This is a genomic window from Streptomyces sp. NPDC056527 (assembly GCF_042794475.1).
GTDB lineage: Bacteria > Actinomycetota > Actinomycetes > Streptomycetales > Streptomycetaceae > Streptomyces.
Window position 1 is genome coordinate 1 of the sequence record NZ_JBHTTQ010000014.1, and the last position, 55,374, is coordinate 55,374.

A 55,374-nucleotide genomic window follows, 5' to 3' on the forward strand; every position below is an offset into this window, starting at 1 on the left:
ACCCCCTTCTTCCCCCCCCACTGTATCCCACGGCGGGGCTGTGGGGGTTTGGTGTGTGGGGGGGGGGGGGGCCCCAGCCGCCGCGCGCCCCCCCCCCCCGGCGCACTCAGGTGTCCGCGCCAGGGTTCAGGTGGAAGCGGTGGTGAATCCTGGGCGGGGGAAGGTGTCAGGGAACAGAGGGCAGATCACCTGACGAGTGAGGATGTCCTCCAGGAACTGCGTCATGGTGCCGGGGTGTTCCCAGTTGCCGGCGCGGCCGATGACGACGACGCGGTCGCCTGCCGGGTACCAGTGCAGACGCTCGCTGTTCATCGTCGTCCCCCACGGATAGAGACCTCCGGGCTCGGGCTGCAGGGGGTAGGGAATGTCCTCGGGATCTGCCTCCTTCAGCATCCGGTCGAAGACGAGCAGGTCGTCTGCGGCGGTGAAGAGGTTGGGTGGCGTGGCGGCGGGGTGGAAGACGGTCAGGAAGCCGTCGATCGTGATCTGCGGATAGTCGGCTGCCCATGCGCGGTAGTCCGCGGGCACGGGGAAGCCGAGGCGTTGCTCGGTCTGGTCCCAGTCGACCGGTGGTGCCGTGCTGGGGGCGGGGCCGAGGAGGTCGGCGAGGCTACTTCTTGCAGACATGGCTGGCCGTGGGGGTGTTGGGGATGGTCTTGGAGAAGATGCTGCCCTTGCTGCCCTTGGCGGTCATGGTGATGCTGGCGGGGATCACCTGGCCGGGGATGTAGTTCGCCGTGACGGTGTAGTCCACCGGGTCCTCTGCCTTCACCAGCTCGCGCACCCGGTTCTCGCAGGTCCGCATGACGACCTGGTTCATCTGCCGGAAGAGGGTCACGACGTTGGAGAGCGTGCCTCCCGACCCGCCGAACTGGTCGCCGATCAGGTGCCCCCGGTCGTGGACTGCGGAGTTGTAGCCCCGCGGAGCTATCGACGCCGCCGAGCCCGTCGGCGGCGGGTCACACAGGACAACGTGTCCCGAGGTTCCACGCCCCGCGTTCAGCGGCCCGTAGACGGGGGCCTGCGGGGTGCAGCTGTCGGTCCGGCTGGGTGACGCGCTGGGTGTGCCGGTGTCGACATGTTCGCGCTGGTACTCCTCGTGCCGGCGCAGCAGTTCCTCGATCAGGTAGTCGACCGTCGCCTCGGCGAGGGCCTGGCCGACGACCTGGGCCAGGGCGGTGTAGACGTGGGTGCCGCGCTGGCTGCGGGCGCGCTGGTACCAGCTGGCCCATGCGGGCGAGGTGTTGGTGCACGACAGCGAACCGGCGCCGTTGACCGGGAGGGTGCCGCTGGTGGTGCAGCCGCCGACCGGGGCGCCGCTGCCGGTCATGGACACCGTCATCACGGCATTGACGTTCTTCGGGGGCTTGACGTTGGCGCTGACGAAGGTGCTGCTGAGCGTCATGGTGACCGTGCAGGCCCCTGGTCCGCAGCCGGTGAAGGCGGCCTTGCCTTGCGTGCTGAACTGGTAGGACAGGTCGACGGAGTTCTTCTTCAGCTGCCTGGTGTCGCGCACGAGGTCGTCGAAGAGGTCGTCGATGGCGCGGGAATCCATCTGGTCCAGATCGATCTGCCCGGGCGCTGTGGGCGCCGGGGCAGCGGGTCGTTGGCGCGGCTGGGAGCGGCTGGCCCGTTCCGACTGCGTTGGTGTCGGGGAGGGCAGATCCGTGGGCGGCTTCGGGACCGAGCCGGGCAGTGACGGCATGCCGGGTATGGCTCCCCCGCCGGTCCCCTTGGGCGTAATCCGGAGCACCTGGTGCGGGGCAGTGCTGGTGACGTAGACGTCGCTGGTCGGCGTGGACGCCTTCCACGCGGGTTTCCCCGCGATCGTCACTGTCGTGTCCCGGGCGGGGAAGCGGCTGCCGGGCTGGGCCAGCTGCTGTGCGAGTGACTCCCCGAGTTGTTTCGGTGTCAGCGTGCGGCCCATGCCTGAGGCCATGCTGCCGGTGACCCACTTGTCCTTGAGCATGTCGGCCTGGCCCGGGCGGGATGCGGCGCTGCCGCCGGGAAGGCCGTTCTGCCAGCGCACGTAGGTCTTGCCGCCGACGGTGAGCACGCTCGTCGGTGTCCCTGCGAGGGTGATCGTGCCGGTGGCTGCGCCGTCGCGGGTCGAGCGCATCTGCGTCGTCATCCCGGCCATGCTCATGCTGTAGCCGACGGCAGGTGCCTTACTCAGCGCGGACGCCGCTTCCAGGAAGGCGTCCTTTGCCCGGTCGCCGTTGGATTCGTCGCTGCCGCCCGGCGTACAGGCCGACAACAACAGGCTCAGTACGACACTGCATGCGATCCCGGCAGTCCCTAACGCTGTGCTCTTCGTTCGACGCACGAGTCCTGTCCCCCGTCCCTCTGGGCCGTTGACGGCCCGTGAGCTGCCCGATGTCAGCCACGCCTCGGCAGACAACCGGGAGCATTGGATAGCAGGACTATCCTTTGACCGCACGGCGCTGTCAACCAACCCCGATCACAGTGCGCCATGCGGATCACAGAGTCCAAGCACACGCCGTAGACATGGGACAACCACTCGTTGCCGGAGACGCCACGCGCTACGGGGCACGCGACGAATGGGGAGAACCGTGATCAACGAGCTCCTCAACGCGTCGACGGAATGGCTGGTGTCAGTCGCCGTTCTCTGGCGGGGTGGCCAGGCCCACCATCAGACACCGCCCATTCATGAGTCTCCAGGCACGGCGGTCCCTGACGCGAGCGGATCACGTCAATGTGCTGGCTGAGCGCTTTGTGAACCAGCCCGTCACCATGCAGCCCGCGATGGCTGCGCCGGGCCACGCACTCAGGGGCGGATCCCGTATTCCCAGCTGACTCACCCAACGGCGCGTTAGCTAGCCCGTAATCAAATAATTTGGAATGGTTTGCCTTGAGGTGCTAGCCCTTGATGTAGAGGCCACGAAGCCGAGGACGGCACCGCATGTAGCCGCACCACGTTGGCAACCTCACTCGAAGAGAAGAGAAGAAGAGGTATGCAGATCTTCCCCACGCTCAAAGAAGGCACGGTCAATCCGGTGGTCTTCAGGTTGCATATCCAGACGCTTCAGCGAGCCCTGGTAAGGGCAGGATTTGATCCCGGCCCCATCGGGGACAACAACGGCGACCTTGTCGCCGGTTCAAAAGTAGCCACGGCAGCCAGAGCCTTCCAGGCCGCGAACGGCCTTCCGGCCAACGGCACCGTAGGTCCCGAGACCTGGGAAGCCCTGCCAGGAGAGGACATGCAGGGGCTACCCACGCTTCAGCAGGGCTCGCAGGGCGGGGCCGTGGCGCTGCTTCAGCGAGTGATTCGGGATTCGGGATTCGACCCTGGGCCCATCAGTGGCGCGTTTGGACCTGGGACAGACGCAGCGGTCAAGAAGTTCCAGAACCTCATGAGCATTGAGGTCGATGGCATCGTCGGCGGTCAAACATGGACCACTCTGAATCCTTGACAGTCGAAGGCCAGCCCGTTGGCTGCGTCGCAGGGCCGAAGATGATCGTCAGGCAGTACGCCAGACCCAGGCCAGGGCGGCCCCAGGGGTGACGCAGGACAAGAAGGCGGCCGGACCGGCCGACTCCCATCCCAGGGCGTTCGGCAGCAGCAGGAGCAGTCCCAGGACGAGGAACCCGAAGGCCGGAAGGTGGACGACGGGTCTGAACCGCCGTACCCGGGGCGCCATGTCCCAGTCGAGAGCGCCCTTCAGGATCGCCGTCGGCGGAACCATCAGGACGAGTCCGAGGAGAAGGTAGAAGTTGAGGTTGCCCAGGCCCGGCCGTTGGCGACGGCCGTCGGTCAACACCGGCGATTGCGGGCGAGGGTCTCCCGGCGCGTAGAACAGCTGGATCGTCGTTCCCGCCTTCGGAGCATGCCGGGTAACCAGCGCGCGCTTGGTCACCTCGCGGGGCCCGTCCACGTACGGGATCCGCAGGACGAGGTCGGTTTCGTAGTACACCGGCCCGTCGGAATGGTCCTGCCCCTGGACCGGATCCCCGAAGAGCCGGACCACGGTCGCCGGATGCTCACCCCAGCCGGCCGCGTCCAGCCGAGCAGTCTCCCGTCCGTACTCCGGAGAGACCATGAGCCCCACGGCGAAGCAGGCCAGGGTGGCCAGCGGCACCAGCAAGGCGATGAACCACACCAGCGCGCGGCCGCTGTACTCGCCGTCGTCGGCCGAGGCATCGCGGAAGGGCCTGATACTCGCGAGGCCACGCCGCGGCCAGTACGACTTCCGCCGAGGGGCCCGGCGCGAAGAGATGATCCAGGCGGCGGCGAAGAGCAAGGACAGACCAGCTACCGCCGTCTCGAAGTACAACGGCGGGTACGATCCGACGCCCCACAGCACGCACCCGATTGCCCAGGCGGCGCTGAGCACCATGCCCCAGCCGGAGAGCGTGGTCCACACGCTCCGCCCATACTCGTACTTGCCTCGCCCTGCCGACCGCTTCATTCCCGCCCCCTGTTCGCGTGGTTCGCGCGTGGCAGGTTAGATCAACTCAACCGGGACAGGGTGCTGTTCAACGAGGCAGAACCGAACCTTAGAAGCGAAGACTGATCCACTGCCGCGATTCGGGATGCCACTCTGCGTCGATGATCTGACCGTCCTTGATGCTGACAGCTCGCCAACCGCTGCCGATCCACCGGACAGTCGTGGGTACCTCGCCGAGTTCGTGCACGTCGGTGAAGTCGACAGTGGGAAGCGTTGCCAAGGCGTCGACTGGTGTGTGGGTGGACAGTTGGATCCGCGTTCCCCCTTCAGTGGTTACGGTGAGAGAGGGAGGGACCGATTCATCGGTCTCGTTCGCTCTCACGGCGTCGCCGGCTTCATCCCGCGCCCGCAGCAACCGTGATGACCGGCCAAGAATCGCGGAACGCGGTACGTGTCGCAGGATGCGCACGGCCGCCCCTTCGATCCACCGTCCTAGCCCCGCGCCCAGGGACGCCGCCACCGCGGTGACGAAGGGCGCGAGCGTAACCGCGACAAGAACGTCTGGCGGCGGAAGCGGGCCACCGGGTATATCGCCGGGGTCGCCGCTGCCGAACACAGCGTCGAACTCCTGCTCGTTCAAGTACGTCGTGACTTCGTCTCTGCCGAGCATTCAGCCCCCGTTTCAACAGCTCGCCCGGCCGCCGGGCGTCCGCTACTCCCCCAACGGATCCGGCAGGGGCTGCGTTCCACTGATGGCGTTCGGCACCGACCCGCCTTCGAAGGGATAGCCAGCCATGCGGTCGTCGGGGTGGTGCTTTAGGGCAGACCGGCCGCGCCGTCACCAGGACAGTGTGGTGCTGGCCGCAATGAGCCCGGCCGCGTGCCGGGAAGTGGAGGCCCGCCCGGGCTCACTTCGCCTCGAGCCGCCCCACGGCGGCGGGGCCGGAGGCCAGCGCGGTGGTCGCGGTGTGCCACGCGCCGTCGCCGGGGTGGAACTGCGTGCGGAGATAGGCGGCGGCGAGGTGGGCGAGGGCGGCGACGCGCTCGGGGTTCTCGTCGGTGGTCTCGGCAGCGTCGTATCCGGAGACGCCGCCGAGGAGGTGCTCGGCACCGAACAGGGTGAGCAGCGTCTTGGGTGCGGGAGCGAGGGCGTAGGAGTCGGCGTGCCAGTCGGGGCCCATGTCGGTGAAGTACTGGGAGTCGTCTTTGTCGCCGACGACGACCAGCGCCGGCGTGGTCATGGTGGAGAAGTCGATGGTGTCGAGGAACGACACCACCGAGGCCATCGGTCCGTTGAGGATGTCGCCGCCCCGCCCCGGTGCGGCAAGCAGGACGCCGGCCTTGATACGGGGCTCGGCCAGGTTGACCTCCTCGCCGGTGTCGGCGTCTATGGTGCGGGCGCCCAACAGGAGAGCGGCCGTGTGGCCGCCCATGGAGTGCCCGGCCACGGCGATGCTGTCGCGGTCGACACGGCCAGCGAGCTTCGGTACGGCGTTCTCGATCTCGTCGAGCCGGTCGAGGATGTGGCTCATGTCCTCGGCGCGCGAGCGCCAGAAGAGCGGGGCGCCAGGGGCGTCGGCGACAAGGTGGGTAAGGGTCCGGGAGCTGAGGTGAGTGGGTTGGACGACGACGAACCCGGCCGCGGCCCAGAGGTCGGCCAGCGGAGCGTAGCCGTGGAGAGAGGAAAGGTGGTTCGAGCCGCCGTGACCGTGCGAGATCAGGATGACGGGCAGGTCGGTTCCAGTCTCGGGCGCGGAGACGCGGAGGTGGAGGTCCACTGGGCGTCCGGGCACGGGCAGGACGACCGGGCCGTACGACAGGACGGGGCTCGGCGAGCCGAGGTCGGCAGGGAGAGTGGGCGTGGGTGCGCTCATGGCAGGTGGTCCCTTCTGTGGCCGGGGCCGTCGCGGCTCCGGACCGTGGGGGTGGCAAGGGTGTTCCGCTCCGATAACCTGAAGCGGAACACTGCTCCGCTTAATATCCGGAACAGTGCTCCGCTTTGTCAATGTTGCTGGAGGAACGACTAATGCCCACGCAGAACGCCGAGGCGAAAGAGCCGGGCCGCGGGAAGCGGGCCGACGCCCGGCGCAACCAGGAGACGCTGCTCGCCGCCGCGGCCGAGGTGTTCGTTGCCTCGGGCGTTGACGCGCCGATCCGCCAGATCGCGGCTGCGGCAGGGGTCGGCATGGGGACGATCTACCGCCACTTCCCGACCAGAGCGGAACTCGTCACCGCCGTCTACCGCCACCAGATCGAGGCGTGTGCGGAGGCCGGACCCCGCCTGCTCAACGAGGCCAGATCCCCCTTCGAGGCGCTCTGTCAGTGGATCGACCTCTTCGCCGACTTCCTGGTCACCAAGCACGGGCTCGCCGACGCCCTGCAGTCGGACAGCGAACGGTTCGCCACCTTGCACACCTACTTCCTCGACCGCCTCGAGCCCGTGTGTAGGCAGCTGCTCGACGCGGCGGCCACGGCCGGAGACATCCAGCCCGACATCCGGGCGTACGAGTTGATGCGCGGCGTCGGTAACTTGTGCATCGGACGCGACACCGACCCGCGCTACGACCCGCGCCGGTTGATCGCACTGCTGCTCCAGGGCCTGCGGCCGACGGCACCGGCCTGAGACCGCGGGCTGCCCCCTGCGTGGCTGCCTGCGCAGCGAGCGTCGATGACTCGCTGGAGGGGGTCCTTGTACTCGTCGCGGAGGGCCGGCAGGTCGAAGTCCTGCGACATCGTGTCCCTCGAAGACCTTGTCATGCTGAGTTCCTGCGGCCGGATCGCGATGTCCTCCACCGGGGTCATGCCGACAGTCGGGCGGACCACTTCGGGCCACAGGCAGGGTGGGGCACGAGGGTGTCCTCGTGGAATCGGAGCAATGCCAATGACTCCTGCGACCGAATGGCGTTCTTCGGACCGCACCCGTGGTGACGGTCGACCGCGTCAGGGCGCCTGGCAGTGATGGCTGGTCAGATGTCCTGAGAAGTGGGAGCGGGAGTCAAAGGTGATCCATTCAGCACCGTTTGTCCCTCGAAGGACCACCACAACTCGCCGCCCGAGGTCAGGTAGGGCGCCCATGGCCCGACGGTGCCGCCGTGGTCGAGGACGTCTGCCACGTGCTTGAGATAGGCGGACAGTGACGGCCATCCGCCCTCGAAGGTCGCCGTGTCATCATGCTGGGAACTTCCAACGCGCCCCTGGTCTGGGCCTTCGCGCATGTCGATGACCTGGGCGTCGCTGTCGCTGTGCGCCCACGGGATCCACTGCGCATGCCACCAGGGCTCGCCACCTTCCTCATGCGGCTCGCATAGGTCGGGGTCGTCCCCAGCGATGTCCACCGACATGCGCCAGAAAGAGACGATCTCGGCGACAGGCGCTGGAGGCCGTTCAGGGAAGATGTTGGCCCACTTGATCTGACCGTCATGACAGGCCAACGAGTCCAGTAGATCCGGTGGAAACCTCAGGCCCATATCCGTCTGCGCCTTCTCGACCGCATCCGGATCGGCGGGTGGAGCGAGCACGTGGAATGAGGCGGGGGCATGCGTGCGAAGCCACGCGTCGATCCGGGCCCACGACTCAGAAACTGTTGAAGTGACGTATGGCATGGGCCGAGTTTGGCCTACCGCACTGACAACGCGCCGAGCGGGAGGGCTTGGCGGGATGCGATCGCCGGGCTCGAATGCTGGTTCCCTGACATCCGGCGCACCCCCGGCGCATCAGTCAACGGCGCACCCGAACCAACGAAGCAGGCAGCCCCGCCGCGCCATGCCTAGGGCCTGTCTCCCTGATTCGAGCCGATACGCGGCCAACTGGCTGCCCCTGCGTTGTCAGTGCCACATGGGACCGCCGGGCTAGGGCGTGTATCGGAATTGTTCTGGTGACCGGGGACGGTGATCCTTCGGCAACTTGCCCGGCTTGCGGGTGCTTCGGTCAGCGATGTCGAGACGACCGCACCCCGGTCAGGAGCGGGCCCAACCACCGATCGATCGAGGTGTAGAACATTCCGACTCAGGTCACTAGCCGACGGAAACAACCCGGTCGGGCCGACCGCCTGGGGCGATGGTCACCTCGTGGACCGCGCCTCCCTCGGTGGTCATGCGAATCCGGTCAGCAGCCGTCCACACGGTCTCGTCGAGTTCGTTGTCTTCGTCGTCGCCGTTGAAGCAGCCGACACTCCAGCGGCGTTCTAGCGGCCGGCTCCCCTGGTGGACGTAGACGCACCAAACGGGGTCGAGGAAGCCGTGCCGCGCCACCACGACCAGCCGGCGGTCGCCGCGGCCGGGAGCCAACTCCGTCTTCACCTCCTCGTCCGAAGCACCGAAGACCGCGGAGACCCAGCCGCCAATAAGCAACGTTGGAACGCCGACGACCAGCAGCATGGTGACCAGGGGCACGCGCAGCGAGGATTCCGCTAGCCCCAGCAGAGCCGCCCCGGTAACCGCGGCCAGGGCAATCCACCCCAGCAGAAGGACGTACTCGCGGAGCCCGAGCAGCAGGACCAGCGCGCCCTGTCCTCCCGACTCGAGCCCGGCCAAGGCGGCGGCGCCGAGGACGACCGCCACCGCCAGTAGCAGGAAGGCCGACGGTCTGCGATATCGAGTGAAGTTCATGATCTCCCGAACGATGTGGATCACGCAGCCTAAGAGGGAAGGCGGGGCAGAGGCTAGGGCCGATGGGCGGGGTCACAGTCACTCGTTGATGGCAGCGACGAGGACGGTCGCCTCGTAGCCCAGGTCGTAGACCCGGCCCCACGGCCCGTACTCGACGGGGACGTCCCGCCACGGAACACCGGTCCGGACCCGGAACCGTATGCCGTCGATCAGCTGCCGCCGAGACCAGACGGGCGGCCGCCCTGCGCTGGCCCTCTTCGGCAACAACGACTTCAGTAGCGCCCACTGCTCGTCCGTGAGATCTCCCCGACCCATGAACCGTGATCATTCACAGTCCAAGATCCTTCGATACACGGCCTAGCTGTATTGACCCGCAGCGTTGTTCACGCGGCTGATGGGCGGGTGTCCGTCGAGTGCGGTGTGGCAGCGGTGGTGGTTGTAGGTGTGGAGGAAGTCTGCCAGGGCTTCGGTCCGCTCCGTGTTGGACGTGTAGGGCTTCAGGTAGGCCCATTCGTCGAGCAGGGTGCGGTTGAAGCGTTCGACTTTGCCGTTCGTCTGCGGCCGGTAGGGCCGGATCTTCTTGTGGCTGATGCCGGCCGCGGTGAGGTTCTGGGTGAACAGCTTCGACTTGTAGCAGGCGCCGTTGTCGGTCAGGACGCGTTCGCCAGAACACCGAAAGAACCCTGGAACACGAACGGACCCGCCTGCTCAACGAACGCTTCAGCACCGCGGCCGAACTCCTCGGCCACGACGAAGCGGCCTGCCGCCTCGCCGGCGTCCACGCCATGGCCGGACTCGCCGACGATTGGACCGAGCGCCGACAAACCTGCATCGACGTCCTCTGCGCCTACCTACGCATGCTCTATCCGCTAGGCCCCGAAGAGAACACATCAGTCGGCTCGTCGATGGATCACGCAGGCGGACAAGCCAACCGCGAAGTCCGCCTCACAGTCATCCGGACAATCCGTGACCACCTCAGACCCGACAACCCACCCGAGACGTCCTGGTGCGGATATGACCTCGACTTCACCGGCGCCGTCTTCGATGGCGGCGACTTCTCCTTCGCCAGGTTCTCCGGCGGCAAGGTGAGCTTCAAAGGAGCCGAGTTCTCCGGCGGCAAGGTGACCTTCCGCGGCGCCACGTTCTCCGGCGGCAAGGTGACCTTCCACGGCGCCACGTTCTCCGGCGGCAAGGTGACCTTCCACGGCGCCACGTTCTCCGGCAGCGAGGTCAGCTTCAACGGCATCTTCTCCGGCGGCAAGGTGAGCTTCTATGAGGCCACGTTCTCCGGCGGCGAGCTGAGGTTCATCGGTGCCGCGTTCTCCGGCGGCGAGGTCAGCTTCCGGGGCACCACGTTTTCCGGCAGCGAGGTCAACTTCAACGGCGCCGTATTCTCCGGCGGCACGGTGCCATTCCACGGTGCACAGTTCGGTGGCGGCCTCGTCGACATGCGAGCCCCAGCAGCCTGGTCGAAGCCACCATCTTTCGACGACAGCCTCCTGACAACCCCACCTGCAGTACTGCTCCTGCCAGATCCGCCATCCAAGCGAAAGTCTTGACACCGGGACGGCTGCCCGCCCCTCAGGGGTGATGACTGCGTTTTCGCAGGTGAGGTGTAAACATTTACCGAGGCAGGCCCAGACGGGCTGGCACTCAGCACCACATGTCCGTTTGCCGTAGCTATACGAGCACGCCCCGCCAAGGAGGTGCTCTCCATGCGAAGGAGACGGAGCCTCACTCCGGCAAGGTGCTCGTCCAGTTCGACAGCGCCAGTGATGGCGGATACCCACATCGCCATGTCCGACCACGGCAACCTGCACGGGGCGTACGACTTCTTCCACTCGGCCAAGAAGGCCGGCGTGACGCCGATCATCGGCATCGAGGCGTACGTCGCGCCGGAGTCCCGGCGGAACAAGCGGAAGATCCAGTGGGGCCAGCCGCACCAGAAGCGGGACGACGTCTCCGGTTCCGGTGGCTACACGCACAAGACGATCTGGGCAGCGAACAACACCGGACTCCACAACCTCTTCAACGGCCTTGGGGCACAGCGGTACAGCGGTACAGCGGTACAGCGGTACAGCGGTTAACGCTAAGCCGGTGATCATGGGCTTCTAGCACAGCTGATCTTTGGTTCGGCCCCACTTTTCCGGTCTGAGGTGGCTCCACCGAGCGAGTGCGTTCGCCGTCGGAACGGCTTGCGGTGGCTCCGGGTTCCGGTCTGTTCTGGCCCCGCTCGTGGGTTCTATCGGTCGAGGAAGCGTGGGTCGGCTGTCTGGATGTAGTGGCTGAGGAGTTCGCGGTCGTGGAAGGCGGCATGCAGGAGGACAGCCAGGTCCGTGAGGGCCTTGAGGTCGGGGCTTGTGACCACGAAGGTTCCGGCCTCCGATCCGAAGAATTGGAGCTTGTCGCTGTTCTCGGGCATGTGGGAGTGGGCCAGTGACTGGGCCAGGCCCTCCCAGCCGTAGCCGTGGCATTCGGCGTTGTGTCGCTCGAAGACATCGGCGACCTGCTCCATGTCGCCGTCGAAAAGGTAGAGGCAGTGGGAGCCATCGGCTTCGCTGTCTTCGTCCAGGTGGAACGGGTTCAGGGCTGATGCGTCGGTCATGCGGTGATGGTAGAGACGGCCGTGATCCGATGCTGGTGCGGGTGGCCCTTCAGGCTGAGCGGGTGTGCGTCCTCTCCAGCTTGGCCTTGGTCTGAGCGAGGCGGTAGGACTCGGTGCCGGTCTCGATGATCGCGACGTTGTAGGTGAGCCTGTCGACGATGGCTCGGGACCGAAAGGAGCCCAATCTGCGCTGCCACAGCGGGGGGCCTCAAGAGCGTTTACGAAAAGGGCGTGACAAAATGCTGGTGGCCGGACGGCATGGAGATCCCCGTCCGACCAGTCGGGGCCCGGTTTCGGCAAGGTCGCCGGATACCAGATGACGGAAGAACTCGTGCCGGTCTTCTTCCAGGCAATTCGTGACTCCCGCAGCGGAGAAGAGGCTTGAGGGATAGTCACGATCCACCGAAGTCCGGCCGGTCATATCAGCGCCCGCACAGGATTCGGGCCACCGTGGACTGCGCTGATCAGCGCAGTCCACTCGATCGGCTACTGACGATCGGCGATCAGCATTCCCAGTTCCTTAATTGCCGATTCCAAGGGAACTTTCGTCAATTTCTTCGTCACCTTGTTCTCGAAGGTGCGCGCCGGTACAAAGATTTCAAAATCGCACCACTCGGCCAACCGCGTGCCGAGCTCCACCATGGAGACGTTTCGAATCGAGATCTGTACCATCGCCTCGCGGCTCAGCCCGCGAGGAGCCACCCCCTTGGTACTGCGAGGCGACCCAGAGCACTCGCAATAGCAACGTCCGTCATCGTGCGTGTAAATGCAGATGCAGTGAGGGTAGAGCCCGCATTGAAACATGCAGTCACACGACCCAACCTCTTCTCTTTCACTCATGGGATATCACTTCCATAGCTGCAACACAGTTTAATCAGCTGAAAGGGTGAGGCCTGGGGCGATGCGACGAACGCCTTGGCGTCCTCCTGTCGGACTGGCACCAGGTACAGCCGTATCTCCTCTGCTCTCATCGTCGCGACGCGTCCAGGAGGCCATGCAGCTGTGTCCAGATGGCGACGCCGAGGACGTCCTCGGCGAACTCGGCGAGGGTGTCAGCCCACAGGGCGTACGGCGTGCCCGCAGGTACGACAGGACCAGCAGGTCACACAGGATGTCGTCGTCGAGGATCGCGAGAGTGACGTCGTCCCGGCGCAGTGAAGCAGCGTGTAGCTCTGGGTGACGGTCGTCGCGCACGGTCATTCTCAAAAAATGTTCATCTGTGAGAGCTTCTGGCCCCAGAAGTCTCACGGTTCCGTGCGGCTCGGCACCGACTGCTCAACGACCGCAGCGGTGCGAGGGTGAGGCAGCGTCGAGCCGCGGTGAGCTCGAGGCGGGTGTCCATGGCGAGGTTCACCGCTCCGTAGGGGCGTACGTGGGACCAGAAGACTGCCGAGGAACACGGAACGGACCGGGGCGCCCCATACGTTGAGCAGGGCGGGGCCACGCCGTGCGCACCCGACGAACACCGAAAGGATGGGGGACGCGTGCCGCAACAGAGCCGCTCCGCGCGCCTGGCCGCGTCCGCGCTGACCCTCGTCGTCACCGTCCTCGCGCTGTTCGTCCCCGTGGCCGGGGCGCAGGGCATGCCCATGCCCGCCGACAGGCCGCTCGCCCAGCTCACGGTGGCGGGGCACGCCGGACAAGGGGCAGGACCGGACGACGTCCCGGCGCTGCATGTCGCGGTCACGCACCGACCTGACGCCCACATACCGGGCCCGCAGCCTGCGGGCCCCGCGCGTACGGCCGTCGACACGGCCCCGCACCGCGGCCTGGGCGGGCCCGACACGGGCCCCGCCACCGCACTCGCGCCGCCGCGCATGCCGGCCGAGTCCGCCGCCCCGCGCGGCCCGCCCCACCGATGAGCACGCAGACCGTCATCGACGCCTGACCCTCCTGACCCGGCGCACACCGCGCGGGGCCGGTCACGCGTCCCTCCGTCCTGCCCTCATCGTGGAGTACGCATGTCTCGCGCACCCTTGTCCCGCCCACCCTTGTGGAGGGCGATCATCGCGCTGGCGGCCGTCGCGCTGTCCCTCTACATCGCCCTCACCCAATCCGCCCGCCTCGGCCTCGATCTGCGCGGCGGCACCCAGATCATCCTGGAGACCCGGGACTCACCCACCGTCAAGGCCGACGCCGCATCCACCGACCGCGCTCTGGAGGTCCTCAGGCAGCGCGTCGACGCCCTCGGCGTCTCCGAACCCGGCATCGCCCGCTCCGGCGAGAAACGGATCATCGTCGAACTGCCCGGAGTGCAGGACCCACGCAAGGCCGCCGAGGTCATCGGCCGCACCGCACAGCTCACGGTCCACCCGGTGACGGGGGCGACAGCCGACAAGGGCTCCGCGAAGCCCGAGGCCGACGGATCGCGCACCCTGCCCGACCCGGACCAGCCGGGCAACCACCTGAAGCTGGGCCCCACCGCCCTCACCGGCGAGGGGGTCAAGGACGCCGAGGCGGTCCTGGACCAGCAGTCGCTCAACGGCTGGATGGTCTCCCTCGACTTCCGCAAGGGCGCGGGCGACACCTGGGCGAAGATCACCTCGGACGCGGCCTGCGCGCCTCAGGGCGCTCCGGAACGCCGCGTCGTCATCACCCTCGACAACAAGATCATCTCTGCGCCCGGCGTCAACGCGGACGTGGTGTGCGGGACCGGTATCACCGGCGGCTCCACGCAGATCAGCGGCGACTTCGGCCGGGCCGAGGCGCGCGACCTGGCGGCGCTCGTGAAGGGCGGCTCGCTGCCGGTGCCCCTCGACGTCGTGGAGCAGCGCACGGTCGGCCCGACGCTCGGCGCCGACGCAATCGAGGCGAGCACCAAGGCCGCGCTCATCGGCATCGCCCTGACCGCACTGTTCATCACCGTCGTCTACCGGGTCCTTGGCGCGCTCGCCGCCTTGGCCCTCGCGCTGTACGGCCTCATCTCGTACGCCGCTCTGGTGGCGCTCGGCGCGACGCTCACGCTGCCGGGGCTCGCCGGGTTCGTCCTGGCGATCGGCATGGCGGTGGACGCGAACGTCCTGGTCTTCGAACGGGCCAGGGAGGAGTACCTGTGCGTCCGTTCCGAGGACTTGGCGAAGGCGGTGAAGACCGGCTTCGCGAAGGCATGGAGCGCGGTGATCGACTCGAACGTGACGACGCTGCTCGCCGCGGGATTGCTGTTCTTCTTCGCCACGGGCCCGGTCAAGGGCTTCGGGGTCACCCTGTGCATCGGCGTCCTGGCATCGATGCTCACGGCGCTCGTGATCACCCGCGCACTCGCGGACTTCGCCGTCGCCCGCAGCTTCGTACGCAAGCGCCCCGGTCTGACGGGCATCGTCTCGACGGGCCGAGTCCGCACATGGCTGTCCCGCCGCAATCCGAACCTCGTCCGCCACCGTCGCCGCTGGCTCGGCGCGAGCGCACTCCTGGTGGCGGTGGCCGTCGCAGGAATCTTCATCCGCGGCCTCGACTTCGGCGTGGAGTTCACCGGCGGCCGCCTCGTCGAGTACAGCACCAGCAGGTCCGTCGACGCGGACACGGCCCGGAACGCCGTGTCCGACGCGGGGTTCCCACGCGCGGTGGTGCAGGAGTCCGGCGACGGCGACATCACCGTACGCACGGAGAAGCTCACCGACGACGAACAGCAGCGCGTCAAGGCGGCCCTGGAGAAGCCCGGCGGAACTGTCACGGTGGAGCGTGACGAACAGATCGGCCCGAGCCTCGGCAGCGAACTGCGCCAGAAGGCGCTCCTGGCCCTGGGCATCGCGGTGGCCGCCCAACTGATCTACCTCAGCGTGCGGTTCCGCTGGACCCTGGCGGCAGCGGCAGTCTCTGCGATGGTCCACGACGTCCTCCTCGTGGTGGGCCTGTTCGCCTGGCTGGGCAGGCCGGTGGACAGCGTCTTCCTGGCGGCGCTGCTCACGGTGATCGGCTACTCCGTGAACGACACGGTGGTCGTCTTCGACCGCGTCCGCGAAGCGCGCCGCCGAGACCCGCGAGGCAACCTGGAGAAATCGGCCAACCACGCGGTGGTCCAGACACTCCCGCGCACGGTGAACACGGGCATGGGAGCCCTGTTCATCCTGACCGCACTGGCGGTACTGGGCGGCAACTCGCTGGCGGACTTCTCCGTGGCGCTGATCGCGGGCGTCCTGGTCGGCATCGCCTCGACCATCTTCACCGCGGTCCCGATCGCGATCGCCCTGGAACACCGCAACCCGCCACCACGACCGGCACGGGGCCGCCGCGCCGCGAAGGAAGTCCCCGAAGGGTACAGCCCGTTGGAGGCAAGAAGGATGAAGGAGAAGGGGACGGGGGCAGTCGTCTGAGCCCGCGAGGGTCCTGAGGCCGAGGGCAGCCTCCGGCACACGCCGACCGGGCCTCCACGGAGCTCCGACAACCGCGGCCACGCTTCGTGGAGGCCAGGTCGGGAGAGGGCCTGCTGAGCCTGCACTCACCCTGTCTGAGCGCGCCGTTCCTGCACCCACATGTTCTGACGCTGCCGCCCGGATGGCGCCGGGCGGCCCAGAAGCTGGGCTGCGTCCTCATTTTCGCGGGCGACGACCTGGGGCTGTCGCCGAACGCCGCGGACCGTTCGGACAACCTGATCATGCACAAGATGGTCCCCGAGCGGGTCATCCGTCCCGGCAGGGCCGGTCAATCAGCCGGGAGGGCAGCAATCCCTTGCCTCGCGGGCTGTCATTCCTTCCCGCGAAGCGGGTAATCGTCAGGGAGGCCGCCTTCGGCAGGGGTGCGGTCGATGTCGGCATGGATGACCGCCCGGAACCCCTGACCGGGAATGGGCCTTGTTGAGATGGAGCTCGCAAGCCACAGTCCCACGATCCGCTCCGCCGCCGTCTTCGCTGCTTCCCGGTCGTCGGCAGTGATCTCGATCTTGACCAGGCCGCGCGGATGAGTGTCGTTCTCAGTCACGCGGTGTCCAACGGAGACCGAACTCAGGCGTACCGCCGATATCCAGCCATTGCCTGACCTTGTTCACGAGAAGGGGCTCTGGCACACCTCCGTGGTGACCTGACCTCAAGGTCGGTGGCTAGTGCGACGATCCCCAGACGGCCACGCGAGGAGAGAGACGGGCACCTGGGACATCGGCCCCTTCGACAACGACATCGCCGCCGACCTCGCTGGCGACCTGGACGAGACAGCATTGGAAGAACGCGAATCCATGATTCGAGGCGTGCTCAAACGTGCCGCCGAACCTGCGGACTGCCTGGATGCCACCGACGGTGAGCGGGAAATGGCCGCAGTGGCCCTGGTTGTCGGACAGCACCCTGATGACGAGCCTGCGTGTTCGAACTACGGCCCATCAGAGCCGCTACCAACGTTGCCTACAGATCTTCGAATGCTCGCCGTCGACGCTCTGGACCAGGGTGTTTCTGAACTGTCTGAACTCGCCGAGCTGTGGACCGACGCCGCGAACGGCTCAAAGTGGCGTCAGGACATCACCCGCCTGCGCAACGTCCTCGATCCCCCGATCCCACTGCAAGAGGAGGCCCTCTTCGAGATCTAACCGGGTCACCCACAACCACGGACCACGGAAGTTGCGCCAGAACCCGAGAAGGGAACGGAGGTGGTCACTGCTTCGAGAGGCGCTGCGGTCGGTGGCACGAGATTGGGCAGCACGTCCATCGATCTAAGCGCGAGATCAGATGTCAGGGCCGGTGGCGAGGGTGACCAGCAGGGTGGATGCTGCGCGAGCGGGTACTCGTTCGCGTATGAATCGCTGAACCTGCGATGGTCGTGGCGTGACTGTGGTTCTGGGAGACAAGCACAGTTCGCCGTCGAGGTCGGCGAGTGGGACTGCGGGCAGTGTCGAGTGGACCTGCGGGCTGCTGGGGAGCGGCTGATCTGCAACGACAACATGGCTTGTGTGTCCCGCAGTTCCTCCGCGAGGTACTGGACATGGCCGCCAGGCTGCGCTGCGGCGAGGGCTTCCCTCTGGCGTTCGCCGGCTTGTCGTCCGTCCCCCATGGATCGCCTTGTGTTGAGTGTTTGACACAAGATCCCGGCCAGGGGCATCTTGTACTCACTACTTGATACAAGATGATCTGGGGGGATCTCTATATGCTCGACACCGCCCCGCTCCGGTACCGGTTTCTCAACCACTCCGACCAGTACGCCCGCTGGTCCGGCCTGGCCATCGGTCTCGTGGCCGCACAGCAGTTGGTCGGGATGGAGAGCGGCGACATCACGATGCCCCTCGTGTTCGCCATCACCGCTTTCGGCCTGTGTGCGGTGGGCGGTGTCCTGCTCGGCGACGCCCTGACCCTGCGTCCCCAGGAGGCGGTACGCACCGCGAGTCTCGCCCCACGCCTGATCCGAGACCAAGTGCCGCCCCGCATGGCACCCCTGCTTCTTCTGCAGGCGGCGTCTCTCGTCGCTCTGCTGGCGATCGGTGCGGTCACAGCCTCCTCTAACCCCGACTGGGCGGGGCGTGCGATCACCGTCACCTGCGAAGGGATGCGCGCATCCCTAGGTCCCTGGCCCGGCCTGTACTACAGCGGCCCGATGTTCGCTGCCCTCGCGGTCGGAACCCCCGTCTGTATCTGGGCCTTGCGCCGTATCTCCCACGGCCCGGGTGACGACCAGCAGCGCCGCGACCGTGCGTGGGCGATCACCGGAGCCTGGGGGCTGCTGGTGTCGAGCCAGGTGCTGCTCGTCGTGGTGATGATTTTCGTCGCGCTCACGGAGACGGCCTGCGCCGGCCCGTTGGGCGCCGCCACCATCGTGGTGACATGCCCGCTGGGCCTGCTGAGCCTGTTCACCTTCGGATGGTCTCTGGTCACCGTGGTGGCACCCCGGGCGGTTGACGAAGAGGTAGCCGACGATGGGACTTTCGACGATGAATGACCCCGCTGTCCGCGTCGACATCACCAGCCAGGTACCGCCGTATGAGCAGATCCGCGCCCAGCTGGCCGCACTGATCCGCACCAGCCGACTGGCCGAGGGCGAGCGCCTGCCGACCGTGCGCCAGCTCGCAGCCGACCTCGGCCTGGCGCCGGGCACCGTGGCCCGCGCCTACCGCGAACTGGAGGCGGCCGAGCTGATCCGCACCCGCCGTGGCGCGGGCACCCGGGTTGCGGCGCTCCCGTCCGAGCCGCACACGCACGATGTCGGCCAACTCATTACTCTGGCCCGGGATTTCACCTCCGCTGCCCGAGCGCTCGGCGCCGGCAAGGAGGACATTCTGACCGCAGTCCGCGACGCCTTGGACCCAGGCGCCGTCTCCCCTTCGGCCACCGCCGACAGCGGAGCGGGTGGCCCCAAGACGGCCGGCGTCGGCGCAAGTCACAGAAGTGAGGAAGCTGGCTTGAGTGGCAGGCGTAAGTAATCAGACGAAGTAGGCACAGTTTTCAGTGGGTGATGAACCCCTGTCTCGCACAGCGCGGTTCTTAGTTTGCGGGCGTTTTGCCGAGGATTCGGATGTCGTCGCTGAGCCGTTGCATTGCCGACCAGCGGGTGTGGGTCCCCCTGGTTTGCTAGCCCCCGCCCGGACGTTGCTGATCAAGACCACTATGCACTGCCCAATAGGGACTAAAGGGACTGCCTCACGCAACCGGCGTCGCTGATCCACGCTGTGATCGCGCAGTCTTGCTGCCGACGTGACCTGGCTGAATTGTGCGAGGGTCGACTGCCTCTCCGGGCGCACCTGCCCGGTACAAGCCATCGGGCTCGGCGTCACGGTCGTGCGGCAGAAGGTAGAAGACGCGGCGCTTCTGAAGTCCGCTGTCGGGGTCGGCTTCGGCTGTGTCGCTGAGCTCAGCGAAGCCGATCATGCGTCCGTCGCGGTGGTAGCGGGGCTTTCCGCGGCGACGGGGGGTCTTGTCCAGGGCCTGGCGTACGTAGTCGAGCCCTTCGGGGTCTTCCAGCCACACCACGTTGTCCTCGTGGGTGAGATCGCATGCCGTCAGTAGCGAACTCATGGCTGGGTTCCCTTCTCGGTCACGTCGGCCATCAGCGGGCCCGGGTTCCTCCACGCCGTATCCGGCGCCGATGGTGGTATGCGGCCGGCCCCTGAGGGGTTCGGCGCTTTGCTGGCTCGGCTCATCTTCCTTGTCCATCGTATGTGTGTCGGTCGCCGTGTGGGAGCACGCGTCCTGGCGTCATCTCGAGGCCTACCCGTCTGCTTCGCGTCGGGTCGGCTCCTCGTCGGCCGCGAGGGCGAGGCCGGGATAGAACTTCTGCCCGTTCGAGCGCAGCATGTCGCTGGGTGAAGCAACGCCGGCCTCGGCTCTGATGCGGGTGGCGAAGGCGCGGGTGGTAGCAGGGCGGAGGCCCTCGCCGTCCTGGCACCAAGCGCTGTAGGCGCGGTAGAGGGCGCCTTGCTCAACTTTGAGGTCGCGTGGTTCGTCGAGATTGCTGTTGGTGATGCAGCACTCGGCGAGGAAGCGTCCGATGTGGTCCTCGGTGGTGGCATAGGCCTGGGTGGCCGTTCGGACCACGCTGGGGCCGGTGAGTGGCGGCTTGGCAGCGAGGTAGGCCCTGGCTCCTTGGATCATCCAGTGGAGGATGCCGGGGCCTTCGTCGTGGACGAGGATCTCTGCGAGGTTGTCGATCTTCCGGTGGTCCGGTACGACTCTCTCGAAGGGGATGAGGCGGATGCGGCGCCAGAAGGCGTGGCCGCCGGTTCCGACCTCGGGCCGGTGGTTTCCGAGGAGCCAGAGTTTGTGGGTGGGTTCGAAGCTGAAAAAGTCTTGGCGCATGCGCCGGGCTTTGAGGCGGTCACCGCCGGTGAGGAGCTTGACGCGGGCTTCGTCGAACTTGTCGTGGGGCTTGAGTTCGCTGCAGACGAAGAGTCGGCGTCCGTGGAGTTCTGTCAGTTCTGTGGAGTGTTCGTTGAACTTTCCGCGTTCCATGAGGAAGCCGGGCGGTGCGACGTCGGCGTAGTCACCGAGGATCTTGATCACGACGTCGAGAAGGGCGGACTTTCCGTTGGCGCCGACGCCGTAGAGGAAGGGGAGGACTTGGCCGCCGACGTCTCCTGTGATCGAGTAGCCGAGGAGGAGATGCAGAAAGTTGATCATCTCCTTGCCTTTGTCGTCCTCGCCGAAGGTCTGGATGAGGAAGCCCTGGAAGCGCGGTGTGGGCATCGCCTCGGGTGCGAGGTACGTGGCACGCGAGTGAAGGTCCCGGGTGGGGTCGGGCTTACGAAGCTCACCGGTACGCAGGTCCACAACACCGGCAGGGGTGCACAGGGCGTACTTGTCGCCGTCGAGAGTGTCGGGGTCGAGGGCGAGTTCGGGTGAGGCCTTCGCTTGGGTGAGCATCGCCTTCACGCCGGAGGTAGACATGGCGCGCTTGCGGTGCTGGGCGAGCTCCCTGTCGTTGAAGACACCGCGGGGGTCGTGTGTGGGGAGTTCTTCAGCCATGTCGCCCGCGGCCCAGATCGCGGCCTTCTCGCCACCTGTGCGCTTCCATCGATATTCATCCCAGACGTACCAGCCAAGTCCTTCGACATGGCGGAACCTGTCATGGTGAAGGTGGGCGAACAGCTTTGCGTTTCCTCGGTCGCTGAGGCTGTTGAGGAGTCCTGACTGCACGAAGTCCGCGGGGTCTGCGATGGCGGGGCCCGAGTTCTGCTGCGCCGGAAGGCGCCGTGCGGTCTCGGGGGGTTCGGTTGCGAACGCGGCGAGCTGTTCGGCCGCCGCCTGGGCGTTGAACCCGGTGCTTCCGGCGCTGCTCATGTGCGTTCCTTGGGGTGAATGGGTCGGGCGCTGCCAGCACGCATGCCAGCCTCGACGATGAGGGCGTTTCTGCGGGCTTGATGCGGCCTTGCATGGGTGGCGGCCTGGAGGAGGAGGTTGCGGCATTCGGCCTCGGCGAGGTGGCCGGCCTGCGAGAGTCCCCCGGCGGTGAAGGCTGCGCGGTTGAGTTTCTCGGTGAAGGCCATGCCCGAGGGGCTCGCTTCGCAAGCGCGGACTTCCTCCAGGAGCGAGGCGAGGACGCGTTGGCCGTCTCCTGCGGGGTGGGAGGGCCTCGGCCGGGGAGAAGGCACCGCGGGGGCTGGGGGCAATGCGGTGTCAAGGCTGTGGCCAGTGCGCGTCAGCTCGGCGATGAGCCAGAGAGGAAGCGGTGCGGGCTGGCGGGCTCCGGGGAGGGCCGTATAGGTGCCGGCTGTCGTTCGCGTGCCGGGGGCGACGATGTAGCCGTTGGTAGCTCGGACGTCGACCTGCCAGGCGAGGGCTGTCTTGTTGCTGGATCCGCTGGAGGACCTGAAGTGTGGTCCGTTTCGGGGGGCGCGGTACCAGATGTGCAGGCCTCCTGAGGGGGTACGCACTCGGAGGGTTGTGGTGTCCTCGCAGGGGTTGGGCCGGCTGCGGTGTGCCGCCAGAAGGGCAAGGGTGTCGAATCCGCTACGCAGTCCGGTCAGGTCGACCGCGGGGTGGATGAGGATGCCAGGCAGAAGACGCTCACGGCTGGGGCGGGTTGTGGTGTGGGCGTCCACATCTATGACGACCAGCCTTGCAGGGCCACAGGAGACACCTACACCGAAGCCGGGCTGGGATTGCCACCAGTGCCTGATGGTGTCCGGTTCTGTCGTCGCGGCGTGGAAGCCGTGGCACCAGCCACGCTGCGCGTGGCAGGGGCAGTCTTGTGGCGGGTGCTCAACCCGGGTACAGGCAGGGCAGTTGGCCGCCGGAGACTTGGCCCCGGGTGCCAGAGGATGCACCGGATAGCCGTGCTTCGCCAGCCACGAGGCGATGTCCAGTTGCGTCCGTCCGGTCGACGCCTGTGACGGCTGGTCCTCGGGATGGACGGGCACTGGTTCTTCCTTGACGGTGTTGTCGGGTTGTTCGTGAGGCCTTCTGGCCTTCAGTGCGATGGCCGCCTAGCCATGAAGGGACTGAAGGGACTGAAGATTCACTATGCCGGAGGTTAGCGCAGAGATGTGCGCGACTCACCCACGACATCGCCGTTCTTTCAGAGTTGAGTCCCTTCGGTCCCTCCATCGAATCATTTTGTGCCGGATTGCCCAGGATCCCGCGAACGACGAGCCCTGGAGGGATGGGCGTGTCACGCCGACCCATCACATCCCAGGGGGCTCAGTCCCTGGCGAACTGAGCCCCCTCCCCCGGACCCCTCCCCCGCTGAACTCAGGGGCTGAGGCACACCTACAGACTTTCGGTCCCTCTGGCTTCGGTCACTACACAAACCCGCTGGTCGGGGGCTCGGGCAGTCGGTCTGAGGGACTGAAGGGACTCAGATCTGCAGTTATGAGCTAGATATCGCTGTAGGTGTACTTCACACCCGCGCATACATGCACGCACACGAAGAGTGGAAGTAGCAAGAATGAGTCCCTTCAGTCCCTTTCTTGACTACAGAAGCCCTCTGACCTGCGGCTTTACCCAGGGACTCAACCATCAGGGACTGAACAAGCTGCTAGCCCCGGTCCTCTGTTCAAGTAAGCCGAGGTGCAGGTATGTCGAAACCCTCAGCTCAGGATCTGGCCCCTGCCAGCGCCCCCGGCGCCAGGCCGCGATGCCGGCCTGGCGCTACCGGTACCCGGCGTTCCCCCGGCTCCTGCTCGTCGACTTGGGGCCATCCGTCCCTGAGGTTGAGTCCCTGCCTACGCTCAAGGCCCTCAAGCAACCGATGTCGTTCCTGCCACTGAGCCGCTTCCGTTCTCGCCTCGAGTGGACACGGAGGTCAAACCCTGCTGCACCAGCGACCCACTTACGCAAGCAGCTTGTGTACGTCGCTGCGGTGTACCCGAGCTTGAGTCACTTCAGTCACTGCACTCGTAAGTGCAAGGGCTCTGACCTGAGGTTTTCGTCCAGCGACCGAAGCTTCTGGCGGTCGCTGGGGTTCAGTCGCTGGAGGAAAATGTAGGTCAGAGGCACTTCGCAGCGAGTAACAGCGACTGAAGCGACTGAACTTCCCTATCCAGCAAGCACACGCGCACACAGGAGGAGCTGATACGCGCGACCGTAGTTGCTGCCTCGCACACGACAGCCCCCTGACCTGGGATTTTCTGCAGCGCCTGAAGTGTTGCTCGGTCGCTGAGGTTCAGTCGCTGCCTCACCGAGAGGCAGCTGGCTCTCCTCAGCGACCGAAGCGACTGAGTCACGGACATCGGTCGACAAACGCACACCACTCAGCTGCGGTGGCGAGGTTCGAGCAGCAGGTCGTCGATCGTTCCCTGGCCGCCGGTCTGGTTGGTCCAGCCTTCGAGTATGTGCTGGATGATCTGCCTGGCAGTCACGCGGTATTCCTCCGGGCAGGCCTCGCTCTGGGAGAGGGCTCCGATGGGGCGGGTGTGGCAGTACAGGGCGAGCATTTCGCCGATGAGCGGTGAGAACGGCCGGGTAATGGCCTGGGCTTCGTCACAGGGCCGGTACTCGGGGGGTGCCAGGGGCCCGGTCGAGGCGGCTTCGGTCTTCCTGCGGCGGATCTTGGTGAGGCGCACGGCAGTCCTTCCAGGGGCGTTCAGGCGGCGAGGCTGACGGGGCGGAGCCAGGCGTCGGCGTTTTCGGCGGGGCCGAGGATCGGGGTGAAGATCGCTTCGAAGGGGCCGCTGGTGCGAAGCTGGCCGAGGGTGGTGACGCCGGCCCGCAGCGGGGTGGAGTCGAGTGCGGGGTCGCTGGCAGCGAGACTGCGCAGGTCGGCGATCCGGCGGGCGAGGCGGTCCTCTGAGGCTCCGGTCAGTACGAGTAGGAGCCGGGGGAACGCCGGGTAGCGGTAGCGCCAGGCCGGCATCGTGGCCGGGCGTCGGGGGCCGCGGTTGCCTTTGGCGGTCTGGGGCTGGGGCGCGTACTCGTGGTAGGCGGCGTACGCGTGCAGCTTCTGGGCGAGGCGGGCGATCGTCATCTGGGTCCGGTCGACCTCCACGAAAAACGTGAGCAGGGTGCGCTGCTTGGCCGCGGTGTGGACGTAGCTGAGGACAGCGTCGGGTACGAGGCACAGCTCCTCCCCCGGCCGGGATTCGTCGCGGTAGTAGTGGGCGATCTCTGGCGACCAGTCCAGGGGGCCGCATTCGTGGCCGAGGCGGCGCGCGTGCTCGACGAACGCTGCTCCGGCTTCGACGACCGCGAGGGTGTGCTCCTGCAGCGGGCCGAGTGCGGCCTCCGGGCTCATCCGGTACGCGCGGGACTGGAGCAGGCCGACGGCTTCGACGGCCTGGGCTCCCTTCTCGGTCAGCCACCACAGCAGTTCGGTCTGTCCGGTGCTGCGCCGGCCTACGGCCTCGGCGAAGCCGGCCTGGCGGAGGGTGTGGAGCTGGCGGCGCAGGTACTCGGTGCGGGTGTGGTGCGGGGTGACGAGCCGGTGGAGCTGGCGGGTGGAGACCAGGCGGTGCTGGTAGAGGACCTGGGCGGCCTGCTGGGCGACCTGGCCCAGCCCGGTGGGGGTGGACTGCGGGTAGGGCATGGGTGATTCCCTTCTAGTTGATGACGCTGGTGGGGTCACCCGCGCTCGGGCCGCCCGGGCGCCAGCCCGTGTGGTGGGCGAGGACGACGGCGTCGAGCTCTTCCAGGTCGGCCAGGATGTCGCCGAGTGGGCGGCGGTTGAGGTTGCTGTCGATCGCCAAGTCGAGCCCGGGGACGCCGGCCGGGTTGTCGTAGTGCGTGAAAACCTCGTCCACGGGCAGGCCACGGACCCGGAAGGGCGTGGTCCGGGCGCCGTTGAGGTTCACGGACATCACGTAGTGATACCTCGGGAGCTCGGTGATCGTCTCCGGACTGACGTGCCCGTTCCACCTCTTGGCGACGAAAGCGGCCTCGTCGTAGTCCGCGGCGCAGGTGCTCAACCAGGACTGGTTTTGCAGTAGGGCCTGGCGGGTGATGGCAGAGAGACGGAGAACCATCTGGGTCATGCCGATGAACCTGACCTCGTACTTGCGCAGCTGCTCGGCGATGGCGGCGAGGAACCCCTTGCTGCTGCTGTCGAGCGCGGTGAGCTCGTCGCCCCAGGCCCAGAAGGTCTTCCGCCGCTCGCGCGGGGTGTCCTGGCGGGAGAGGCCGGCGCGGTGCAGGTCGTGGATGAGGAGGCAGCTGACCAGGGCGTCGCTCTCGCTGCCGGACGGGCAGACGAAGACGACCTTGCCGGTGTCCATGGCGTGCCGGACGTCGTACGCGGAGCGTGGGCTGCCGAAGAACCCCTGGAGGGACTGGGAGGTGTCGAGGCGGTCGATGGCGTAGGTGACGGTCGGAACCGCGTCCGGGCCGAGCTTGGGGAACGTGGTCTCCCAGTACGCGCGGACGCGGTCTGGGAGCTTGGGCAGGAGTCCCTCGCGCCAGTTCTCATCGGTGAGCCAGGTGCGCAGTTGGAAGAGCGTGCACTGCGCCTCGGGGTGGCCGGCCTGGACGGCCTGGAGGTTGAGCAGGGCCAGGGCTTGGGAGGCGCGCGCCAGGATGGTCCGGGCGCGGGGTGCGTTGTCGCCCCAGTCCTGTGCGGCGGCGATGCCCTCGGTGACAGAGCGGATGATGTCCTGGACGTCGGAGAGGGTGCGGCCCTCCATCGACAGGGGGTTCCAGGAGACTACGGGCTGGTCCGGGTGGGCCTTGCCGAGGTTGATCTCCCAGAGTCTGTTCAGGATTTCCGGGTGGGCGAGGTAGGGCTTGGCGCGGGCCCAGCCTTCACCGTGCGGGTCGAGGAACCAGCAGCCGTAGCCGGAGTGGGCCATCGCGATGCACTGAACCAGTGCCTCTTCGGTTTTGCCGTGGCCCGCCTTGCCGAGCTGAAGGCCGAAGAGGAGGTCCTGCACACTGGCGGCGGCAATCCGTTCGCGGCCGTCGGGGTAGACGACGGCGCCGAGCGGGATCAGGTCGCGCTGCCCGGTGTAGACGGGGAGGTCGGCCGGGGCCGGCGGGACCAGGCCGCCGGTGCGGACCACGCTAGAGGCGGTGCACTTCACCGTCGGCGGCTTGAGCCAGCCAGCCAACTCGGGCACCGTCAGCCACTGCCGGCGATACGGGGCGAACTCCCCGCTCGCGAACCGGTGCTCGAACCGGCCGATCGACCAGCTGCGGGGCCGGTGGACCTTGAGGTAGTTCTCCCCCGAGGTCATCGACAGCGCGGCGATCAGCTGGTGCATCCGGGCCAGGGCCAGCTGCGGGTGAGCGGCCTCGGTGCGCAAAAGAATCTGCACGGCGAACACCGCCCCGGCGGCGGGTTCGAGCTTGCCGACCCCGTCGCGCAGGTCGGCCTGTCGCGGGATCCGATCGGAGCGGTTGTAGGCACCGGCGCCGCCGGACCAGGCGGCCGTGGCCGATCCCCAGAAGCCACCTCCGCCGAGGCCGCCGGTGAGGCGCTCTCCGTACGCGGACGGGCCCCGGCGGGCAGCCCGGGCCATCAGCCGGCGCCGGCGGCGGGCCAGGCGCCGCTCGGAGACGGGGACCAGATCGAAGACCGCCTCCGCCTTCTCCCCGTCCTCGGTGCGCACGGAGGCCATGGCCGCGGCCAGTTGCTGAAGCGGGTCGGGGCTCAGGCCGAGGGAGGCGAGGGCCTTGTAGTCGGGAAGGCCCAGGGCGAGCTCGGCGCGCTGGACGTACCGGCGCGCGCTCGCCTGGGCGGTGGTCGCGGGCGCCGGCTTGGCGAGGGAGATGACGGCGGTCACGGCGTTCCTCCCGGGCCGTTGAAGCGGACGGGGCGGATGTCGGCCTGGCCGTGCTGGGTGCGGACTTCGACCTCGGCGAAGCCGGGCATGTTCAGGATCGCGGCCGCGGCGGCCGGACCTTCGATGTAGCAGCGCATCTTTCCCTCCACGGCGGTGTACCGCAGGCGCACTGCGGATCCGCGGGCCGGGACACCGTCGGCGGCGTAATGCACGCGCCCCAGCTGGCGGGCCCAGCGCCCGACTTCACCTTCACCGGGGTCGAAGGTGGCGGTCGGGATCACCTCGACCTGGACCCGGTCGGCGAGCGCTTCCCGGACGCGCACCGCGCGCCGGATCGTCCACCACACCCAGACCGCCGCCCCGAGCATGCAGAGGGCGACGAGGTACGGGGCGGCCGCGCTCAGAATGGCCTGGAGCTGTGCGAGGAGCTCGTCGACCGGCAGGTCCGGCAAGCTCATGTGGACCGGACCGAGGTCGGCCGGTACGGGGCGGTGTGGTGCACGGTTCCTCCAGGGGGTGGGAAGAAGCCTTCACCTGGACCAAGTAGGAATCGGCGGCCAGTTCAGACACCGCACCCGAATGCTTTACCGTCCCTTTGCGATGGAGGTGGTTCCGAGCAGTGCGGTGTCTGCGCCCAGAACCCCAGCGGTAGGTCCTGACCGTTCACCCCCCGCCTGCGCGGCCATCGTCGACCGCCTGACCTTCAACGGCACCATCATCCAGACCGGCACCGAGTCCTACTGTCTCGCCAGCACATGAGCCGGAGCCGAGGAATGGGCTGAGGCTGGCTGACCTCATGGACCACCAGCCGGCCCCGGTGCAAGTCTTCAGCTATGACGACGAGACGACGGAGCCAGGCCGAACGAGACGAGATCCCTGTTGAGATCGGTTATGCGCTGCTGAGCGCGTGCTTCCTCGGCGCCGTCGTGTTCGCGACGATCGCCGGGCCGGCCGCTGTGTGGCACCTTCCTCCTTCGGTCGAGAAGTTCCTACTGGTCGGTGGGGCTTGGGTCGCTGGAGTTCTTGCGGTGATCCGTGTTGTTCATGTGCTCTGGCGACACGGACGGAACAGCTAACACTCCTCCGACCCATGCGACGGACGGCCGTCACCCGCTTCAGGAGTGACGGCCGTCCGCAACACCTGGACTTGGACGGGGAGCGTTTGGTTTGGCTCTCGTCGAGGTTGAGGTGAACGCCCCAGCCTCGACCAGGCAAGGCTGTCCGGCAGATGTCCATCTGGTTTGCGCCGGTTCTACACCCCAGAGCGGATCACGCACCGTTGTGAAGCCAAGGCCCTTCAGGGCCCTGGGGCAGCCACATTGCGGGCGGGTGCCGCGCAGCGGATTGGCTCACCCCAACCGGAGCGCGGTACTACCGGCGGTGGAGTGGAAGCTGGTGATTCGATAGATGAGCTGCTGGTAGCGGATCGTGAACCCCATCACCCATCGCTCGCCAAGGTTGTCGATGACGATGAGTCTGGGGTCAGTGCATGTAGTGGGTCGGTGCAATGCCATGGGTACCGGGAAGGGGCATTCGCCAGCAACGCGGGATTCGGCATAGAAGGCGTGGTCTGTCACCATCCGTCCCGCCAGGGTGCCGCTTGAGTGGTACTCGGCGGGCACCAGCCGGAGGAGACCGTCTAGCTCGATGATCACAGTGCGGTGCTGCGGCGCCCGACACTGGCGGCTCGGCTCTCCGATCATCTGGCGGCCGCCTCATCCTGTGTGAGAGGAGTGCCGTAGCGCATCCAGCAACGCATGGCGACCGCGGTGTGCGTCCGGCCAGTTCCATGGGCCCGGTGGCCCTCAAAGTTCCAGTTGGTGACTTCCAGGAAGCTGCCCTCGCCGGTGGCGAGGTTCAGGGACAGGTTGAGGAAGACGGGGCGCTTGGCCGCGGCAAAGCCTTTCCAGGCATGGTTCCAGCGGAAGAGCCGGCCGAAGCGAGGGTCCTCCCACATCAGCACTCGGCCGCCGCGGTGCGCTGCCGTGCAGTCCAGGATCCAGAGGTCGGCGTGTGCTTCCCGGCCGGTGACTTCCTGCGGGGCCAGCGGCCGACGCTGGACTTCGGCCCGCTTGCCGCAGCACAGCACGCAGTCCGCTCGTCGGTCCTGAATGGGAATCTCGGTGGCAACGCCCCAGCTCTTGATCTCTTTGTGCCAGGCGGACTCAGTCACAGCTCACCGGCGTAGCGCAGGAGCTCGGCGTCCTCTTCGTCCAGTCCCAGGGATTCGGGGGCGACCTCTCTGAGGTAGTCGGTGAGCGTGAAGACGCCGGGGAGGTTGCCGATGCCGTCCACGAGCCGCTCGTACCGCTTGACCAGCGTGAGGCAGCGTTTGCCGGTGGCGCGATGGTGCTTGGCTTCCTGGGCACTGCGCTTCGCGGCAAGCTCGGCCTGGTCAGCCTCCATGAAGTGGCGGTCGGCGAGGGGAGGGATGACTTCCATGATGCGGTCGACGTCTTCGATCACCAGTTGCCGGGCCGTCTTCTCCGTTAGCTCTCCGTTCTCGTCGATGAGCACCTTGGCCACGACCTTCTCGTGGTCGGTTCCTCCGCTGCGCATGCCGGGGACCAGCACGACGTCGGGCCCGGAGCCGACGGTGCCGCAGCCGGAGCCCGTGTCGGTGTATCCGGGCTCGGCTGGCCTGGGCGGGCCAGTCAAGGAAGCGATCGCGAGTTCCCTGCGGACCTTCTTGAGGGACGTGGCGCACATGTTCCTGACCATGCGATTGACCACGGGGACGTACGTGCGGTCGTGTACCTCGAACTTCGACGAGACGACGCCACACATCATGGCGAGTTGCTCGGGTTCGCTGGTGCGCTTGCGGATGCAGCGCATGGCTTCCTGGTCCAGTACGTCGCGAACGGAGTTGGAGTAGCGGCCGGCGGCGCTGGGGCTGGGCACAGTTGCCTACTTTCCGGTGAGGAGTCGGATGGTGCGAGGGCGCTTCTGCAGGACGCGATCGGCCCAGGAGAGGACGGAGTCGCGGATGGACTCGACGGACTGCCACACGTCGGGGTCGTCGGCGTCCAGAAAGTCGTCGGGACGCAGCAGGAGGATTTCCCGGCACTTGTGGGCCAGGTCGAAGTAGCGGATGGTCCAGTCGGCCCGCGGGTCGCACTCCTCGCCGCCGAGGAGCTCCTGAAGCATCTCTTCGGCTGGATCGGGTGCGGGGCGCATCTGCTCGCGCAGGTATCGGGCGACCCCCTGGTCCCGCAGCACCTCGCGCACGGCGGGTTCGCGCAGGACGCCCAGAACGGCGGCGGGGCTCTTGGTCAGTTCCGCGAGGACGGCCTGGCGGACCTCCTTGCGGTCGAGCTGTGCGACGATCTCTCGCGGCGAATCCGAGGTGCATGTGGTTCCGCCTGTCAGCCCCAGGGCCCTGCGGTACTCCGAGGCGTCCAGCACGGCCGGCCAGCCCGCCCGCTCCGCACTGGCCAGCCGGCCGAGCAGCAGGCCGATACGGCGTGCCTGCTCCTCCAAGTCGGATACGCAGGCCGTGGTCACGCACTTCCACGGCACCTGCACGGACGTTGTGACCAGGCGATCCCGAAGCTCCGTGCTGGCCAGACGCGTGATGCGCATGTACCGCTCAAGGGTGGGGGTTGCGTAGCCCAGTTGACGCGCCAGCGGATCCAGGGCGCTGCTGGTTCCCATGCCGGATTGGTCGACGATCTCTGCGCAGACGTCGCCGAGGCCGAAACGGGCCGAAAGCTGCGCCCGGATCGCCTGGAGGTCTTGTTCCGCGTACGTCCTTGCACGTCTGAGCTGCTCACGGGTGTAGCCGGGATCGGGGTTTCCGTCCGGCTGAATCCACACATTTCCCATGGCCGGGGACGCTAAGGGCTCAAGCCGTCTGAACGATGCGCGAACCACTCAAACAGACGGCCGCCGGGCTGCCTGGGGACCAAGATCGCAAAGATGTGGGTCAGGGCCGCTACTGCGCTGAAGGCGGTTTGACCCCGAGTGATCGGCGCCCCGAATCTGCCTTCACAGGTCATCCGATCGTCACAGGAGAGGCAGTGGAATCGACCGACGAAAAGCACGAACGGCTCGCTGGCTACCCGTCGTTCGTCGACGGGATCCCGGAGTCCGACTGGCCCCGCCTACACCTCAGCGAGGGTGATCTCCAAAGGGTTTGGAAGAAGCGGGAGCCGCACACGCAACTCGGCTACGCCGTGCAGATCATCGTTCCCCGCTTGCTGGGCCGGCACCAAACCGACATGAGCCGGATTCCGAAGGACCTCGTAGAGCACGTCGGCGGACAACTCGGCATGGCAGAGCCGCTAGCGGCAATCCAGCGCTATGGGGAACACGGTGACACGGTTCGAGTGCACGCCCGGGAGATCGAGCGCGAAGACGGCTGGACCTCGTTCGCCGATGGCAGGAGCCAGCTCGAGGAGCAGATGGAGCACTGGCTGGAAAACGCACCGGTCGGCCCTAAGGCGCTGAGAGCCAAGATGATGGGTTGGCTCATTGAGAAACGCATCATGCTCCCCGCGTTGTCCACCTTGGATGTTCTCGTCAGCCAGCACCGCAACTCGGCCGCAGAGCATGTCATCGCCAAGCTCTACCGCAAGGTCACACCCGCACAGATCCGCATCCTTGACCAGCTGATGGAAGCGTCCGAAGGCAGGCCCAGCCAACTGAGCGCCTTACGCGTCCGTATCGACGGCGACAACCTGTCGAGGCTGGAACGGGCACTGAAACGAGCCGATGACATCGCCGGTCTGGGGTTCGCCGACGTCGATGTCTCCGACATCCCCGAGCGCTGGCTCACGGCCCTAGCCGACCGCGCGATGACCACGCGAGTGCACCGCGTCAGGGAGCATTCCACCAAGCATGCAGCGGCCCTGGCGGCGATCAAGCGCCTGGAGAAGAGTGCCCTGAACGATGCGATCGATATCCTGGACCGGCTGATCACCGGCACGTTCATCAACAAGCCCAAGAGATGGGCGGAGAAGGAGCTCCTGCGGGCCTTCCCGGAGTTCGCGGCCCGCGGCGCCCTGGTCGCCGAGGCATTTCTCGCTGTGCTGGAGTCGGTAGCCGAGCGAGTCGACACCGGAACCGGGGAGATCAGCGACCGCCACACCGACACCGCATCCACCCGAGCTCTGCTGGAGACATACGCCGACCGTCGCGTCCTCGCCGAGGCGGCCACGCTCCTCCTCACGTACCTGCCGGCGCGCGACTCCGACGTCGACGAAGCCCGCCGCACCAAGGCACTGGAGAAGTACCCGGTGCTACGCAAACTCGTGCCCCTCCTCGTCAGCAGCAGGCTCTTCAAAGCCAACAAGCCAGGCCTGCGAGCGCTCACCGCGCTCCACAACCTGCCCCGCCTCATGGAAGCCGACCACGCGAGGGACGGCGACATCGACACCGAACTCCTGAAAGGCTCCTGGCGACGCCTGGTGCTGGGCACACCAGGACCAGAGCCTGCCGGCGTCAATCTGTCGGCGTACGCGATGTGCGTGGTGGAGACCTTCCACCAGCGCCTCTGCGCGCGGGACATCTACGTCGAGGGCAGCTCACGCTGGGCGAACCCGCAGGCCGCTTTGCTGCCCCGTGAGACCTGGGCCCGCGAACGCCTCTCGCTGCTCGCCGGCCTCGGCCTGCCCGAAGACGCCGACACGTACCTCGCGAGGGCGCGCGAGGAACTGCACGCCCTCTTCGGCAGGGTCGATTCACTTGTCGCCGACGGCTCCGAAGTCGTCTCGCCCGACGGACGGCTGGTGCTGACCAAGGCGGCCGCGCCCCGCACGTCAGAGCTGAGCCGCAAGGTGGCAGAGATGCTTCCCGCGGTAGAACTGCCCGAAGTCGTCTTGTACATCCTGAATCACATCGGCGGAACCAGCGTGTTCACCACGGCAACCGGTGAGCCGTTCGCATACACAGACCTCGTCTCCTCCGTTGCCGCCGTGATGGTTGGACACGGATGCAACATCGGTCTCGCCGCCGTCGCCAGCGACCAGGGCAGGGAGGGCTTGACGAACGACCGGCTGGTCCGCGTCAGCCAGGGCTTCCGGCCCGAGACGATCGAGGCCTGCAACAAGCTTATGGTGGACGCGGCGAACAGGATTCCGCCTCCCGCCGTTCACTGGCGCCCACGCCGCAGGTGATCGACCGGCCAAGGTCCCTCGGGGCCCGCGTCCTCCGGTATGCCTCAGCCCGGTGGGAGCGTGGGAGACCACCAGGAACAAGTGCACGATGCCGAAGAAGCAGTCGACCGCCGCGAAGAAGGCCCGTCAGCGACAGACGGCCACCGGCGAGAAGTACACCGCCGCCCTGCGGGCCCACGCACCCGGACCGGTCCGGCACCGGCCGTTCAGCGCCAAGGGTGCGGGATGGGCGCCCATCGTCGAACGAGCCGAGCGGAAGCTCATCGAGGTCTGGCCCGACTGCCCGGTGCCCTACTGGGAAGAGAAGTACGGTGACCTCTGCTGGAAGTACGTTCCGGCCGGTGCTCCTGCGGACGTGTGGCGGGTCATCAGTGCGGCTATCGAGGAAGCCTCAGGCACGTGCCAGACCTGCTCTTCGTCCGGCCGGAAGCGCGTGGTGTGGCACTGGGATAGCTACTACGGCTGGGTAATGCCGTGGGTGAAAACCTGCTGTGACGTCTGCTCCCACGTGCCTGAGCACCTGCGAAATGACCCTAGCTACCTCGACCTGGTCGAGCAGTACGAGGAGCCCGAACCCGAGCCCGAACCGGACGGCTGCTGTGAGGCGCTCGAGGAAGTGGCCTCGGAAGTCCGGGCGCAGTTCGACCAGGGCGGGGTGCCGGCGCTGCTGGCGAAGCTGGAAGAGCTGCGCGAGTCGATGTGGCGGCGCAGCCCGCATTACGACGTCCTCAGCGGTCACGCGGTCGTGCTGGCCGTAGAGGAGGCGTGCGTGCCGTTGCTGCACCGAATGTGGCAGGCGGGCGTCGTGTCGGAGCCGGTGTTGCCCGTGGCAGAGCGGCGGCAGGTTCTCCGGGCCATCGATGGCCTGCACGGAGTGCTCAGCGAGATGGTCGCGGAAGAGCGCCGCTGACGGGAACGTCGTCGCACCGATGTGGGGATGATGGGCCCGTTAGCTCTTGGCTGCACGGCCCCATCGGGGCGAGCTGCTCGTGGCTGCGTAGGTGACAGTGGAGAACGTTTGTCGTCGGGGACGGAGAGCAGTTGCTTGGTCGAGAGCGGCGGGATGTTGTCGAGTTTCGGGAGCACCGGCGCGACACAGGGATGGTGACAGGTGCCGACCATATGCCGGCCGTTACACACCTGGCGGACTGGTTGTCGTACCTGAGTTCTAGAGTCCGTCATATGTCCCGCCACACACCTAGCCGTCCGGTGGACGTGGAGAGCCTCTTTCCTGAGTTGCTCCCCTTCCGCCGCGAGTCCGTCCGGCTACACCCGCGTCCCGGTTCTCCGACCTGCAAGGACAGTTCCGTCGGAGGTCCCTTGCTCTGGCCTGCCGGGGAGCCATGGCCGGTGTGCCGGGAGGAGCACCACGACATGGGCTCCGGGAGTGGTCCGGAACCCGCTGTACCCCTGGTTCCCATCGTGCAGGTCCATCGTGTCGACGCGCCCGGCGTGCCCTTTCCCAAGGGGACGGACCTGCTCCAGGTCTTGTGGTGCCCTTACGCACATGGCGACTTCGGCAACCCCTTGCCCCAGGTCCACTGGCGGGACGCCGGCGCCATCGGCGACGTATTGCCAACCCCGGAACCGGCGGCCGGGCTTCCCGAGGACTGGTACCCGGCTGCCTGTGTGGTTCACCCCGAGCAGGTGACCGAGTACCCGAGCTGGGACCTTCCTGATGACGTCTACGACGCGCTGAGGGACCGCTTCGACACACTGCTGGCAGAAACAGGCATGCGGTACTCGTACCACCTCGCGGAGGCCCCAGGAATCAAGCTGGGTGGCTACCCGAGCTGGACACAGGAACCGTACTGGCCCGACTGCGAAGGGTGTGGCAGTCGGATGGAGCATCTCCTGACTGTCGCCAGCTGGGAATTCGACGGAGAGTCCTGGCGCACGTGGCTTCCCGAAGAGGACCGAGCCGACGAGAACGATTCGGGCGGCCTGCGTTGGAAGGGCGATGCCCACAACCCCGCCGGACTGTGCCTTGGCGACGCCGGAGGCGTCTACATCTTCGAGTGCCGTATGTGTCCTGAGCGCCCCATCGAACGCTGGTTCGACTGCTCGTGACCGCTGGGTTCACCGTGCCGGTTGCATAGCGCAAGCACACTGTGAAGGGAAGCAACCGGCCGTTCTCAGAACTCGGCAACACGGATCTACACCGAATGAAGATGCTCTCGGTATTGGCCTACGAACGTTCTCGGTTCTCGACGACATAGCCACTGCTCGCCTCGGATGCCGCACTCGTGATCTGCGACATTCGCCCGCAGTCTCAGGACGTGTCGGACGCTGGAGTCTGAGGTCTGAAGTCACTCTACTGAGCGGTTCTCAGTGATATGCCCGCAGACGACAAGTTGACGGCAGATCACTGCGAATCCGACAGATCTAAAGCGGCCCTACGGCGGTCAGCCGACGATGCGCCGGACCACGAGGATCGTGCCCATGTTCGCCTGCTTGGTCACCTCGACGACCCGGCCTGGCTTCGGAGCGTGGACCACATAGCCGTAGCCGATCGCCATGGACACGTGCTCGGGCGCGGCCGCAGTGCCACGGGAGAACAGGAGGTCTCCCGGCTGAGCCTGACCGGTGGGGATGCCTCGCCCGTCGTGAATCTGTGTGTAGGTGGTCCGGGTGATCTCCCTTCCGGCGACACCGTAGGCACGTTGGGTCAGCGATGAGCAGTCGCATCGCTCGGACGCGTTGGGCCCGTGGGGGTTGGTGCAGCTGCCGCCCCACTGGTAGGGCGTCCCGAGCTGGCCGAGGGCCCAGCGGATCGCGGTCTTCACCTCCATCGGTGCTGTGGCCGGGATTTGGTATCCCTCGGGCAGCGTCCCAGGCGGGATCTCCCCGAAGTTCACATTGCCCCCTTGTCCGGCGCACTCCCCCGGGCCGAGGTGTCCGCCGAGGCCGGACGCTCCCGTCAGCGGCCCGGTGGGCGCCGCACCAAGTGTAGGGGCGATCGCCTGCTGGAGGGCGGTGGCGAGCGGTTCGTGCTTGGCGTACGCGTCAGGGAATCCGCTGCGCTGGACCTTCTGCGCGGCCACCGTGAGCGGCATGTGCTGCCAGTCCCACAATTTCACGAGCCTGTCGTAGAACTTCCCGGAGGAGTAGACGGGGTCCAAGATCTGCTCGCGGGTGCCCCACCCCTGAGAGGGCCGCTGCTGGAACAGGCCGAGCGAGTCACGGTCGCCATGGTCGAGGTTGATCAGGGTGCTTTCTTGAAGCGCGGTGGCCAGGGCGATGACCTGCCCGCGGGCCGGCACCCGCTTCTGGATTCCGGTCGCGACAATGACCTTCGCGTTGGGAATCTGCTTCTTGGGCTCTGAGAGGCCCGGCACATTCACGTCGCCGCTGCCAGCCAGCATCTCCTTGACCTTGCGGGCGATTTCGACGGTGTCCGGGTCGAGTCCGTGCCCGCCGCCGGCGGGACAGCGGGCCGAGGCAGCAGCGGCCTCCGCCTCGCTCTGGCCAAGGCCGGCGACGTGGGCTCCTACAGCTGCGAGCAGCACAAGTGCCAGCCCGAGCAGCCCAGCAGTGCCGGCTAGCCACCGCTTCATTCCCTTCTTCATGAACCGCCCCGTTGGCGGCGACGACGGTTCAGCTCCCACTGCTCGTTGCGGCTGAGAGACGCGTCGCTCGGCCGCCGCGGGGTCACGTCGGGGACGCGGCGCGTGCCGGGCTGGCGTTGGGTGCCGCGGTCCAGACGCTGACGGAGCTGCTGCTGGCGCGGCGAGGCCGCTGGCTGAGTCGGCAGCGGGTGGCGGGGCTGGTGCCGCCTCGCCGTCTGTGTGGTCTGTGAGATGGGCTGGTTCGGGACAGTGGTCGCCTGACTGATGCCGACGGGGAGATGGTGCGCGGGTCCTCCCGGACGCTGGTCCGCCGGGGTACTCGGCGGATTGGGTGACTGCCTGTGCGGCGGCACGGGCAGTGCCTGCCGCGGACCGCCGGCGTTGACCGGCTGGGGCTGGGGCTGGGGCTGGGGCTGGGGCTGGGGCTGGGGCTGGGGCTGGGGCTGCCCTGCGGGCCGCGCCGGGCGGCGGCCTCTGCCCCTGCTCCCGGACTGGATCCGGTTCATCAGGGCGACAGAGCTGACACTGGAGGACGTGGCGTATCCCAGAGCGGCGATCGGATTGCCCGAGGCGAGTACCACGCCGACCATCGCGGTGCGGGTGGCCTTGCGTGCGATGCTCTGGTTCTTGGCCACTGGGGTTGAGGCCGGGGTGAAGCTGCTGCCGTGGGTCCCGCCGATCCGGGCCACGGACATCTTGGCGCGCCAGTTCGCGGCGACCTGCTTGGAGCGGACCGTGAGGGCCTTGCGCTTCTTGATCGCGCCGATGCACACGATGTCCACGGCGAGGAATCGGAGCGTGAGTTCGTTGCCCCAGTCCTGCTGTACGGGATCGAGGACGGCCTGGATGATCAGGATGAGGACGGCGAGACCCGTGATCGAGACGAGGAGCTGTCCGAGGGAGCGCAGGACGGACGCCGCCCAGTCCCACAGGAAGGCGCGGCCGGCCCCGGGCATCAGCCCGGCCACGAGGGCAGGTTCGGCCCGGACTGCGTCCCACGCGATGCGGCACTGTGCGATGAGGAAGCTGCCGGCAAGACCGGCGATCAGGATGGTGACAATCAGGGCCGCGATGAGGAGGAAGATCGCACCGCCGACCTTGTCCATCGATGCACGCTTCGCGGCCTGGACGTCCCCCTTGACGCACTCCTTCTCGAACTTCTCCATCGGCGGGTTACCGAAGTGGTCGACCGCCCACTGCTGGGCAATGGGCAGAGTCCAGTCGGTGATCATTGCGCCGGAGGGGTCGATCCAGCTCCGGTAGTGGTTGTACTTCTTCAGCCGCTCCGTCTGCTGGTTGAGCGCCCGGTCGAAGGCGAGCTGCGAGAGCTTGGTGTCGGAGTACTTCTTCGCACAGTCGCCCTCGAAGACCCGGCCGTACTGGATCAGCATGGCCGGCTTGACGACAAAGGCGTCCGTCAGCGCGTTGGTCAGCGGACGGGACAGCGCCCGGCTGCTGGCCGAGTCCTCCTCTTCGGGGTCCTTCTCCCGTTCGCCGGGGTTGGCGTCGAGGATGATGTCGGCGACTTCGAGAGCCAGGCCGCGGGCGACGGCGATAGCGCCGTGCTGCTCCCCCAGCAGCAGCTGCGGGGGCGAGGACAGCAGCGTGGCGGTGAGGGCGGCGATCAGGATGGACAGGGCCGCGTCTCCCCATCCCTTGGCCCGGTCCCCGAAGAAGACCCGGGCCACGCAGACGAGCGTGCACACCGACAGGAAGAGACTGGGCAGCCCCATCTCGAGGATGACCCGGGTGTGCAGGCTGTTGGCCACGGACAGGACCGGCGCCAGGAGCAGCTTGGCCAGGCCGAAGCCGAGGGCCCAGGCGATGAGCCAGCAGCAGAACGCGATGACCCACTTGGTGACCATGAAGCAGAGCTCGGTGATCAAGTTCTGGATGCCGAGGTCCCAGTCGGTCAGGCCTCCGGTGTCGCCCTTGACGGTGTAGGCCGAGATCGGCATGCGGTTGCGGTCGGTGACGTTGAAGACCGCAAGGACGCCGCCCTCGTCGGGCAGCAGCTGGCGCAGGCGCTCCTCTTCGGCCTCGAGGTAGGCCTCCTGCGCGGAGTCGGAGAATTGACTGTTGAGCTCGTCAAGGATCTTCTCGATCTCCGCGAGTTCCTCCGGGGTCGGGGTGCGGGTCCCGGGTGTGGTCGTCGGCGGGCTGACGGGGGTGGTGGTCGCCGACGGGTTCGGCTCGGCGAGGGCCGGCAGGGAGCTGAGCATGGTGAAGGCGGTGGCGGCGAACGCCGCCACCAGCAACGCGAGGCGCAGGCGGGCCGCGCCGAGCAGGCGCAGTCGCCTCCATGGGGTGTGCGGGCTCATCGGACGGCGGCCCGCTCGCTGGTCGGGGTGGTGTGGATGGCCTTCTCGACCGCCCGGTCCAAGGGGATGAGGACCCGCATGAGGCCGATGCGGCCGGCCAGGTCGCGGTAGAGGCACTCCCCCGCCCGGGCCCGTCGTTGGTCCTCGGGCAGGCCGAGCGGTGAGAGGCCGCCGGTCACCAGGTCCAGCAAGTCGGTGTCGGTGGAGTCCACGCCGAGGAACTCCAGGGAGCGGGCGGCAAGGGTGCGGCTGGTCTGCCGGAAGACGAACCTGTGGGGGATGAGGCCGCGGACGATGGTGCCCTTCTCGCTGTCGGCCGGGCCGATGTCATCGGCGTCGTGCGAGCCGACGTACGCGGCGGCGTTGCGCTTACGGCCGTCGCGGAGCTGTTCCAGGAGGAGTTCCAGGCCTTCGTCCGAGCTCGTCAGCCACCAGCACTCGTCGAAGACCGTGACGGCGAACTCATCCCGGGAGCGCATCGCGGTCTCGCGGGAGACCGCGGCGATCAGGTACATCAGGGCCCGGCCCAGGACCTTCTCGAACTCCAGGCGCTGGATGCGGTGTTCGGAGGCGAGTTCGGACTTCTTGGGAAGGGCGAGCGCGCTGACGAGGAAGACGACGCTGTCGGCGCGGTGAGTGTCGACGACCGGCAGCGTCTCGTCGAAGACGACACGGGCCAAGTCCTTGCGGGCGACCGAGGCGAGCTTGCGAGCCAGGCCGTGGGCGGCCGCGTCGGCCGTGCCGCGCTTGGTGAGCTCATCCATGAGGGCGCGCATGGACGGCTCGGGCCGGGCCAGGACCGCCTGGACGGCTTCGGACAGGGCGACGCCTTCGAGGTCCATCGGCCGGACCCCGAGCAGCAGCGTGAGGAAGGACTCGGTGAAGCGGGCCGCGGCCTGCGGGCTGTCCTTGACGTACAGGCGCAGGGGGTCGAGGGAGACCTCGGCGGTGTGGTCGATGCGGATCAGCTGGGTGGTGCCGGGGCAGGCCTTGGCGAAGCGTGCCCATTCCTGGTCGGTGGTGCGGTCGACGATGACGGCGCGGCCGCGGGAGCCGGGACGGCCGAGCTGGTGACCTCGGGCGAGGACGTTGTAGACGGCGCCCTTCATGCCCACGGACTTGCCGGCGCCGAGCTCTCCGAGCCAGGCCATCGACGCGCTCGCGTTCTCGCGGGGGCCGCGGGCGGGGTCGATGAGGACGGGGCGGGCCCCGCCTGAGGCGACCTGGAGGCCGTAGAGGCCGCCGCGTTCGTCGCCGAGCTGGGAGCCGCACCAGGGCATGGCCATCGCGAAGTCGCGGGCGAGGAGGATCTGCGCGTAGCCGGCCATGACCCGGGGGGTGCGGCAGCCGGGCAGCATCGCCTGCCAGAGGCTTGCCTGTTCGCCGGCGGGCCGGGAGAAGGTGTAGTCGGTCGAGCCGAAATCGCTCGCGAGGGCGGCGGCACGGTCCATGGCGTCGCCGGGGCTGTCGCCCCACACGGCGAGGGTGACCATGGCGCGGATCTCGACCTCGCGCCGGTTCGACGTCAGCCGCTCGTGGTACTCCTCGTTGTCGGCCTGGTTGCGGGCGACAGCTGCGGGCGGGCCGGCCGGGTCGCCCTCGTACTCGGCCGCCTGAGCCTTCAGGTGCCTCGCCCTCTTGCGGACCTTCGGCTCGGCCTTCGATCCGGGGACGATGACCAGACGGGCGGTCCAGTCAACGGGGTAGGCCAGGTCGTCGAGCTGCTGGAGGTACGCCGCCCCGGGCAGGGCGAAGGCCTCGGGCATCTCGGAGAGGGCCAGGAGCGCCTGGTAGGAGTCGCCCCACTCGCTGGAGACCTGAAGGAAGCGACGCGCGAACGGGTTGGCCGGCAGCGCGGGGCCGGCGTTGAAGACGGCGCCGCCTTCGCCGACGAGGATCTCCCCCAGCGCCGCCGTGTTCCGGCCCCGGCCGCGGACCGGGGTCTCGGTGCCGTCCGGCAGGAAGGGTTCCACGAGCCCGCGGCGGGCGCTGTGGCCGTAGATCCACAGGATCTCCGCCTCGGAGGCCGGCCGCATCGACACCCCGGTCGGCCACTGGGCCTGGATCCGCTGGGCCTGCTCCAGGCGCCGCTGCACCTCCGCGTCGGTGACGATCGCAGGCATCAGGCCGAGCTGCAGGGAGACTTCCACCCGCGCCGCCCGGAACGCCGACACCACCGCGTCCTTCTGCGACAGCGGGGGAAGCGGGAGCGCGAGCCAGTCGGTGCGTCCGGTCAGCTCCATGGACTCCAGCTGGTCCAGGACCGCATGCCCGAGGCGCTCGTAGCGGGGAGCGCGGTCCAGGTCGATGTCGTCGACCATGGCACGCACCACCGCGGTCGGGTCGATCTGCGGGCACAGCGACAGCAGCATCGGCTCGCCAGCCATGGCCTTGAACAGGCCCTCCAGGGCCTTGAGACGGCGCTTCTTCACGGCGGCGGGGGCGTGGGAGTAGTTGGTCGCGGCGACGCGCCACACGGCCCAGACGGTGCCGTGAGTGGTGAAGATCAGGTTCTGCTGGACGTGCCGGATCGGCAGGCGCATCGTCAGTTCTCCAGTCAGGTGCGGGTGGTGGGCGCGCGGCGGGCGAGGAGGGCCTGCACCCCCGAGGCCACCAGCGCGGAGGGCGCCGAAGGCCCTTCGGGTGCCGGCGGCGCGGCGGCGGGTACCACGGGCCGGGGCCGGGTCTGCTTCGGTGGCGGCTCAGGTGCGGGGGCGTCTGTGGTCGCCGGGGCGGTGGCTTCGGCGGCCTGTTCATCGGCGGGCAGGTGGATGCGGGTGTCACTGCGGGTGGGGCGGGCCGGCCGGTAGGGGCGGCCGCGAAGGTGGCCGCGCCGGGGCGCGGCCAGCATCAGAACGATGCTCAGCAGGGCGGCCGCGGGGTTGCGGCCGTCGATGTGGAGGTGGCGCAGCACGAACGCGACCACGGCGGGCAGGACGATGAGGACGGCGACGTCGAGCCAGCCGTGGCCGCCCCACACGGGCCGGGTCAGGATCAGGGCGGCAACGGTGGAGACGATCCCGGCGAGCTGGGTGAGGGTGTAGGGGCCGCCGGGCAGCCGGATCCCCCGGCCGCCGTTGACGTCCCGGATCACGCCGTGGACCAGCGGCGCGCGCCGAGCTTTGGTGTAGCAGCGGCCGATCAGCTCGAAGTCCAGCTCGCCGCCGTTGGCGGCGGCCTCGCTCACTGGTCACTCCGGACGGCGTTGGGGCCGCCCTGGTACTGGACGATGTCCTCGGTGGTCTTGTTCTTGAGGGCGCCCATGTTGGCGGACAGGCCCCAGACGATCGCCGCGAAGATGACCGCCATGATCGTCGGGCCGGGCGCCTTCGTCTTCCAGCCCACGACGACGACGAAGATCCCGCACAGTGCCGGGATGGCCACGTCGAAGATGAGGCCCTTGATGGCGGTGCCGAGGCCGGTTCCGGTCTGGATCCAGCCCGCGGCCAGCGTGATGGTGTCGTGCATGACGGTGCTCCCTTATGTGGTGGGGGTGGTGGCCGGACTCGGGGCGCCGGAGGCTGCCGGGGCCGGAGTCTGCGGGTTGAGGGCGGGGGCGCCGTCGAGACTGGCGATCTCCCACCGGCCGGCGCGGGCCTTGAGAGTGAGGGCGTAGGTGAGCGGGAGGCGCACCCGGTCATGGCCGGTGGCTCGGAGAGTGACGAGCAGGCGCTGGGTGGTGCCGTCGCCGGGGACGGAGACGACGGGCTCACCGCCGGTCTCGCCCTCGACGGCGAACTGGTCCACGGCGACGCCCGAGTAGGGCGCCGGGGACGGCGCAGCCAGACGGGTACCCGGAGCGAGGTAGCGGTCGAGCTCGGCACCGGCCTTAGTGAGGTAGGCAGACAGGAAGCTGGTGACCGCCTGGGTGCGCGGGTCAGTCGGCAGCGCCGGGCGCATCGCGCCGTAGACCAGCTCCGGGGTCTTGGCCCGCTCGGGGGCGGCGACCTCGGCCGGCAGCGCGAGGGCGGTGTACGCGGTCGCTCCCCCGGCGCCGGGCGCCGTGGCCACGGGTACCTGGAAGTAGCGCACCTCGTCGGTCGCGGCCGCCGGGTTCGGGGAGGTGCCTTGCTGCGTGGACTGCGTGGACTGCGTGGACTGCGTGGCGGTGACGCGGGCCGCGACCGTGACCGACCAGACAGCAGTGTCGGTCTGGCGCAGCCGGACGACGGTCAGTTGCTCACCCCGGCGCTGCCCGGAGACGCCGTCGAGCTGAAGGTTGCCAGCCGCCGGGTAGTAGGCCGCGAGCTTGGGCTCGTCGCCGCGCCCGGCGGACAGGTAGGCGGCGACGAAGAGGGTCGCGAAGCCAGCCGCGCCCTGGCCGCCGCTCGCGGCCGGGGCGGCCGGGGCGGTCTTCGAAGCCGGGGCCGCAGACGTGGCGGGTACGGACAGGTAGGCGAGCCCGCCCAGCAGCGGCCCCAGCGCGATCAGGCCCCAGACGAGCCAGCGCAGCAGCGCAGCGGAGTTGGCCTGGGCACCGGTCGACCAGCCACCGACCCAGCCCGCGTCCTGCTCGACCGCCGGCTCCTGGACGGCCGACGGCTGTGGCTCCGCCGGTGCGGCCGGCTTTCGGCCGGTGCGCACGAGGCTCATGCCGTACCTCCGGCTGACCGGAGGGTGTGGCCGGCCAGCTCCGCGATCCGGCTGCGGAGTTCCGCTTCCGGGCGGCGACTCAGCGCGGCGAGCGAAGCGAGGACCGGCTCGGCGTCCTCGTCGAGGAAGGCGCGGAGCTTCTCGTGGGTGCCGGTGTCGAAGGGGCGGGCGACGAGGGAGGCGCCAAGCTGGATGAGCAGACGCTGGGCGCGGGTAACGCGCTCCTCGTCCGCGTCCAGCGACGTCGCGGCGGCGGGTGTGGTCAAGGCACATCTCCAAAAGGGGGAGCGGACGGTGGCCGGGGCGGTGGTCCAGGTCATGCCGCGGCCTCGGGCTGGAGGGATGCTTTGAGGCGGGCCAGGGCCCGCGAGCGGCGGCGCTGCCAGGCGCCGGCCGTGGTGCCGGCGCGAGCGGCGGCCTCGATGTCCGGGATGCCGCCACTGATGTGGTGCCAGGCCAGCGCCCGCGCGTCGGTGATGGACAGCGCCCCGTCGCGGACCGCGTCGAGGAGGAGCTCCAGGAGCTCCAGCCGGGCGGGGGTGGATGCGACGTCCTCGGCCGGGCCCGCGTGGAGACCGACTTCGGCCGCGGCGGCGCGCAGAGTACGGGCGCGGGCGATCTCGTACGGGCCCGGCGCCGAGTCGGCCACATGCTCGGCGGTCGCGAGGTCCTCCCCCACCGGACTCTGTTCGGCAGCGAGTTCGGCCAGGACCTGGCGCAGGGTGTCCAGGATCAGGTTGGCGGCGGGCCGGCCGGGGCGGAGGTGGATACGGCCGGCGCGTGCCACTTCGTACAGGGCGGCCACGGTCACGTGACCGACGGCGTCGCGGGTGCGGCCGCCGCTCGCACGTACCTGTCCCCGGGTGATGCGGATGACTGCGGGCAGCATCGCCTGGACGATGACGCGGCCGGCGAGAGCGGCCGATCGGTCACGGCCGGCCGCTCGCTCAAGGAGGGCGCGCAGGACTGCATCGGTCAGCGCATCGGTCACGCCGTTGGCCGACGGGCGGAGCGCGGCAAGGAGCTGGGCGGGCGTCAGGGAGGCCGCCCAGGAATCGGTCACGGCCGCGATGCCGTCGGTCAGGTGGCCATCGGTCACCCAGTCGGTCACCACGTGCTGCAGTCCGGGGTCCGCGCACAGCGCGGCCCAGTCGGCATCCAGCCGGTTGAAGAACCCGCCGACGACGGGGTGCAGAGCGTCGTGCACGGCACGTCTCCTTTCGGATCTCGTGCCGTACAGACTCCTCATACCGGCTTGCCCGAAGGCTTGCCCAGTGCCCTAATGGAGCAGGTAGTGGGCTTGCCCATGCGCCGGGAAAGCCCCTGGTGTCCGATTGGGCAAGCCTCCCGTTGTGGTGGGCAAGCCTGCTCTGACCGGTTGATGCAACTCTCGGCAAGGCTCCGTTGGGGGTGGGCAAGCCAGTCGCCGGTGCGGCGGAACCAGGGAAGCGGGAAGAGATCGGTCACGGCCTAGGCATGGCCGATGGACGCTGATTGGCCATGGCCGATGACCGAGGAGGCGTGATCGGCCATCGGCTAGGGGTCAGCCGACCGGCCACGCGGGCCGCATCGGCCATCGGCCACCGTCGATCGGCCACGACCGGCGGCAGTCCGTGGACCGGTCTCGGGCAGCGCGGTGCCGCGAATGACGGTGGCCGATGACCAGGGTCGGTCATCGGCCACTGCCGGAAGGGGGCGCTCGGAACGAAGGCATGCGCGGCCCTGTGGGTGGGGCTGCTCCGTCACGCCACATAGCGCTGGCGATAACGGCGTTATCGCCAGCGCGTAGACCGTCGCCTAAGGGGAACAGCCGCCGAGCGATAACGGCGTTATCACCGAAGCCCGACGAGGGCGCTATCGCTCACGGCCAGCCGGTCGGCTGTGCCGAGACCGTCGGCCACTGCCATCGGTCACGACCGTCCATCCCGAGTACCGGTCACAGCTGGCGCGCGCCGCGGACACGACAGTGGTTGATGACCGGGGTTGGTTCGGCCACTGCCGGAGAGGGGTTGTTGGTTTCCGGATGGACCGATGGTGTGCGCGCTCTTGCTGCAGGCGCTACTCCCCCGGCCGCCATGCTGGTGATAACGCCGTTATCACCAGCCGGAGACCGATTGCCCGTACGGAACGGCCACCAGTGATAACGGCGTTATCACCAGCTCCGTGGCGTGACCGATGACCGCTGAGGGCGGTCTGTCATCGGTCACGCGAGCAGAACGGCCACGCGGGACCTTCGGCCATCGGCCACGGTCGTCAACCTTGCGCAGCTCCCCCGTCCGGCGCGGTGCTGGACATGACGGAGGCCCGTGGCCGGGTTGGTCATCGACCACTGCCGGAGGGGAGTTGGTCAGCTGCGCACGGAGCGGAGATGCGGCCGGCCCTGCTGCTGGCGCTGCTCCTCAAGGTACTCAGTGGCCTTGTCGAGGCGGCGCTGTCCGGTCCGCGGGGACAGACCGAGACGGCGGGCGACCTCTGCGCCGGAGAGCCTCTCCCCCGACTCCTCTGCCTCGGAGAGCCACGTGGCGACGGTCACAACCTGTTGTTGCACAGTGTCCAGCTCCGGCTTGGCAGTCTGTTGCTCGGGCAAGCGAGCGGTAGCTGCTCCGTCGTCGGTCACGGCGGACTCCCAGACCGGCGACCCGGGCCCCGGCTCCGACGATCGCGTGGAGGGAAGGTCCAGGGATGTCTGCACCGGTACTCCCCCACCGGCCTGCTGCTCGTCGACCACCGCCGAAGTCGGCGCCGATACAGGCTCACTCACGAACGGATCGGCAACGACTGGGGTCGGCGACGCGGCGAACCGCTGCGCTACGTGGCGCGCAAAGAACGGGTGTGGCTCCGCAGCCGGGCGCTCCATGACACCCGCGGCGTCGGCACGAACGCCGACCTCATCCGCCAGGGATGCCCGGTCATCGGTCCCGGCCGGGACTTCCAGCCGGTCATCGGCCAGCGGCTCCGCAGGGGACTGACTAACGGCGGTGACGTCCTGTTGCAGGGCCTCCGGCTCCTCGTCAACCACCGTCATCTCGGCTTGCGGGATCTCATGTCCGGCAGCTTCGCTGTGTCCGAAGTCCAATGCCCGCTGGTGCTCACCAGCCGTCGATACGGCCGCCGTGTGTCCGTCGATGCGCTCCACCGTCACGGCGTTGTCCAGGTCCAGGCCGGCTTCTTCAAGGACGTGCGGTGCGGTCTCGGTGAGCGGGACGCCGTACTTGGCGAGCCGGAGAGGCATCAGTGCCTCCACCGGGGCCTTGCGGCGCCAGCTACGCCCATATCGGGCTTGCAGCTGCGCCTCGTAGACAAGGCGGTACTGCTCCAGCTTGATGACGCGCTCGTAGGAACGGATCTCCCACAGCTTCATCCTGCGCCACAGCCTGAAGGTGGGCAGCGGCGAGAGGAGCCAGCGCGTGAGCCGGACCCCCTCCATGTGCTTGTCGGCCGTGATGTCAGCGATGCGGCCCACTGCATGACGGGCTGCCTCCACGGTCACGACGAACAGCACCGGGATGACGGCGTGCATACCGACGCCCAGCGGGTCAGGCCAGGCTGCCGCGCCATTGAAGGCGATCGTGGCTGCGGTGAGGAGCCAGGCCGTCTGCCGAAGCAGCGGGAACGGTATCCGGATCCAGGTCAGGAGGAGATCCAGGGCCAGCAGGACGCAGATACCGGCGTCTATGCCGATGGGGAAGAAGTAGGAGAAGTCGCCGAAGTCTTTCTGTACGGCGAGCTCGCGTACAGCTGTGTAGGAGCCGGCAAATCCGATGCCAGCGATGACGACTGCGCCGGCGACCACCACACCGATCAGAATCTTGTGTGTGCGTGTCAGTTGCACCGCGGCCACCCGCTATCCCCTCCCGTTGTGTCAGCCTGGCTTCCGGCTGCCGTCTGTATTGATCCACCCACACGATGGGCGGCCGTGTCTCACGAACATACGGAGACATGGCCCCCCATCGTTGGGGTCAGTCCTCGGTGAGCAGCTTCGCCAGGGTCCGACGGTCCTCGAGGGACATGTGCTGGCGTGCCAGTCGGTTGAGGGCCTGAGGGTTGTGCCACGGAAGGCCGGTTGCTGCTTCCGCTCCCCCACGATCCACCGCTGCCGGAGCTTCGTTGGATCGTTCCGGGTGCGTCTCCCGCCGGCCGTCGATAACGCCGTTATCGGTCGGCGACCCTGTCTCGGCAGACTCGTTGTGGCTCGGGCTGGTGATAACGGCGTTATCACTGGGTGACTGCTCCGTTCCGAGGTGACTGGTCTGCGCGCTGGTGATAACGGCGTTATCGCCAGCATCGGGGGGCGTGGGGGAGTGGGGGGCGTTTCGCTTGAGCCGCTTCTCCTGGGCCTGCTGTGCTCGGGCGTCTGCCGTTGCGCGCTGCTCGGCGGGGGAGAGCTTGCTCAGTCCGCGGACGTGCTCGACCTTTCGCAGGCCGGCTTCTAGGTCGGCCTGCAGCTGCGGCTCGAGCTCGAGGAGAGACAGGCGCTGCGAGATGTACGGCTGCGTGACCCCCAGACGCTTCGCGGCCTTGTGCTGGGAGCCGTAGAAGCTGACCAGCGTCTTGAGCGCCTGGGCCTCTTCCAGGTCCGAGAGGTTCTCCCGCTGCGCGTTGGCGACGAAGGCGGACTCCAGCAGGATTTCGTCCGTGGAGACCCGGGCGTCGTCGACGGTGACCTTTATCGAAGCGAGGCCGGCTTCCCTGGCACCTGCCAAACGGCGGTGGCCGTCGACCACCACATACTCGGCGCCGGAGTCCAGCTCTGAGGCCCGTTCAGGCCGATCCCGGAGATAGGCCGAGACAGACGCGACAGTGATCGCCTGGATCTGGCCGACCTCCAGGAGACTGGAGGCCATACCCGACACGTCGCCCAGACCGTCACGCGGGTTGTCGGGGTTGGCGCTGATCAGAGCCAGGTCCAGCACGGTCGGGTCTCCGCCGAAGGCGGCATCCGTCAGCTGCCGGCGCACACTGCGTGCCTGGCTCGCGCGAGCGAACGAGGACGACGCCCCGAGCTGGTCTCGCTTGCTCATGAGATCTCCCTAGCGATCTGCCGCATGATCTCCGATTGATCACTGTGGGGTGCGTAAGCCAGCAGAGGGCGATGCATGCGCACGGCTTCGCGCTGCTCCTTCAGATCACCGATGACGGCCAGCACGCGCGGGTCGCCGAGCTCGCGCCACTCCTGAAGGGAGGAGGTGGCGACGAAGCCGCGGCGGCTGTCGTAGAGGTTGACGACGAGACCCAGGTACTCGATGTCCAGGCGGAGGTCGTCGCGAAGAGACTCGATCTGGTCTGCGAGCATGGCGTACGCGGTCGCTGATGAGTCTTCAGCGAGCACAGGGATGACCAGGCCGGTGATGCCGTGGCCTTCTCCCTGACGGCGGCGGCCGTAGTAGATGGCCGCATCGGTGGCCATGCCCAGGCTGGGCGGGCAGTCCACGACGATGGCGTCGAAGTCCTTCTCCAGGGGCTGCAGGGCCCGTTCCAGGGCTGCTTCCTTGTTTCGCATCCGGGAGACAGCGATCTTGGCGTCCAGGAGAAAGCCGTCGGGACAGGCAGGCAGCACATGCAGGCGCTTGCCGAACCGAGGCTCCTCGATGGTGACCACCAGGTCTCGGAGGTTGCCCTTGCCCTCCCCGCACATGTGCAGCACCAGGCTGTCTGCTCCAGGGGCGATCTGCTCAACCCCGAGTTGATCGCTGAGGTGTCCCTGCGGGTCGTAGTCGACGAGGAGGACGGACATTCCGTCCTCAGCCAGAGCCGAGGCGAGGCCGGCGGCGACCGCGGTCTTCCCGACGCCGCCCTTCTGGTTGATGACGATCTTGCGTTGTGCGATGCCGGTGACCGGACGGTGTCTGGGGGAGGGATGCGTGTCCAGCCACAGCTGGATCGACTGAGCGAGGCCCTGCACGAACGGGAGTCCTCGCTCGGCGCAGGTGACCTTGAGCTGGTCCCACTGGCCGGGCGGCAGCCAAGTGGAGAATGACGTGGAGCCCGAAGTGTCGATGGGGGAGTAGTCGGCATCGGTTGCGCGCCAGGCCGAGATGCCCTCAGACGCGGCGTCCTGGATGTCGACGCCAAGTTCGGCGGCGCGAACCTTCAAGTCCTGACGAAGCCAGGACGGCAGCTTGGAGACGACCTTCTCTCTGTCTCCACTGGGGTTTGGGGTGACCATGAAGTCAGCTTACTAACTTCATGGCTCGGAGTGTGTGACGGCAGGTCATGTGGCGTGTCACCAGGCAGTATCCAGCATGTCCCGATTCGCGGACCTTTGCGCCCCCGGGCATGCAGACAACCTCAACCTCGGCCCCTGCTTGCCAGCCACAGACTGCGCACAGTGCCAGCCGTCTCCCATCAGTGGAACCAGCGGCACGAAAGACTGCTCTGCGCCCGGGGCCCCTGTCAGTGGTGATGTGTAGCCTCGCTCGGTGATAGTTGACCGACGCGCTGCCGTCACTCCTCCCCGCTACAGCAGTCCCGAGTTCCGCAAGGCCATGGGGGATCTGCTCGGGAAGGCCAACCGTGACGATCTACTGCGAGTGCTGATCTGGACCGCTGAATGCAGGATCGCCTCCAATGTCGCAGCCGACTGGAGGGCCCATCTGGACCTGCTGAACCGGGAACTGACAGAAGCGAAGCGACGAACCGTCTACCGGTTCGGATCCAACACCATCGCGATCTCCTCAGCCTGCCGCAAGGCCGCCGAAGCAGTGCGCGAGGCACTCAGCCCGGAGATTCTCGAGGCAAAGGAAGCCCTGGGGGAGTGCGAGCAGGTCCTGGACGAGCTCAGCCGATACCTAGGACAGCACCTGGGTGCCAGGGCGAGGACTGAAGCCCGCACAGGCCCGACGCTCGAAGGCATCACGCCCCTGCGTGATCAGCTCGCTGAGGCGCGCAACCGTCTCGAGCAGATCTTGGCAGCAGACAAGGAGCGGCTACACGCTCTCGCCCTCGCGAACGGCTACGCGACGAACAGCAGCAAACACGGCGCCGGCGCGGATCTGAGCACCATCGACCGCATGACTCCGGAGCAGTTCACCCGACACGTTGTCGAAATGCTCCACCGCGATGGCTGCCACTTGGAGGAAAAGGCGCTCCAAGACCACCGCTCGCCATCTCTGATCGTGGCATCGAGCGACCTCGGCACCCTTGCGATCCGCCCGCACCACATGGGCGTTCACACCTACACCACTTCAGCGCCCAACGTCACCGCTCCCATGCTGCGAAGAGATGTCCAAGCCGCAGCCGCCCACGATTGCAATCACGTGCTCATAGTCACCAACAGCAGCCTCTCCCGCCCAGCGCGACGCTACGCAGCTCAGCAGCGCATGCGACTCATCGACCGTGACAACTTGCGGAACTGGAGTGAGTGGCGGCAGCCGCTTGCCCAGCTCGCCGACTTCGCCGAGGCCGAGTGATGCACCTCAACTGGAAGAGCAACGTCTCGCTGCCCCTGTACGAGGACGCGACCCTCAACGAAGAGCTGACCGAACTCGTCCGCGCCGCCCATGACGACGATGCCTTCGCAGCGCTCCTCCACTGGGCCGAAGGAAAGATCGCGCTAGACCTGCATGAGCTGCTGGAGACCCATGTGAGCGCCGTGCGTCAGCTGCTGAGCGACATGCCACTACCCGGTGGGGTGACACCGACGACGCCGACGTGGCTCGACTGCATCGATGCCCACCTGCGCCTGCGCGACCGTCTCCGCACCGAAGTCGAAACAGCTGAAGCACTCCAAACTCAGGCAACAGAGGCATGGCATGCTCTGCGCCAGAGAACCGCCGAAGACCACCGCGTGCGCTTCGATCACAGCACTGCACTGGATCCAGCCGGCCTCGAGCGGCTCGCCGTCCTTCGAAAGGAACTCTCCCAAGCCGCGACCCGAATCGATGCCGCCTTCGAGGAGCATGTGGAGACATGCCATCACCTCGCCCACCGCGACGAAGAGTTCCTGATCTTCTCCGCTACCGCGGGCAGCATCCGGCTCGATGAGTTCGACGAGATGACCCCAGCCGAGTTCGAGAAGGCAATAGCCCGCCTGGCACAACGAGATGGACACACGCTCACGAGGCGGCAAGGAGGCGCCCGAGACCTCGGCGCAGACGTCATCACCAACACCCCGGACGGGCGGAAGATCGTCTTTCAGTGCAAGCACCGACAACCCGGCGGTCGTCCCGTGGGATCCCCTGTCATCCAGACTCTCAATGGCACAGCCCGCCCCGTTCACCATGCCGACATCGTCATTGCCGTCACCAACAGTTCGTTCACCCAACAGGCCCGGGACCTAGCCGCAGATCAGAACATCCATCTCCTAGCTGGATCCTGTCTACGTCGGTGGGCAACATGGGGTGAACCTCTATTGGACGTCCTCAGTCTGAAAGGTCCTCAGACGAGTTGAAACAGAGCTGACATGAGGACCGCCGCTTTGCTCCGCCCAGCCCAGAGGCGACGAGACATCACCCGCACGGAGCATCAAAGACCACTCCAGGGCGGCCGCGATTGGCTGTGTGCGCCCCTGACGGCCTGCCAGCATCTCGACCATCCCGTCACACCGGGTACTTCGAGATCGGCCGCCTGGGCCCCCATTCTGCCCGTCGCTTTTGAGGCTGATGCGAATTTTTCCCGATTTCTGTCGGAGAGTGCGTCGTCGTAATCGGAACTGAGTTGGACGTGCCGGGTGGAGGCGGAGGACTTCTGTCTGGAGTACGTCGGTGACCGCGGTGAGTCGCCTGCCGGTCCGCTGGAGGTGATATGGCCGGCAGGTTTCGAGGCGTCCGGGCAGGTGGGTGTTTGCCCTTCCGTCGTACAAGCTGATCCCGCACACCGCGGCGACGTACCGGCGCCACCGGGGGGTGCCCCTATCTCTTTGGTCAAGGTGGATGGGTGCTGGTTCGGGCGTCTGGAACGATGTGCCTGTGCATGCTGATGATCAGGTTGGCGAGGGCGTCTCCGCGGACCTCGCGTTGCTTCTCCGGAACGCCGCCGACGGCCGTCCGGTGAAGATCGTCCCTTCAGTCTGCGGTGGGTGTGGTGGGCGCGTGTTCTTCGTGCTTGTCGACGATGTCGAGGGCGGAGCCGAGCGGGCGGGTGTGCGCTGGTTGCGGCGGCCGTGCCTTCATCGCGGATAGCGAGGAGTTCTGGGAGGACGCCGATCCGGGTGAGGCCTGCTGCCCGTGCGGGAGCAAGGAGTTCGAGACTGCGGTCGCATTCTCCTTGGCCCACGACGGACTGGTTCGCTGGGTAACCGTTGGGCTGCGGTGCCGGAAGGACGGCGCCGCGGGGGTCTATGCCGACTGGAAGATCGACTACGGCCCCACGGGCCACCTCCTGACCATGGTCTAGGTGTATTGACCCGCAGGGTTGTTGACGCGGCTGATGGGCGGGTGTCCGTCGAGTGCGGTGTGGCAGCGGTGGTGGTTGTAGGTGTGGAGACTCACCACAGTTCGAGCCCGTACTGGAGAAGGTTCGCGTGCCCCGCATCGGACCGGGTCGGCCACGCGTCCATCCCGATCGGGTGCGGGCTGACAAGGCGTACGCTTCCCGCAAGCCCGGGCTTTCCCGCGCCGCCGGGGAATCCGCTGCACTATCCCCGACAAGGCCGACCAGGTGCGCAACCGCCAGAATCACGGCTTCCGCAGCGGCCGGCCGCCGCGCTTCGACCCGGCCGACTACTGCGAGCGCCATGCGGTTGAGTGCGGTAACAACCGCCTCAAGAGGCACCGTGCCGTCGCCACGCGCTATGACAAGCTCGCGGTCCGCTACGAGGCGACCGTTCTTGTCGCAGCCATCAACGATTCTCTGCGACCCACGCCCACCGGCCCTAGCCTCTGTCCCGCCTTCCCCCTTAGAGGGCGGTTCGTGAGTCTTTGAGGGGCTCTGTCGTCGCCTGATGGTGTGGGTGCGCGGCGGAACCCGCCGGTCCGCAGGCGCTCGCCCGCTGGTGTGATGATGTTCCCAACCTGACCTATGGTCCTTCGACACGCCGGTGGCATGACCTCGGACGAGTCACCGAAGGTGGAGAACCGGCTCCCACGCGAGGCCACGACTGGCTGGACTACGAAAGATGAGAGAGACCATGACCGCCCTTGAGCGACTTCGACACCTCATGCAGCCGTCGAGCATGGGTACCCTCATTGGCTGGGACGACATCGCGGCGGCGTACGGCACCCGATTCCCGTCCGACTACAGGGACTTCCTGTCCGTCTACGGCAGCGGCGAAATCGACGGAATGCTGGCCGTCTTCGCCCCGAGCATGGATCCTCATCTTCCTTCGCGTCACACCTCAAGGCTTCCGGCGGAGGCTCTCGACCTGCCGGAGGTCGACGAGTGGAACGACCCGTTGCACGCCGAGCTCTATGGCCCGGCGGACATCATGGTCTGGGGGGAGACAGTCGAAGCGGACGTGCTGGGCTGGATCACGAGCAGCGACGAACCCGGCACGTGGCCTGTGGCTGTCTATACGCACGGAGGTGAGTGGACGGTCTACGACTGCACCATGACGGAGTTCCTGCTGCAGTTCCTCACTGGAGAATTCGACGGGAACCCGACAGGGCTGACGCGTCTGTTCGGAAAGGGTAGCGCGGAGTTCACCACCGGCTGACAGGTCACGGCACCGGAGCAGGACACTGTCTCCAGCGCCTCCCAGCGGGCCTTTCGTGACTCTTGAGTGGCTCTGTTGTCGCCGCTGGTGTGGGTGCGGGGCGGAATAGGCCGGCCCGCAGCTGCTCGTCTGCTGGTGTGATGATGTGACTGAACGCAAGCCCTATCCCAGCGACTTATCCCACGCGCAGCGGGCTCTGATCGAACCGGTGATCACGGCGTGGAAGGACCGGCACCGCTCGGTCAGCGGCCACCAGGGCGCCTACGCGATGCGGGAGATCGTGAACGCGATCCTCTACCAGGGCCGGACGGGCTGCCAGTGGGCCTACCTGCCGCACGATCTTCCGCCGAAGTCGCCGGCTGCCGCCGACTCCACCGACGCTACGAACGCAAAGCCGACCACTTCCTCGCCTTCACCAGTATCGCCTGCACCCTCATCTGCTACCGCAGGCTCGCCTGCTGATGTGGGCACGCAGAAGCTGAACCGCCAGGTCATGGGCATAGAAAGTGGCCACGTCCAACGGTGTCCGACCGTCGGGATCTGCGAGTTCCGGATCCGCACCGAAGGCCAGCAGCACGGCAGTGGTGTGCACAGTCAACGGCCGACCACTCTGCAGGGTGCTGTCCCCCTCGGTATCGATCGCGTGCGTCAGCAGCGTCATGTTGCTGAAGACCTCATTGGGGTCAGAACCGTTGGCGAGCAGGCGGGCCAGGGCTTCCGCATCCTCGTGCTCGACCGCGTGATGGGCTGGCGTCCAGTAGTCACTCACCAGGGCATTCAACAAGGATCGAACGTATCTACCAGCGACCATCAACGTTGCCAGTCACCAGGTGAGATGACCTCTAAGCGGGCCCGTACGTGAATGTGTCTCAGCGGCCGGGCGGCTGGATGGCAAGTGCGGTCGGCGGGACCCCCTGCGCTTCCAGTCAGGACAGAAGTTCCGCCTCCTGCTCTACGTAACGGCTATCCACAGTGAGGTTCCCGAGTCACTGGCGCTGAAGACCAACTCG

The 55,374-nt window shown here is 67.5% G+C and carries 52 protein-coding genes and 6 pseudogenes (1 of these 58 only partly in view); 21 read left to right on the forward strand and 37 right to left on the reverse strand.

Annotation, left to right across the window (positions count from 1 at the left end):
* Positions 1-126: 126 nt before the first annotated feature.
* Complete coding sequence (locus ACFQ7Q_RS10410; protein WP_383552067.1) at positions 127-627, reverse strand: hypothetical protein; 501 nt, start codon at positions 625-627, stop codon at positions 127-129.
* The gene (locus tag ACFQ7Q_RS10415) at positions 611-2,131 is read right to left on the reverse strand and encodes a DNA/RNA non-specific endonuclease (protein ID WP_383552069.1); all 1,521 of its coding nucleotides are present in this window, start codon (positions 2,129-2,131) and stop codon (positions 611-613) included. Before ACFQ7Q_RS10415 ends, ACFQ7Q_RS10410 begins: the two co-directional genes overlap by 17 nt.
* An 844-nt stretch (positions 2,132-2,975) precedes the next feature.
* Here ACFQ7Q_RS10415 and ACFQ7Q_RS10420 point away from each other — a divergent pair.
* Positions 2,976-3,434: a peptidoglycan-binding protein gene (locus tag ACFQ7Q_RS10420; protein WP_383552071.1), complete on the forward strand. Its 459-nt coding sequence runs from the start codon at positions 2,976-2,978 to the stop codon at positions 3,432-3,434.
* A gap of 48 nt (positions 3,435-3,482) precedes the next feature.
* Here ACFQ7Q_RS10420 and ACFQ7Q_RS10425 read toward each other — a convergent pair whose 3' ends face one another.
* From ACFQ7Q_RS10425 to ACFQ7Q_RS10435, 3 genes are all read right to left on the reverse strand, one after another.
* The gene (locus ACFQ7Q_RS10425) at positions 3,483-4,430 is read right to left on the reverse strand and encodes a hypothetical protein (RefSeq protein WP_383552073.1); all 948 of its coding nucleotides are present in this window, start codon (positions 4,428-4,430) and stop codon (positions 3,483-3,485) included.
* Positions 4,431-4,518: 88 nt separating this feature from the next.
* Positions 4,519-5,079, reverse strand: a complete 561-nt coding sequence (locus tag ACFQ7Q_RS10430) for a hypothetical protein (RefSeq protein WP_383552075.1) — start codon at positions 5,077-5,079, stop codon at positions 4,519-4,521.
* A 238-nt stretch (positions 5,080-5,317) separates the two neighbouring features.
* Entirely contained in the window at positions 5,318-6,283 is a 966-nt protein-coding gene (locus tag ACFQ7Q_RS10435) for an alpha/beta hydrolase family protein (RefSeq protein ID WP_383552077.1), read from the reverse strand.
* Between the two features lie 152 nt (positions 6,284-6,435).
* Here ACFQ7Q_RS10435 and ACFQ7Q_RS10440 point away from each other — a divergent pair, with 152 nt between their 5' ends.
* A complete protein-coding gene (locus tag ACFQ7Q_RS10440) occupies positions 6,436-7,032 on the forward strand; it encodes a TetR/AcrR family transcriptional regulator (protein WP_383552079.1) in 597 nt (198 codons plus the stop codon).
* A gap of 343 nt (positions 7,033-7,375) precedes the next feature.
* Here the strand turns inward: ACFQ7Q_RS10440 and ACFQ7Q_RS10445 are convergent, their stop codons facing one another.
* From ACFQ7Q_RS10445 to ACFQ7Q_RS10465, 5 genes and pseudogenes are all read right to left on the reverse strand, one after another.
* Positions 7,376-8,011 carry an SMI1/KNR4 family protein gene (locus ACFQ7Q_RS10445; RefSeq protein WP_383552082.1) on the reverse strand — a complete coding sequence of 212 codons (636 nt, stop codon included), beginning with the start codon at positions 8,009-8,011 and terminating at the stop codon, positions 7,376-7,378.
* Positions 8,012-8,422: 411 nt separating this feature from the next.
* Complete coding sequence (locus tag ACFQ7Q_RS10450) at positions 8,423-9,040, reverse strand: hypothetical protein (protein ID WP_383552084.1); 618 nt, start codon at positions 9,038-9,040, stop codon at positions 8,423-8,425.
* 54 nt (positions 9,041-9,094) lie between these two features.
* On the reverse strand, positions 9,095-9,331 hold the full coding sequence (locus ACFQ7Q_RS10455; RefSeq protein ID WP_383552086.1) for a transposase: 237 nt from the start codon (positions 9,329-9,331) through the stop codon (positions 9,095-9,097).
* Between the two features lie 42 nt (positions 9,332-9,373).
* Positions 9,374-9,685: pseudogene (locus ACFQ7Q_RS10460) on the reverse strand (integrase core domain-containing protein); the annotation flags it as partial.
* Complete coding sequence (locus ACFQ7Q_RS10465) at positions 9,667-9,798, reverse strand: hypothetical protein (protein ID WP_383552088.1); 132 nt, start codon at positions 9,796-9,798, stop codon at positions 9,667-9,669. The pseudogene ACFQ7Q_RS10460 and the gene ACFQ7Q_RS10465, both read right to left, overlap by 19 nt.
* Positions 9,799-9,801: 3 nt before the next feature.
* Here ACFQ7Q_RS10465 and ACFQ7Q_RS10470 point away from each other — a divergent pair, with 3 nt between their 5' ends.
* Positions 9,802-10,575, forward strand: a complete 774-nt coding sequence (locus ACFQ7Q_RS10470; protein ID WP_383552090.1) for a pentapeptide repeat-containing protein — start codon at positions 9,802-9,804, stop codon at positions 10,573-10,575.
* Positions 10,576-10,791: 216 nt separating this feature from the next.
* Positions 10,792-11,094 (forward strand): annotated as a pseudogene (locus ACFQ7Q_RS10475) (PHP domain-containing protein); the annotation flags it as partial.
* 164 nt (positions 11,095-11,258) lie between these two features.
* Here the strand turns inward: ACFQ7Q_RS10475 and ACFQ7Q_RS10480 are convergent.
* From ACFQ7Q_RS10480 to ACFQ7Q_RS10490, 3 genes are all read right to left on the reverse strand, one after another.
* The gene (locus ACFQ7Q_RS10480) at positions 11,259-11,621 is read right to left on the reverse strand and encodes an Imm51 family immunity protein (RefSeq protein WP_383552092.1); all 363 of its coding nucleotides are present in this window, start codon (positions 11,619-11,621) and stop codon (positions 11,259-11,261) included.
* Positions 11,622-11,670: 49 nt separating this feature from the next.
* Positions 11,671-11,805 carry a hypothetical protein gene (locus ACFQ7Q_RS10485; RefSeq protein ID WP_383552357.1) on the reverse strand — a complete coding sequence of 45 codons (135 nt, stop codon included), beginning with the start codon at positions 11,803-11,805 and terminating at the stop codon, positions 11,671-11,673.
* 302 nt (positions 11,806-12,107) lie between these two features.
* Positions 12,108-12,263, reverse strand: coding sequence for a hypothetical protein (locus ACFQ7Q_RS10490; RefSeq protein WP_383552094.1), 156 nt, complete (start codon positions 12,261-12,263; stop codon positions 12,108-12,110).
* Positions 12,264-13,105: 842 nt separating this feature from the next.
* Between ACFQ7Q_RS10490 and ACFQ7Q_RS10495 the strand changes: the two genes are divergently transcribed.
* Together ACFQ7Q_RS10495 and secD are read left to right on the forward strand one after the other, a co-directional pair.
* Positions 13,106-13,483 (forward strand): hypothetical protein, encoded by a 378-nt coding sequence (locus ACFQ7Q_RS10495; protein WP_383552096.1) that lies wholly within the window; start codon positions 13,106-13,108, stop codon positions 13,481-13,483.
* A gap of 99 nt (positions 13,484-13,582) precedes the next feature.
* On the forward strand, positions 13,583-15,931 hold the full coding sequence (gene secD / locus ACFQ7Q_RS10500) for a protein translocase subunit SecD (protein WP_383552098.1): 2,349 nt from the start codon (positions 13,583-13,585) through the stop codon (positions 15,929-15,931).
* Positions 15,932-16,301: 370 nt separating this feature from the next.
* Here the strand turns inward: secD and ACFQ7Q_RS10505 are convergent, their stop codons facing one another.
* Positions 16,302-16,535, reverse strand: coding sequence for a hypothetical protein (locus tag ACFQ7Q_RS10505; RefSeq protein ID WP_383552100.1), 234 nt, complete (start codon positions 16,533-16,535; stop codon positions 16,302-16,304).
* A 121-nt stretch (positions 16,536-16,656) separates the two neighbouring features.
* On the opposite strand from ACFQ7Q_RS10505, the gene ACFQ7Q_RS10510 reads away from it, so the two are divergent.
* The 3 genes from ACFQ7Q_RS10510 (at position 16,657) to ACFQ7Q_RS10520 (ending at position 18,951) form a co-directional block, all read left to right on the forward strand.
* Complete coding sequence (locus ACFQ7Q_RS10510; protein ID WP_383552102.1) at positions 16,657-17,130, forward strand: DUF4259 domain-containing protein; 474 nt, start codon at positions 16,657-16,659, stop codon at positions 17,128-17,130.
* A gap of 554 nt (positions 17,131-17,684) precedes the next feature.
* Entirely contained in the window at positions 17,685-18,470 is a 786-nt protein-coding gene (locus tag ACFQ7Q_RS10515; RefSeq protein WP_383552104.1) for a hypothetical protein, read from the forward strand.
* On the forward strand, positions 18,448-18,951 hold the full coding sequence (locus ACFQ7Q_RS10520) for a GntR family transcriptional regulator (RefSeq protein ID WP_383552106.1): 504 nt from the start codon (positions 18,448-18,450) through the stop codon (positions 18,949-18,951). Before ACFQ7Q_RS10515 ends, ACFQ7Q_RS10520 begins: the two co-directional genes overlap by 23 nt.
* A 217-nt stretch (positions 18,952-19,168) precedes the next feature.
* Here the strand turns inward: ACFQ7Q_RS10520 and ACFQ7Q_RS10525 are convergent, their stop codons facing one another.
* From ACFQ7Q_RS10525 to ACFQ7Q_RS10555, 7 genes are all read right to left on the reverse strand, one after another.
* Positions 19,169-19,543: a DUF6009 family protein gene (locus tag ACFQ7Q_RS10525; protein WP_383552344.1), complete on the reverse strand. Its 375-nt coding sequence runs from the start codon at positions 19,541-19,543 to the stop codon at positions 19,169-19,171.
* 192 nt (positions 19,544-19,735) lie between these two features.
* Positions 19,736-21,304, reverse strand: coding sequence for a phage/plasmid primase, P4 family (locus tag ACFQ7Q_RS10530; RefSeq protein WP_383552108.1), 1,569 nt, complete (start codon positions 21,302-21,304; stop codon positions 19,736-19,738).
* Complete coding sequence (locus ACFQ7Q_RS10535) at positions 21,301-22,323, reverse strand: bifunctional DNA primase/polymerase (protein WP_383552346.1); 1,023 nt, start codon at positions 22,321-22,323, stop codon at positions 21,301-21,303. Before ACFQ7Q_RS10535 ends, ACFQ7Q_RS10530 begins: the two co-directional genes overlap by 4 nt.
* A gap of 1,392 nt (positions 22,324-23,715) precedes the next feature.
* Positions 23,716-24,027: a hypothetical protein gene (locus ACFQ7Q_RS10540; RefSeq protein WP_383552110.1), complete on the reverse strand. Its 312-nt coding sequence runs from the start codon at positions 24,025-24,027 to the stop codon at positions 23,716-23,718.
* Positions 24,028-24,047: 20 nt separating this feature from the next.
* Entirely contained in the window at positions 24,048-24,986 is a 939-nt protein-coding gene (locus tag ACFQ7Q_RS10545) for a replication-relaxation family protein (RefSeq protein ID WP_383552112.1), read from the reverse strand.
* A 13-nt stretch (positions 24,987-24,999) separates the two neighbouring features.
* Positions 25,000-27,174 carry an ATP/GTP-binding protein gene (locus tag ACFQ7Q_RS10550; RefSeq protein ID WP_383552114.1) on the reverse strand — a complete coding sequence of 725 codons (2,175 nt, stop codon included), beginning with the start codon at positions 27,172-27,174 and terminating at the stop codon, positions 25,000-25,002.
* Positions 27,171-27,632, reverse strand: a complete 462-nt coding sequence (locus ACFQ7Q_RS10555) for a hypothetical protein (protein ID WP_383552116.1) — start codon at positions 27,630-27,632, stop codon at positions 27,171-27,173. Before ACFQ7Q_RS10555 ends, ACFQ7Q_RS10550 begins: the two co-directional genes overlap by 4 nt.
* Positions 27,633-27,840: 208 nt before the next feature.
* Here ACFQ7Q_RS10555 and ACFQ7Q_RS10560 point away from each other — a divergent pair.
* Positions 27,841-27,933, forward strand: a pseudogene (locus tag ACFQ7Q_RS10560) (AAA family ATPase); the annotation flags it as partial.
* A 74-nt stretch (positions 27,934-28,007) separates the two neighbouring features.
* Complete coding sequence (locus tag ACFQ7Q_RS10565; RefSeq protein ID WP_383552118.1) at positions 28,008-28,250, forward strand: DUF6332 family protein; 243 nt, start codon at positions 28,008-28,010, stop codon at positions 28,248-28,250.
* 623 nt (positions 28,251-28,873) lie between these two features.
* Here the strand turns inward: ACFQ7Q_RS10565 and ACFQ7Q_RS10570 are convergent.
* The 3 genes from ACFQ7Q_RS10570 to ACFQ7Q_RS10580 are packed head-to-tail and all read right to left on the reverse strand — an operon-like array spanning position 28,874 to position 30,999.
* On the reverse strand, positions 28,874-29,347 hold the full coding sequence (locus tag ACFQ7Q_RS10570; protein ID WP_383552120.1) for a hypothetical protein: 474 nt from the start codon (positions 29,345-29,347) through the stop codon (positions 28,874-28,876).
* A complete protein-coding gene (locus ACFQ7Q_RS10575; RefSeq protein ID WP_383552122.1) occupies positions 29,344-30,075 on the reverse strand; it encodes a hypothetical protein in 732 nt (243 codons plus the stop codon). Before ACFQ7Q_RS10575 ends, ACFQ7Q_RS10570 begins: the two co-directional genes overlap by 4 nt.
* Positions 30,076-30,081: 6 nt before the next feature.
* Entirely contained in the window at positions 30,082-30,999 is a 918-nt protein-coding gene (locus ACFQ7Q_RS10580; protein ID WP_383552124.1) for a hypothetical protein, read from the reverse strand.
* 194 nt (positions 31,000-31,193) lie between these two features.
* On the opposite strand from ACFQ7Q_RS10580, the gene ACFQ7Q_RS10585 reads away from it, so the two are divergent.
* From ACFQ7Q_RS10585 to ACFQ7Q_RS10595, 3 genes are all read left to right on the forward strand, one after another.
* Positions 31,194-33,290, forward strand: a complete 2,097-nt coding sequence (locus tag ACFQ7Q_RS10585) for a DUF4158 domain-containing protein (RefSeq protein ID WP_383552126.1) — start codon at positions 31,194-31,196, stop codon at positions 33,288-33,290.
* Positions 33,291-33,378: 88 nt separating this feature from the next.
* A complete protein-coding gene (locus ACFQ7Q_RS10590; protein ID WP_383552128.1) occupies positions 33,379-34,200 on the forward strand; it encodes a hypothetical protein in 822 nt (273 codons plus the stop codon).
* A 512-nt stretch (positions 34,201-34,712) separates the two neighbouring features.
* Entirely contained in the window at positions 34,713-35,360 is a 648-nt protein-coding gene (locus ACFQ7Q_RS10595; protein WP_383552129.1) for a DUF1963 domain-containing protein, read from the forward strand.
* Between the two features lie 335 nt (positions 35,361-35,695).
* Here ACFQ7Q_RS10595 and ACFQ7Q_RS10600 read toward each other — a convergent pair whose 3' ends face one another.
* The 11 genes from ACFQ7Q_RS10600 to ACFQ7Q_RS10650 all read right to left on the reverse strand — a co-directional run bounded on the left by ACFQ7Q_RS10600 (position 35,696) and on the right by ACFQ7Q_RS10650 (position 49,939).
* The gene (locus ACFQ7Q_RS10600) at positions 35,696-36,859 is read right to left on the reverse strand and encodes a C40 family peptidase (RefSeq protein WP_383552131.1); all 1,164 of its coding nucleotides are present in this window, start codon (positions 36,857-36,859) and stop codon (positions 35,696-35,698) included.
* Entirely contained in the window at positions 36,856-39,180 is a 2,325-nt protein-coding gene (locus ACFQ7Q_RS10605) for a hypothetical protein (protein ID WP_383552133.1), read from the reverse strand. The genes ACFQ7Q_RS10600 and ACFQ7Q_RS10605 overlap by 4 nt, the downstream gene beginning before the upstream one ends.
* Positions 39,177-41,723 carry an ATP-binding protein gene (locus tag ACFQ7Q_RS10610; protein WP_383552136.1) on the reverse strand — a complete coding sequence of 849 codons (2,547 nt, stop codon included), beginning with the start codon at positions 41,721-41,723 and terminating at the stop codon, positions 39,177-39,179. The genes ACFQ7Q_RS10605 and ACFQ7Q_RS10610 overlap by 4 nt, the downstream gene beginning before the upstream one ends.
* Before the next feature lie 14 nt (positions 41,724-41,737).
* Positions 41,738-42,367: a hypothetical protein gene (locus tag ACFQ7Q_RS10615; protein WP_383552138.1), complete on the reverse strand. Its 630-nt coding sequence runs from the start codon at positions 42,365-42,367 to the stop codon at positions 41,738-41,740.
* Complete coding sequence (locus ACFQ7Q_RS10620; protein WP_383552141.1) at positions 42,364-42,648, reverse strand: hypothetical protein; 285 nt, start codon at positions 42,646-42,648, stop codon at positions 42,364-42,366. Before ACFQ7Q_RS10620 ends, ACFQ7Q_RS10615 begins: the two co-directional genes overlap by 4 nt.
* A 12-nt stretch (positions 42,649-42,660) precedes the next feature.
* Positions 42,661-43,773: a conjugal transfer protein gene (locus ACFQ7Q_RS10625; protein ID WP_383552143.1), complete on the reverse strand. Its 1,113-nt coding sequence runs from the start codon at positions 43,771-43,773 to the stop codon at positions 42,661-42,663.
* Entirely contained in the window at positions 43,770-44,039 is a 270-nt protein-coding gene (locus ACFQ7Q_RS10630; protein ID WP_383552145.1) for a hypothetical protein, read from the reverse strand. The genes ACFQ7Q_RS10625 and ACFQ7Q_RS10630 overlap by 4 nt, the downstream gene beginning before the upstream one ends.
* 50 nt (positions 44,040-44,089) lie before the next feature.
* Complete coding sequence (locus ACFQ7Q_RS10635; RefSeq protein ID WP_383552147.1) at positions 44,090-44,980, reverse strand: hypothetical protein; 891 nt, start codon at positions 44,978-44,980, stop codon at positions 44,090-44,092.
* 1,140 nt (positions 44,981-46,120) lie between these two features.
* A complete protein-coding gene (locus ACFQ7Q_RS10640; RefSeq protein ID WP_383552149.1) occupies positions 46,121-47,614 on the reverse strand; it encodes a DUF2637 domain-containing protein in 1,494 nt (497 codons plus the stop codon).
* Between the two features lie 118 nt (positions 47,615-47,732).
* Positions 47,733-48,794, reverse strand: coding sequence for a ParB/RepB/Spo0J family partition protein (locus ACFQ7Q_RS10645; protein ID WP_383552151.1), 1,062 nt, complete (start codon positions 48,792-48,794; stop codon positions 47,733-47,735).
* Entirely contained in the window at positions 48,791-49,939 is a 1,149-nt protein-coding gene (locus ACFQ7Q_RS10650) for a ParA family protein (protein WP_383552154.1), read from the reverse strand. Before ACFQ7Q_RS10650 ends, ACFQ7Q_RS10645 begins: the two co-directional genes overlap by 4 nt.
* Before the next feature lie 253 nt (positions 49,940-50,192).
* Here ACFQ7Q_RS10650 and ACFQ7Q_RS10655 point away from each other — a divergent pair, with 253 nt between their 5' ends.
* The 7 genes and pseudogenes from ACFQ7Q_RS10655 to ACFQ7Q_RS10685 form a co-directional block, all read left to right on the forward strand.
* Positions 50,193-51,182: a restriction endonuclease gene (locus tag ACFQ7Q_RS10655; RefSeq protein ID WP_383552156.1), complete on the forward strand. Its 990-nt coding sequence runs from the start codon at positions 50,193-50,195 to the stop codon at positions 51,180-51,182.
* Positions 51,182-52,162 (forward strand): restriction endonuclease, encoded by a 981-nt coding sequence (locus tag ACFQ7Q_RS10660; protein WP_383552158.1) that lies wholly within the window; start codon positions 51,182-51,184, stop codon positions 52,160-52,162. Before ACFQ7Q_RS10655 ends, ACFQ7Q_RS10660 begins: the two co-directional genes overlap by 1 nt.
* Before the next feature lie 653 nt (positions 52,163-52,815).
* Positions 52,816-53,106, forward strand: a complete 291-nt coding sequence (locus ACFQ7Q_RS10665; RefSeq protein WP_383552159.1) for a hypothetical protein — start codon at positions 52,816-52,818, stop codon at positions 53,104-53,106.
* 327 nt (positions 53,107-53,433) lie between these two features.
* Positions 53,434-53,553, forward strand: a pseudogene (locus ACFQ7Q_RS10670) (IS5/IS1182 family transposase); the annotation flags it as partial.
* Positions 53,554-53,839: 286 nt separating this feature from the next.
* Entirely contained in the window at positions 53,840-54,364 is a 525-nt protein-coding gene (locus ACFQ7Q_RS10675; protein ID WP_383552161.1) for an SMI1/KNR4 family protein, read from the forward strand.
* A gap of 145 nt (positions 54,365-54,509) precedes the next feature.
* A pseudogene (locus ACFQ7Q_RS10680) lies at positions 54,510-54,719 on the forward strand (transposase); the annotation flags it as partial.
* Positions 54,719-54,826 (forward strand): annotated as a pseudogene (locus ACFQ7Q_RS10685) (IS5/IS1182 family transposase); the annotation flags it as partial. The pseudogenes ACFQ7Q_RS10680 and ACFQ7Q_RS10685, both read left to right, overlap by 1 nt.
* On the opposite strand, the gene ACFQ7Q_RS10690 reads toward ACFQ7Q_RS10685, so the two are convergent.
* Positions 54,798-55,133 carry an ankyrin repeat domain-containing protein gene (locus ACFQ7Q_RS10690; protein WP_383552163.1) on the reverse strand — a complete coding sequence of 112 codons (336 nt, stop codon included), beginning with the start codon at positions 55,131-55,133 and terminating at the stop codon, positions 54,798-54,800. The pseudogene ACFQ7Q_RS10685 and the gene ACFQ7Q_RS10690 overlap by 29 nt on opposite strands.
* Positions 55,134-55,316: 183 nt before the next feature.
* Positions 55,317-55,374, reverse strand: partial view of a hypothetical protein gene (locus ACFQ7Q_RS10695; protein ID WP_383552165.1) — the end only. Its footprint extends 347 nt past the window's final position; only the last 58 of its 405 coding nucleotides appear in the window; the start codon falls outside the window, past its right edge; it ends in the stop codon at positions 55,317-55,319.

Bases quoted from the DNA above. Each gene is read 5' to 3' on its own strand.
- ACFQ7Q_RS10410 (WP_383552067.1), bottom strand. From the start codon at position 627: ATGTCTGCAAGAAGTAGCCTCGCCGACCTCCTCGGCCCCGCCCCCAGC.
- ACFQ7Q_RS10415 (WP_383552069.1), bottom strand. From the start codon at position 2,131: ATGACGACGCAGATGCGCTCGACCCGCGACGGCGCAGCCACCGGCACG.
- ACFQ7Q_RS10420 (WP_383552071.1), top strand. From the start codon at position 2,976: ATGCAGATCTTCCCCACGCTCAAAGAAGGCACGGTCAATCCGGTGGTC.
- ACFQ7Q_RS10425 (WP_383552073.1), bottom strand. From the start codon at position 4,430: ATGAAGCGGTCGGCAGGGCGAGGCAAGTACGAGTATGGGCGGAGCGTG.
- ACFQ7Q_RS10430 (WP_383552075.1), bottom strand. From the start codon at position 5,079: ATGCTCGGCAGAGACGAAGTCACGACGTACTTGAACGAGCAGGAGTTC.
- ACFQ7Q_RS10435 (WP_383552077.1), bottom strand. From the start codon at position 6,283: ATGAGCGCACCCACGCCCACTCTCCCTGCCGACCTCGGCTCGCCGAGC.
- ACFQ7Q_RS10440 (WP_383552079.1), top strand. From the start codon at position 6,436: ATGCCCACGCAGAACGCCGAGGCGAAAGAGCCGGGCCGCGGGAAGCGG.
- ACFQ7Q_RS10445 (WP_383552082.1), bottom strand. From the start codon at position 8,011: ATGCCATACGTCACTTCAACAGTTTCTGAGTCGTGGGCCCGGATCGAC.
- ACFQ7Q_RS10455 (WP_383552086.1), bottom strand. From the start codon at position 9,331: ATGGGTCGGGGAGATCTCACGGACGAGCAGTGGGCGCTACTGAAGTCG.
- ACFQ7Q_RS10470 (WP_383552090.1), top strand. From the start codon at position 9,802: ATGGCCGGACTCGCCGACGATTGGACCGAGCGCCGACAAACCTGCATC.
- ACFQ7Q_RS10480 (WP_383552092.1), bottom strand. From the start codon at position 11,621: ATGACCGACGCATCAGCCCTGAACCCGTTCCACCTGGACGAAGACAGC.
- ACFQ7Q_RS10490 (WP_383552094.1), bottom strand. From the start codon at position 12,263: ATGGTGGAGCTCGGCACGCGGTTGGCCGAGTGGTGCGATTTTGAAATC.
- secD (WP_383552098.1), top strand. From the start codon at position 13,583: ATGTCTCGCGCACCCTTGTCCCGCCCACCCTTGTGGAGGGCGATCATC.
- ACFQ7Q_RS10515 (WP_383552104.1), top strand. From the start codon at position 17,685: ATGCTCGACACCGCCCCGCTCCGGTACCGGTTTCTCAACCACTCCGAC.
- ACFQ7Q_RS10520 (WP_383552106.1), top strand. From the start codon at position 18,448: ATGGGACTTTCGACGATGAATGACCCCGCTGTCCGCGTCGACATCACC.
- ACFQ7Q_RS10525 (WP_383552344.1), bottom strand. From the start codon at position 19,543: ATGAGTTCGCTACTGACGGCATGCGATCTCACCCACGAGGACAACGTG.
- ACFQ7Q_RS10530 (WP_383552108.1), bottom strand. From the start codon at position 21,304: ATGAGCAGCGCCGGAAGCACCGGGTTCAACGCCCAGGCGGCGGCCGAA.
- ACFQ7Q_RS10545 (WP_383552112.1), bottom strand. From the start codon at position 24,986: ATGCCCTACCCGCAGTCCACCCCCACCGGGCTGGGCCAGGTCGCCCAG.
- ACFQ7Q_RS10555 (WP_383552116.1), bottom strand. From the start codon at position 27,632: ATGAGCTTGCCGGACCTGCCGGTCGACGAGCTCCTCGCACAGCTCCAG.
- ACFQ7Q_RS10565 (WP_383552118.1), top strand. From the start codon at position 28,008: ATGACGACGAGACGACGGAGCCAGGCCGAACGAGACGAGATCCCTGTT.
- ACFQ7Q_RS10580 (WP_383552124.1), bottom strand. From the start codon at position 30,999: ATGGGAAATGTGTGGATTCAGCCGGACGGAAACCCCGATCCCGGCTAC.
- ACFQ7Q_RS10590 (WP_383552128.1), top strand. From the start codon at position 33,379: ATGCCGAAGAAGCAGTCGACCGCCGCGAAGAAGGCCCGTCAGCGACAG.
- ACFQ7Q_RS10600 (WP_383552131.1), bottom strand. From the start codon at position 36,859: ATGAAGAAGGGAATGAAGCGGTGGCTAGCCGGCACTGCTGGGCTGCTC.
- ACFQ7Q_RS10605 (WP_383552133.1), bottom strand. From the start codon at position 39,180: ATGAGCCCGCACACCCCATGGAGGCGACTGCGCCTGCTCGGCGCGGCC.
- ACFQ7Q_RS10610 (WP_383552136.1), bottom strand. From the start codon at position 41,723: ATGCGCCTGCCGATCCGGCACGTCCAGCAGAACCTGATCTTCACCACT.
- ACFQ7Q_RS10620 (WP_383552141.1), bottom strand. From the start codon at position 42,648: ATGCACGACACCATCACGCTGGCCGCGGGCTGGATCCAGACCGGAACC.
- ACFQ7Q_RS10625 (WP_383552143.1), bottom strand. From the start codon at position 43,773: ATGAGCCTCGTGCGCACCGGCCGAAAGCCGGCCGCACCGGCGGAGCCA.
- ACFQ7Q_RS10645 (WP_383552151.1), bottom strand. From the start codon at position 48,794: ATGAGCAAGCGAGACCAGCTCGGGGCGTCGTCCTCGTTCGCTCGCGCG.
- ACFQ7Q_RS10650 (WP_383552154.1), bottom strand. From the start codon at position 49,939: ATGGTCACCCCAAACCCCAGTGGAGACAGAGAGAAGGTCGTCTCCAAG.
- ACFQ7Q_RS10660 (WP_383552158.1), top strand. From the start codon at position 51,182: ATGCACCTCAACTGGAAGAGCAACGTCTCGCTGCCCCTGTACGAGGAC.
- ACFQ7Q_RS10675 (WP_383552161.1), top strand. From the start codon at position 53,840: ATGACCGCCCTTGAGCGACTTCGACACCTCATGCAGCCGTCGAGCATG.